This is a genomic window from Paenibacillus sp. YYML68 (assembly GCF_027923405.1).
Classification (GTDB): Bacteria; Bacillota; Bacilli; order Paenibacillales; family NBRC-103111; genus Paenibacillus_G.
Map to the genome: position 1 here is coordinate 1,090,172 of NZ_BQYI01000001.1, position 57,671 is coordinate 1,147,842.

A 57,671-nucleotide genomic window follows, 5' to 3' on the forward strand; every position below is an offset into this window, starting at 1 on the left:
AAACGCCCAAAATCGCGATTGCGCTGTTGGCTATACTTTATTGCGGTCTGGCGGGATATTTTGGAATCCGCTGTATTGCGCTTTCATCCTGCATTTTTTTACCTCTCGTTGTGTTGCTAGGATACTTCGTCATGAGTGCTAACTTCCAATATAAAGATTATTGGCAGCTGATGCCAATGCTTGAATACGGCTGGGAAAGAGTGTGGGGCGCTGTGCCGACTGCGTTAAGCGGCTTCGCTGAGGTGGTTATGCTGTTATTTCTGCAGCACTATGTGAAGAACGGGACCTACAAGCTGTCATACATTCTTAGTCTCTCCCTGCTCTTGGCCGGACTGACCATAGGTCCTCTTCTCGGAAGCATTGCCATCTTCGGTCCAGAGGAGGCGGCAGCCCAGCGGTATCCGGCGTATGAGCAGTGGAGAATCGTGAAAATCGGCCGATTCATAGAGCATGTCGACTTTCTATCCATCTACCAGTGGCTGTCCGGCGCCTTTATACGGGTATCCTTGACGGTTACGATTGCACTGGATCTGCTTAGTGTATGGAACATTCGAAGAGAAGTTGCTGCCCTAATCATCAGCTCCATCTACTTCGTGTATTCGGGTCTGCTGCCCATATTCGATGTCGAGAACTATCGATGGCAGGCCTTCATTGAGAACGGGGTTAGCGCTGCCTACAGTATAGGCTTCTTGCTGCTCCTTGCCTTCATGACCATGAGACAGAGAGCGGGGAGGAATGTGTGATGGATAATCCCGCCAGTTGCCTGGAGGATATAATAAGCCGTTATCAAGACTGTGCCGATGTTGTCATCGAAACGTATTCCTGCAAGCGCAACGAGCGACCAGGTGAGATCACGCTCGTCTATTGCTCCGGCTTGTGTGATTCGGGGAGATGGGTACAGCAGCTACTGGAGGCCGTTCAGTCTGAACATGAGCTGGAGGAAAGCTATTTGCAGTTGGATCGCATTCAAGCGGGAGTAAGCCTCGGACAGCTGGACGAGGAGGTGTTCTCGGGCAAGCTGCTGGTCTATGACAGTATTAGCGGCCGACTCTACGCGCATTCCAGCTATTCACCGCCTACTCGCAATCCGGATGAGTCCAACTTCGAGGTGTCCATTCGCGGACCGAAGGATGGGTTCGTCGAGGATGTGGATACGAACGTGGCACTCGTCCGGAAGCGGTTGAAGACGGCGACGCTTCGTGTGGAGAACTACAGCATCGGCTCCCGCAGCCAAACCCGTGTTGCCTTGCTGTACGTAAGGGATATTGCGAATCGGGAGCTTATCGACAAGGTCCAGCATCGACTGAATCACATTTCGCTGGATGGCATTATCTCATCGACACAATTATCCGAGATCATATCGGATTCTTCGTATTCACTATTCCCGCTTATGGCCTTCACAGGCAGACCGGATTTTGCAGTGGAAAGTGTGCTGAATGGACGCTTCGTCCTGCTGCTGGACGGTAATCCCTCAGCAGTGATCGGACCAGCCGATCTGCTGTTCATCATGAAGACGGCTGAAGATTCCCACTTCATGTATATCGCTATTTCATTCGCCCGTTGGCTGCGGCTATGCGGATTTATGATGACGACGATCTTACCGGCGATGTACATCGCCATCGTGAGCTTTCATCCGGACCAGTTGCCGTTCCAATTCATGGCCTCGGTAACGATGAGTCGGTTAGGGCTGCCGCTGTCGGCAACGATGGAGATGCTGCTTCTGCTTTTTCTCCTCGAGTTGTTCCGCGAGGCGGGCGTACGCTTGCCGTCCTCCATCGGACAAACGTTAACCGTGGTCGGTGGACTGATTGTGGGCGATGCCTCCATCCGTGCGGGACTTGTGTCTCCCTCGATGGTTGTGGTCGGTGCGGTGACTGCGGTCTCGGGCTTCACTTTGGGCAATCAGGCGCTGCTGGGTGCTGCTACGATTATCCGGTTGGTGCTGTATTTATTTTCAGCATCGCTGGGCTTGTTCGGATTTTTCACTGGTATATTCTTACTAGTGCTGTACATGTCATGGTTGACCTCATTCGGTCTTCCTTATCTTAATCCTATTTCGAACCCGCTGTCTGGAGACTTGGTTCAGTCTCTCTTGCGTCTGCCGTGGATATCTAAGCGGAAGCGGCCGTCGGGTCTTCAGCTTCAGGATCAGGACAGACAGGCGGATAGTCAACGTAGACAGAAGGAGTGATCGAGTCTGATGCGTACGCTGCGGGCGATATTGGCCGTCCTGCTGCTTCTACTGCCTTTGACCGGCTGTTGGAGCGACAAAGAGGTGCAGGATCTGAACTACACGATTGCGATGGGCGTTGACTATGTGAAGGATGAGTATGTCGTCTATGTGCAGTTTCTTGATTTTATTACAGTAGCGAAAGTTGAAGGGGGGCAGTCTCAGAGCAGCAAGGTATGGGTCGGACATGCGAGTGACCCTGATCTGACTATGGCGATTGCGAAGCTGTATCAATCGTCGCAGCAGCGCGTCTACTGGGATCATATGGGGGCGCTTGTATTCACCGGCCGACTCATGGAGCACGGCTATAAGGAGGTGATCGATGTGGTGAATCGATATCGGGAATCAAGGTATAACATATGGGTGTATGGCACGAACGAGGAGATGGAGGGAATCTTGTCGGCTACGGCCTTCTTCGGGCTGTCTTCTGTGAATTCGATACTGATTGAGCCTACTGAAGCGTATAAGCAGTACTCCTCTATTCGTCCGATACAATGGTATGAGGTGATTCGCGACAGTCAAGAGGCGAGCACCACGACCATAATCCCTTCGCTTGCGCTTAAAGAACGGACGTGGGAGGAGAACAAGAAGCCTCAGAAGATGCTGTACATGGACGGAGCCCATGTGTACAGCAACGATACGTATCGGGGTAAGCTGACATCTGCTCAATTACAAGGAATTCAATGGCAGGAGAAGAAGATGGAACGATTTCCACTTGTCATACGGAAGGGAGGAAGGACACAGGGTGTGTTCATGCTGCAGAAGCCAGTTAAGAAGGTCATTCCATACTGGGAAGGACAGACAATCAAGTTCCGAATGGAAGTGAAGCTGGGAGCGGTTATACAGGAGGTGGGCAACGAGGCGGTGTCGATCGAAGAGCTTGAGCAATTGGCATCGGAGGAGGTACGACGCCAGCTAAGGCAAGCTTACGTACGCGGTGTCGGAAGGGGAATGGATTTGTTCAGGCTTCGCGAGATTCTATATCGCAATTACAATGGGTGGTGGAAGGAGCAAGTGCAGCAACATGGGGTGCAGTTTTTGAATGAAGCTTCACTCGATTCAATACATGTAACGGTTGACATTATTCATAAAGGTAGGTATATGGCTGATGAATCATAGCCCGATCGATCGGCTGTCGAGCACAGGGAATGATGTGCTTGACAGTCTCATCTGTAATAAATATAATAACAGTAAGCTCGAGGCGGGAGGTCGATTGAACGGATGAACAGCGAATTTACGATTGCGGTGCACAGTCTTGTACTGCTGGCCTATCGTCCTGATCATTCGGCAACGAGCGAGCTGATTGCGGGCAACGTCTCCACGCATCCGGCCCGTGTCCGCAAGGTGATGAGCGTTCTGAAGAAGTGCGGCTATGTCGCCACGAAGGAAGGCGCGGGCGGCGGCTACACGCTGTCCTGTGATCCAACTGAAGTGACACTTGGTGAGATCTATCGCGCGACGTCGATCGGCTCGATCAAGCCGGGCTGGTGCTCAGGGTCCGAGGAGGGCGACTGCATGATCGCCTGCAACATGACCGAGGTGATGGACGGCATCTTCTCGGAAGCGGAGGAGCGTATGCTGACCTTTCTTGAGCAGATGAAGATTGCGGAGGTTCTGGAGCGTGTACGCGTGGTTCAGAAGGAGCGGGTGTAGTTTGTTTTTAGTCTAACTGTCACTTTTTCTGTAACAGTTAGGGAGGCGGAGCGGTTTTATAGTTTAGGAGCCTGTTAATTCAGAATAGGAGTGAGTATATTATGGCCATTGTGAATGTGAAGGATAGCGAATTTAAGCAGACGGTAGGTCAAGGTGTTGTTCTGGTCGACTTCTGGGCGCCTTGGTGCGGTCCGTGCAAAATGATCGCTCCTGTGCTGGAGGAGCTGAGCGGCAAGCTGGGCGACTCGGTGACGATCGCTAAGGTGAACGTGGATGATAATCCCGAGACAGCTGGCGCATACGGTGTCATGAGCATTCCGACGCTGAAGCTGTTCAAGGATGGCGTCGATGTCGGCACACAGGTAGGCTTCCGTCCGGCTGCTGAGCTGGAGGCTTGGGTGAAGTCGCAGCTGTAAGCTTTGATATCTTGTAATTGTAAGCAGCCTCTGCACAAGTGCAGGGGCTATTTCCAGCTTCAGCGTCGTAAATGTATAGATAGGGCAGGAAATCGGCTGTCCGATAGGGAAGACAATAGGGCGGCCTGTATAAGAAGCCGGGGAATAGGGATGGATTGGAAGGCTAAAGCTAGAGTCAATACATTTCCCGGGAGGAGGAGACGGTGCATGCTGCCTACGATATTCGTCGCGCATGGACTGCCGACGCTGGCTATGGAGCATAGCCGGTATACGAGCATGCTGCAAACGCTCGGGGCTACGCTTCCGAGGCCCGATGCGATCGTCATCATTAGCGCGCATTGGCAGACGATACGGCCGCATGTTGGAGCGCCGATTCGGTTCCGAGCGATCCACGATTACTTCGGATATCCGGAGGAGCTGTACCGACTGGAATATGAGGCAAGCGGTGATATCGCCCTCGCTCTGCAGATTAATAAGCAGCTCGAGCTGGAAGGGATTCACGCGGAGCTTGATGATGAGCGCGGTCTCGATCATGGCGCATGGAGCGTGCTCAAGTGGATGTATCCGCGCGGTGACGTGCCGATCGTCAGCATGTCGGTCTGTCCGTCCCGCGTGCCGGAGGAGCATTATCGGATCGGCAGAGCTATTGCGGCCCTGCGTCAGCGCAATGTATTGGTTATCGGAAGCGGAGGCACGGTACATAATTTGGAGCAGCTCGCTTGGAGCGATGAGACTGTCACCAGCTGGGCGCTCACATTCGATCAGTGGCTGCAGGATCGGCTGGAGACGTGGGACATCGATCGCTTGTTCCATTACCAGGACGAGGCGCCGTGTGCGGCGGAGGCGATGCCAACTCGCGACCATCTTGCACCGCTGTTGATTGCGATGGGAGCCGCTCACGAGGGCAAGAAGGCGAAGCTGCTGCATCGCCAGTACCAGAACGGATGCTTGTCGCTCAGCTGTTGGATGTTCGGTTAGAGGGTAGTGGGCCAGTTCATTCAGTAGAGGCACGGCTATCATTTCAGGACGAGGTGATCAGAATGAAGCAAGGATGGAGGCTGTTGTGGCCACACAGAGGCGGTCGTACGAAGTTGCAGGATCGGCGAGGACGATACGTCTGGCTTGGGTGCGGGTTGGCTGTATTATTGGCGAGCTGCAATAGTGGCGGCACCGACCCCGGCAGCGGCCCGGCCCGTGAGCAGCCTGTCGAGAGCGTCTTCAAGCAGCAGCCTGCGGATGCGCAAGCGCCGAAGCCGATACAGCCTGCGTATACGGCTCCGTTGACGGGAGCCGCGATGGATGCACCGAATACGTCGCGCCCGTTCATGGTCGTCGTCAACAATGCGCCGCAGGCGAGGCCCCAGAGCGGGCTGTCACAAGCGGATATCGTGTACGAGGTGCTGGCCGAAGGCGAGATTACGCGGCTGATCGGCTTGTTCCAGAGCAGCTCATTCGAAGGACCGGTCGGTCCGGTGCGCAGCATACGGCCTTATTTTATAAGCATAGGACAAGGATATAAGGCGATTCATGTACATGCGGGTGGCAGTCCGGACGGCTACAGCTTGCTTGCCGATGAGCGTCTTGCGCATCTGGACGAAATTACGAATGCGGGGGCGTTGTTCTGGCGGGACAAGGCCCGCAAGGCGCCGCATAACCTGTATACGAGCCTTAGCCAGCTGAAGGAAGGCGCAGCTAAGCGAGGTCTAAGTCAGGAAGTGGCGGCTGATCCGGTCTATACGTTCGTACAGAAGGACAGCGATGCGCAGGAGGCGATGAGTGCTCAGCAGGTGGAGGCGACGAAGCTTGAGGTGACGTTCCTCGTGCAGTCTTATCGCGTGTCGTATACGTATGAGGATGCAACGCATCTATACAAGCGGGCGATTAATGAGCAGCCGCACGTCGACTTGAACACAGGCGAGGCGCTGTCCGCGGCGAACGTCGTCGTCCTCGGTACGAAGCATCGCGTGCTGGATCGTGAAGGGCGGCGAGACGTCACGCTGATCGGCTCTGGTCCAGCCGTACTGTTCCAGCGGGGGAAGGCAAGAACGGTGGAGTGGAGCCGTCAGCACGAGGACGACCCTGTCCGCTTGTACGAACAGGGTCGCGAGGCTGCGCTTCAGCCGGGACAGACTCACGTGCTGATCGTTCCGGATCAGCCGAGCTTCGACTCACATCTGTCTTATGGTGTGAAGTAGTCTGCTAAGCTAGACTTCCACGCTTCAATATATGGATCAGTCGCCCAGTGAAGCATAATGATCTGCTCGCCTGGCTGCAGCTGAATGGTGAGCAGAGGGTTCGGCAGCATGACGCTCTGGAGCGGGTATATGACGAGACTGCTCGCCGTTCGAACGAGCGCGATGTCTTGATTCGGCGAGGTGAAGGCGTCAAGCGCTGCAGGCTGTGTGCTCCGAATATGACTCCACGGGACAGCCAGCTCGTCGTGGGCTACGATCGATTCCGGCAGCGTGAGCTCAAGCTCCTGCAGCTTGTAGCCTGCTGCGCGGCCGCTTGTTGTGCCCAGCTCGTCGTATTGAGCGAGCTGGGCGACCCACTTTCCCTGCTTGCGGGAGACAGTCCAGCTGTCGCCCCATGCAGGCGTCTCCACTCCTGGAGCTGGCTTACCGACTGTCGTCCGACCCGTGGTCTTCATAAGGTCCGTCTTCGATGTGCTTGCCTCTTGCAGCTGCTTCAAGACGGTATTGTAGTCGTCCCCGAGCGCTTCGCCGAGCTTGACGTGCGGCTCGCGAGTCGGGTCGAGCGAGGCTGAGCTTGCCCGAGAGCTGCTGCTCAGCTGTGGCAGCTCCTTCACCATTACGTACCGCTGCCCGGACGAGACGTCCTTCGAGCGCGCACGGGAAGGTGCGGTCTGCTGCTCCAGTGCGATATAGCGGTTGCCGACGAACAGCAGCTTCTCGCGCACGCCGCTTCCCGCTCCTGCGCCGCCTGAAGCTTCAGTCTCGCCTATTCGTGCGAACGGCTTCAAGCTCTCGGCTGCTGATTCGGCGCCGGCGCGCTTGTTCTTGGCTAGCGTCGCCTCGAAGCGAACCGTCTGCGGCGGCGCGTTGTCGGCAGCACCGGCGGCGCGGCTCTCCACTGCGAGCAGCCGCCAGAAGTCGAGCTTATACGGCATCACGATGCCGCTGCCCTCTGCGATACGCGTCAGACGGTTGTGCTCCGGCGCGATGAGCAGGGTGCGGTATGTGCTGCGCTCGCCCTCAGGCGAGACGGTGTCCGTGCGCAGTCCGACCAGCAGGGCGGAGCGGATCGTCGATTCATAATCGGTTGCTGGCGCGGAGGCTGCAGCTTGCCCGTACGGAGCAGGGCTGCTCGCCTCAGGGCCGGAAGTAGCGAAAGGTAAGCCAGGCAACGGCAAGAGGCCCAGCTTCAGCACGAGGAGTGCCGCCATCGCGACTGCTGCTCCAGAGACAGCCACACGCCAATAGGTACGCTTGTGCACCTGTCCAGTCGGCTCAGCTTCATCCAGCGACGTCATAATTCGCTTATGTAACGCCTCCGAGTAGCCGTCTTGGCCCCAAGGAGCTTGTGCTAGTTGTTCTTTCAGTTCTTTATCCATCGGATCCACGTAGACGACTCTCCTTCAGCTTCCCCATTTTATTACGCGCGTGATAGAGTCTTGACTTGACAGTTCCTTCGCTAACCTGCAGCACATCGGCGATCTCCTTCATCGACAATTGATGGTGAGCGAACAATATTAGCACCTCCCGATACTTGACAGGAAGAGACAGCACCAGCTCCCACATCTCATTCATCGCCGTTCGGTCGATGTACTCCGCCTCAGCAGAAGCGGTCGCCTGCTCCTCGCGTGCCTTGAACGGATCGACCAGCGTAACCTTGCGCAGGAACGCCGACTTGCGATAGTCCAGCGTCATATTGCGCGTAATGGCGAGCAGCCACGTCTTGATCGAGGACTCCGAACGGAACGTATACAGATTGCGATACACCTTGATGAACACTTCCTGCGTAATATCGTCGGCCTGGTCCCACTTGCGCGTTATGCTGTAGGCATAATTCCATACATCTTTGCCATATGCTGTCATCAGCTCGTCTAAGATCGTCTTCTTGTCCGTGCTGTCGCTTAAATATTTCAAATAATCGAATTTCATATCCGATTCCAATACGGACACCTCTAATCTATGGACGATCATAAGGAAATGAAAGTTCATTAGGGAATTAGTGGAGAATACTCCAAATTCATAATAATTGTTTCTCCTATCAGTTTACTTCCATCTCCCTGTGAAATAAAGAGGCAATTTGTGCGTTAAATCGTCAACATTCTGCATTGCGTCTGATTCAATGCGCCTTCGGAACGGTTACATAAGAGAAGAAAGTTGTTATAATGAGGACGGCGTGGAACAAGAAGGCAGCCTGAAGAGCGCCTTGTGCCCGATGGCAGCCGAACGTGTAAGGAGCGGCGGAAGTATGCATATTGCAATTGTAGATGATAATCCGGTCAACGTCATCGTCATTGAGAAAATATTAAAGAGCGCCGGCTATCAATCGTTCTGGAAGGTGTCCTCCGGCGTCGAGCTGCTCGAGCGGCTGACCGAGCAAGCGGATGCGGGCAAGGTGCCGGTCGATCTCATTCTACTGGATATGATGATGCCGGTTATCGACGGCATTGAAGCTTGCCGCCGTATTCAGCTCGATGAACGGCTGAGGGACATTCCTATTATCATCGTGACAGCGATCGGGGATTCGAATAAGCTGGCCGAGGCGCTGGAGGCTGGGGCGATCGATTACGTGATGAAGCCGGTCAATAAGGTCGAGCTGATCGCACGCATTCGAGTGGCGCTGAGGCTGAAGTACGAGAAGGACTGGCATAAGGAGAATGAGGCGAAAATTCGCAGCGAGCTGGAGCTGGCTAGACAAGTGCAAAGCAGCGTGCTCAGTCCTCCGCTAAGGAAGGAGCGCCTTGAAATCGGGGCGGCGTATTATCCTTCCTTCGAGCTGGCGGGAGATTTCTACGCCTGGTACCGGATTGACGAGCATCGTCACGGTATCATTATATTGGATATGATGGGTCACGGCATATCCTCGTCACTCGTATGCATGTTCATGTCCTCGGTGATGCAGGACACGATCACCCGGTACGTGTCGCCGGAGCTCGTCATTGCAGAGCTGAACCGATATATGAATCAGCTTAACCAGAAGAGCACGACGGTGAGCTATTATTTCACCGCGATCTATCTGCTTATCGATACGCAGCGCCAGACGATCGAGTACGTCAATGCCGGGCATCCGCCTGGATTTATGCTGCAGCAGGGGCAGCCTCCGCTTCAGCTCGATCAAGGGAGCTGTGCGGTCGGTTTTTTTGACCAGATGGATATTGTGAAGAGCACCTACGCGTACGCAAGTCCGCTACGCATCGTGCTGTATACGGACGGACTGCTGGAGGCGCTCCCGATCCCTGCTGCATACCCGGAGTCGGCGGCGGAGTCGGAGCTGCTGCTGGAGCGTATTGTGGCACGATCCACGGAGAAGGATGATCCGGAGAAGCTGCTGCAGGCCGTGCTGCCGCAAGAGGCGCTCGAATCGCGCAAGGATGATATATGTCTAGTCATGATTACAGCATCTTAGCGACTTGGCTGTGGTGTGCCCTAAGAGGCTTGAAGGAAGAGGATGGGACGATCGACGATGAAGATGAAGGCGAAGCTATGGACAGGATTCGGGATATTGCTGGCGCTGCTGCTGGTGCTGGGCGGTATGAGCGTCACGAGGCTGATGATGTCGGATATGACGCTGCGGGATGTCTATGATAACCGCTACAAGAAGCTGAAGCATACGTCTTCGCTGCGCACGGAATCGTATGAGCTGACACGCATGGTGTCCAATACGTTGCTCAGCGGGGAGACGGAGAACATCGGTCCCGTGCTGGGGCAGATTGAGAATTTGACCCAATCGGTGGAGAAGAAGCTGCGCCAAGCGTCAGCTCTCTATACGGGTGAGGAGGAGTCGGATTCGGCCGCTGTCATGCTGGAGAGCGGAACCGCTTACTTGCTATATATACGGCAGGTGAAGCAGCATCTGGAGCAGGGGGAGCTGGAGGCAGCGATTGAGCTTCGCGCGAGCATCGGCAATCGGCTGCAGGACAGCTTCCATACCCAGCTGACCGAGGTCAGTCTGTTACAAGATCGTGAGATGGATGCTGCAGTGGATAAGTCGATTGAGGATAACCGAAGCACGTTGACAGGAACGGCTGTTCTTATCAGTCTGGGGCTGCTCCTCGGCGGCGCGGTCGTCTACTGGATTATGGTGGGCATGTCTCGCGGGATCGGCATATTAACCTCCATTGCCACCCACTACTCCTCCAAGCGGGAAGGTCGCCCGAAGCTGCCGCAGACGCTGTCGCAGGATGAGTTCGGGCAAGTGGCGAGACTGTTCAACAAGCTGGCGGAGGATCTGGAGCGGACGGCCGACAATGCGCTTGCGCTGAATAAGACGAATGCGAATACGTTATGGCTGCAGTCGAACGTCAGGGACATCTATGCCCAGCTTCAAGAAAGCAAGAGCGTCGAGGAGCTGGCCGAGGACTTCATCTCCGCAGCTGCAACCATCGTTGGCGCCTCCAGCGGGGCATTCTATGTGGTGCAGCGTCGAGGTGTCATTGAAGGCAAGCTCACATTGGCAGGGGCCTATGCACTCTCCGATGCTAGGGCCGCGCGCGAGCTGCAGCTGGGTCAAGGGCTGCCGGGCCAAGCTGCCAAGGATGGCAAGAAGATCCGAATGGAGACGTCGGCGGGTGAGTATGGTGAAATTGTGTCCGCCCTCGGCGGACTTGGAGCGTCGCACATCTCGGTGTATCCGGTCGCTTACGACGGCGAAGTATTAGCGGTGTTCGAGCTCGTCGCCTTGCGGCCGTACACGGAGCTGGAGCTTCAGCTGATGGACCAGCTGACTGAGGTCGTCGGAATTATGCTGCACATCTTGCAGGATCGACTTCATGTGGCGAAGATGCTGCGCATTCATCAGTCGCTGACAGAGGAGCTGCAGAGTCAGTCTGAGGAGCTGCTGTCGCAGCAGGATGAGCTCAAGGCGTCCAATGAGCGGCTCGAGGAGCAGACGAAGGCGCTGCGCACCTCGGAGGAGCAGCTTGTCCGTCAGCAGGAGGAGCTGGAGCATAGCAATTCGCAGCTGATGCATAAGACGGCGGAGGTCGAAGAGCAGATGCGCGAGACGGAGGAAGTGAACCGGCAGCTGGAGCTGGCGAAGGAGGCGCTCGAGAAGCATGCGCTTGAGCTCACGCTCGCATCGAAGTACAAGACGGAGTTTCTCGCCAACATGTCGCACGAGCTGCGCACGCCGCTGAACAGTATGTTGATTCTGTCCCAGCTGCTGAAGGAGAATAAGGAAGGACGGCTGTCAGACAAGCAGGTCGAATATGCACATACGATCTACTCATCGGGCTGTGACCTGCTGAAGCTGATCGATGACGTGCTGGACCTCGCCAAGGTGGAAGCAGGCCGTATGGACCTGCAGCATGAGACAGTCGTGCTACAGGAGCTGGTTGCGCAGCTGGAGAATGCATTCACGCCTATTGCGCGCTCGAAGGGGCTTCGGTTCGTGGCGAGAGTGGAGGAACACCTCCCGCATACGATAGAGACCGATGAGCTGCGATTGCAGCAAGTGCTGAAGAACTTATTGTCGAACGCCTTCAAATTCACAAGCAGTGGCAGTGTGAGCTTGTCGCTGCGACTTATCGAGCAGCTGCCTGAACAGACGTCTATGCTTGCAATTGATGTAACGGACACCGGTATCGGTATTCCGGCTGATAAGCAGCAGCTGATCTTCGAGGCGTTCCAGCAGGCGGACGGCACGACGAGCCGACATTATGGCGGCACAGGTCTTGGCCTGTCGATCAGCCGGGAGCTCGCGTCCTTGCTCGGCGGTACGATCGAGCTGGAGAGTGAAGTGGGCTACGGTAGCCGCTTCACGCTCATCGTGCCTCTGAAGCGTGACACCGCAATGGAGGAGCGCGAGGCTTCGACCGGTGCTGGCAATGCCTCCGAGGCGTTGCGGCAATCGGCTGCGGCTAGAGAAGGGATGCATCCGACCAGTCGTCCGGCGTCTCTGCTTGGCGTACATTCCAGTGTTCCGTCTGGCATGGGCAGCAGTCCAGATGCGATCGAGGACGACCGGGAAGCGATCGCCCCAGGCGACCGGGTGCTGCTCATCATTGAGGATGATGCGTACTTCGCCTCTATTCTGCTCGATATGGCGAGGAGCAAGGGGTTCAAGGGCATCGTCGCGCTACAGGGCGATACAGGTCTGCAGCTGGCGAAGCAGTCCGTGCCTGATGCCATTCTACTGGATATTCAGTTGCCGGTGATGGACGGCTGGTCGGTGCTGACGCAGCTGAAGAACGACCCGGACACGCGGCATATACCTGTGCACGTCATCTCTGTGGTCGATGAGGTGCAGCACGGTCTTGCGCTGGGCGCCATCGCTTGGCTGCGCAAGCCAGCGAGCAAGGAGCGTCTCGAGGATGCGTTCGCCCATGTGCTCTCGTTCCTGGATAAGTCGCTTCGCAGCCTGCTCATTCTTCACCCGAACAGAGAGTATCCGACCGGATTGGTCGAGATGATCGCACACGACGACGTCGCCATTACGGCGGTATCTGATTCCGCAGAGGCGATCCAGATGCTGCGTCAGCAGGTGTACGATTGTATGGTCATTGACTATGGCAAGGGCGGGCTGCCGCTATACGAGCTGCTTGATCACATTAAGGCAGATGAGGCGCTGCGTTCAATTCCGATCATCGTCTATACCGGCGAGGAGCTGGATAAGAAGGAGCAGCTGCGCTTGCGTAAATACGCTGAGTCGATCATTATCAAGGACGTGCGAACGCCTGAGCGGCTGCTCGATGAGTCGGCGCTGTTCCTCCACCGGATTGCAGGGCAGCTGCCGGAGGAGAAGAGAACGATTTTGCGCAGACTCCACAGCATAGAATCGATATATACAGGTAAGAAGGTGCTGCTGGTCGATGACGATATTCGCAACGTCTTCGCGCTGTCGAGTGTGCTGGAGGGGCTTGGTATGCAAGTGGTGTTCGCGGAAACCGGTAAGCAGGCGCTCGCCCAGCTGGAGCGTGAGCCGGACTTCAGTCTGGTGTTGATGGACATTATGATGCCGGAGATGGACGGCTATGACGCTATGCGTGCTATTCGCGCTGATCATCGATTCGAGCGATTGCCGATCATCGCCCTGACGGCCAAAGCGATGCGCGAGGATCGGGAGAAGTGTCTGAATGCTGGTGCATCCGATTACATTACCAAGCCGATTCATACGGAGCAGCTGCTGTCCTTAATGCGGGTATGGCTGTCGCAGTAGTGCGGCATCTGTTATTTCACACAATCGGAATCTGTTATTTAAGAGGGGGCCCCTATGCCGCAAGATGCGGCAATTCGGGGTAGGAAGCATCGAGGAAGGCCCTCAATTTGGCTGCGCCAAATTCGAGGCTTGCCATAACAGATCCGAGATGACTCGGAACCTGTTATTTAAGAGGGGGAAACAACTAGAATGAGCGGCTGGAAATACGGGGATGAAGTGCCGCAGAGGTCTAAGGAGGAAGAAGAGCGGGAGCGCATCGAGATCAGCTTGCTGCTGGAGGGGGTGTACCAGCTGTATGGGCACGATTTCCGCCATTATGCGTTTCCTTCGATACGCAGACGTATTTGGCATCGTGTACATGCAGAGAGACTGTCTACGGTGTCGGGTCTGCTCGAGCGGGTCATGCACGACCGAAGCTGCTTGGAGCGACTATTGAACGATCTGGTCATCCATGTTACCGAGATGTTCCGTGATCCGACGCTGTTCGCCGCCTTTCGTGAGAAGATCGTGCCGAGGCTGAAGGAGCTGCCGGTCATTCGCATCTGGCATGCAGGCTGTGCGACTGGCGAGGAAGTATACTCCATGGCGATATTGCTGTACGAGGAAGGACTATATAACAGAACCCGCTTGTATGCGACGGACATTAATGAAGATGTGCTGCACATCGCAGAGCGCGGTTCTTACCCGCTGAAGAAGATACAGGAATATACGAAGAACTATATGCTGTCCGGCGGCAAGGATACGTTCTCGAGCTACTATACGGCCGTGGAGGATCGAGCGATTTTTCACCCATTTTTGAAGGAAAAGATGGTGTTCGCCCAGCATAATCTCGTCACGGACCGCTCCTTCAATGAGTTTCACGTCATCTTATGCCGCAATGTGTTGATTTATTTCGATGCGTATTTGCAAAATCAGGTGCATGACCTGTTCTACGAGAGTCTGGGAGACCCAGGGATTCTAGTGCTTGGGCAGAAGGAATCAATTGCGTTCACGAAGCGTTCAGACCACTATACGGTGCTGGACGGCCAGGAAAAGATGTATGGCAAAGTAAAGTGAGGTGACCGGAGTGGACGAGGCGATCCGGATATTGCTGGTCGATGATCAGCCGGAAAATCTGCTTACGCTTGAGGCGGTGCTGGAGGACCAGCATTATGAGCTGGTGAAGGCAAGCTCTGGCGAGGAGGCGCTGCGGTGTCTGCTTCTGCAGGACTTTGCCGTAATTGTACTGGACGTACAGATGCCGGGTATGGACGGCTTCGAGACCGCACAATGGATCAAGTCCAGAGATAAGACCAAGACCATTCCGATTCTATTCGTGACCGCTGCCCCTGAGAAGCAGGATCAGTCGTTCACCGCCTATTCGGTAGGCGCGATCGATTATATCGTGAAGCCGTTCGTGCCGCGCATCCTGAAGTCGAAGATCGAAGGGTTCGTCGGTCTGTATATGGCGCAGAAGAAGCTGCAGCAGCAGACGGTGCTGCTTAACGAACGGACGCGTGAGCTGGAGCGCGCCAAGGAGGCGGCCGAGCAGGCGGCACTCGTCAGGAGCCAGTTTCTGGCGATGATGAGCCATGAGATTCGTACGCCGTTGAACGGAGTGATCGCGATGGCGGACTTGCTCAGCGAGACCGAGCTCAGCACCGAGCAGCAGGAGTATACAGATACGATCCGTCGCAGCGGGGCTGCGCTTCTCTCCATTATTAATGATATTCTGGACTTGACCAAGATTGAATCCGGGAAGATGGAGCTGAAGGAGCAGCCGCTCGATCTGCATAGCTGCCTGCACGAGACGCTCGAGATGTTCCGCGCCGAGTGCAGGTCCAAGTCGCTAGAGCTGACGCACGAGTTCGATCCATTGCTGCCATCCTACGTGACCGGCGATGAATCTCGCCTTCGTCAGGTGCTGATCAATCTGATCGGCAATGCGGTCAAGTTCACGGAGACGGGCGGCGTGCATCTGTCGGTGTATACGCTGGAGCAGCATGGCGAGGTGCGGGTGCTCGAGTTCGCAGTCAAGGATACGGGGATTGGGATCAAGCCGGAGAAGGAGCCCTTGCTGTTCCAGCCGTTCATGCAGGCGGATTCATCCTTGACGCGCAGCTATGGGGGGACTGGACTCGGACTTGCGATATGCAAAAATCTCGTTCAACTCATGGGTGGCACGATCGCTTACGTTCCGAAGCAGCCTCCGGGAGCGGAGTTTCGGTTTACGATTACGTTGAAGGTGCTGGAAGCGTCAGAAGACTTCGGTCTGGAGCTCGGTGGGTCTTGACAGAACAGGTGATGGGAGCTACTATTCAATAGAGTAATAATGAAAATCATTATCATCTATTGGACGTGCCGATCACGTGTTGAGAGGAGAGACGATCTCTTGGACCGATTGCATACGCAGCAGCTGGATATCGCCTATGAAGAAAGGCTGATTGTTGAGAATTTGAACCTATCCATTCCAAGCGGGAAAATTACGGCGCTCGTCGGCGCGAATGGCTCAGGTAAATCGACGATATTGAAGACGATGGCTCGCATCATGAAGCCGAAGGGCGGAAGTGTATTCCTCGACGGACAGGCGATTCATCGCCAGTCGACTAAGGAGGTGGCGAAGCAGCTCGCCATCCTGCCGCAAAATCCGACCGCACCCGAAGGGTTGACGGTCAGTGAGCTCGTCAGCTATGGCCGCTTCCCGCATCAGAAAGGGTTCGGCTCGCTGAACAAGCACGACCTGAGTGTCATTCGCTGGGCAGTCGAGGTGACCGGCATGCTCGAATTCATCGACCGTCCGGTGGACCAGTTGTCCGGAGGTCAGCGGCAGCGTGCCTGGATCGCGATGGCGCTCGCACAGGAGACGGACATCTTGTTCCTGGATGAGCCGACGACGTTCCTCGACATGGGCCATCAGCTTGAGGTGCTGAAGCTGCTGCAGAAGCTGAACCGGGAGGAAGGGCGCACGATCATTATGGTCGTGCACGATCTGAACCATGCGACGCGGTATGCGCAGCATATGGTCGCGATCAAGTCTGGCCGCGTCGTGAGCGAGGGCAGCCCGGAGCAGGTGGTCACGCAGGAGGTGCTGCAGGAGGTATTCGGCATCGAGGCGGACATTATTCCAGACCCGCGCACCGGAGTGCCGCTATGCATCCCTTATGAGCTGGCTGGTCAGTCCTACAGCGCGAAGGCAGGACGCGAAGTGCGTGATTTGCAGCAGCAGGATGCTGTAGAGACGCATGAGCGACGTCAGACGTTGGCGGTTGGGTAACAGCTGGTTCATTCTTGGTCGGATCATGACAATATGGCATTGTGAAGCCTTCTCCATGCGCTGGAGGAGGCTTTGTTGTTTCACCTGACCTGTGCAGGGGTTAAACATAACTATCAAGAGCTGGACCGTGCAGCAAGGAATAACTCAATCAACAGGAAAGGCGAAGGTGAGAGAGCATGCAATCGTATTCGTGCGCAGCGGTGCTGCTAGCTAATGGAGAAGGGGAGCGTCTCGGTGCATTGACCAGCAGCAAGGTGAAGGCGGCGCTGCCGATCGGAGGCGAGCATCGACTGATCGATCTTGCACTGTCACATTGCAGCAGGGCTGGCATCGAGCGGGTGGGTGTCATTGCGAATCCGATGGCGTCCTGCTTGACTCGGCATGTCAGCTCGCTGAAGGAATGGGAGGACCGTGTCACGATGCTGCCCTCCTCGCCTGGCAAGGGGACGGCCGATGCGATATTCCGCAACTATGTGTACCTCAAGCTGCTTGATCCTGAGTATGTGCTGATCGCCTCCGCCGAGCATCTGTACGAGATCGACTACAATGAGCTGCTCGGGCACCACGTCCAGTCAGGAGCACTAGCTACGGCGGCGGTAGCTTCTGTAGGGGCCGATGGAGCGCCCCGCGTCGTTCGCACGCATGCTGCTTTGGACCAGAATGGGCGTATTCGCCAGCTTGCGCGCGGACGGAAGGCGGCAGTAGGAACATACGTCCTTGCAGGTGTCTATGTGTTCAAGTGGTGTTATCTGAAAAAGCTGCTCGAGAAGGACGCCTGCAGCCTCAGCTCCTCGCACGATCTGGAGGCCGATGTGCTGCCCGCTGTGCTCGCAGCTGGCGAGCCGCTGCATGCCTATGAGCTCGAGGGCTACTGGAGAGAAGTAGAGACGCCCGAGGATGTATGGAGAGTTAACATGGAGCTGCTAGACAGCATGAGGCCACTGGGGGCGGGAGTGTTGCCCTTTCATGAAGATAGGACGGGGAAGCTGTCCACTGACGTATACATAGCTGCTCCAGGCTCTGTGCATCAATCCCGAATCGTTGGCCGTACTTCGATATTCGGTCGTGTGGAGCATTCGGTCATCTCGGACGGGGTGCTAGTTGGGCAAGGCAGCGTGCTTCGCAATTGCTTCGTCATGCCGAAGGCGAGAATCGGTAAGAACGTCATGCTGCGCAACGCCATTATTGGCGAGGGCGCTATCGTAGAAAGCGGCGTAGAGGCCGCAAGCGCCTCGGCGGATTCGATCTATGTCGTTGGCAACGGTGCTCGCATCGCTCCCCGTCAGCCGAAGACGCCGAACCTGTTCATGCCTCCGCTGAGCTGGCTTCCGAATTAAGCGGGCGACTGTAGACTGTGCAGCTGGAATGAAAGTGGGAGGCTCGAACATATTTTCCGATGAAAAGAAGTGGAATATTTGGTATTCTAAACTATATCGAATGTTAGGGGTGCGGTTTGGAGATGGAGGAGGCTAAATTTCAGGTTGAGGCGGAGACCGTCGGCGAAGGCCGGACGTTCAAGCTGTCAGGCGAGCTTGACCTGGCTTCAGCTCCTATGTTCCGCAGCATAGCCGTGCCCGCGGCTGCGAATGCTGCGGAGATGAGGCTGAATCTGAAGGGGCTGACGTACATTGACAGTACCGGTATCGGAATTATAGTTTCGGTGCTGAAGGAGCGGCAGGCGGTCGGCCGAAGTCTTCTTGTGGAGGATATTCCTCCCAAGATACGCCGTCTGTTTGATATGACAGGACTTACCCAGTTTCTTACGCTTACGGAAGGTGGAGGAGGATGAGAGAGCACGAGGAGCGGACAGAGCAGCGTATCGTTCTGAGGGTGCCCTTCGATGCGGGGGAGCTCGACATTATTCGACTGGCTCTATATGGCGTTGCGGTTCGAATGGGCTTTCCGTTCGATGCGATCGAGGATCTGAAGATTGCGGTGACGGAGGCTTGTAACCATATGCTGCTGCAGCGGCAGGAGGAGGCTCTGCTGCCAGGGGCAGAGCTTCATCTTACATTCGTCCTGCGTCCGCAGGAGCTTATGGTTCAGCTCGAGGGGTACGGCGTACAGGCCGTATTCCCGAAGACGGAGACCGCGCCGCATCTTCCTGACGGCTTCGTGAGCGGCAGTCTTCACAGTCTGGAGGCGCTGCATAGCCGCGAGCTCGGCCTGTTCCTGATGCAGGCGCTCGTCGATGAGGTGAAGGTGCATGCGGCTGGTGCGCGGACCGACTTGCAAGACGGCTCCGAGTCCGAGCTGGCCTCTGTCGAGCGGATTGAGCTGTATAAGCGGTTGAAGACCAGTTGAAGCAGGAGGAGCAATTAAAGCATGAAGAGAAGACGCCCTTCATCCATGGCTGCTAAGGGCAGCCGGGGTGAAGGGCGTTGTGCATCTACCGCTTGCCCGGGTCATACGGCTCGCCGAGCGCAGCAGGCGGGTACGCGCGGCCGACCGCTCCCGCGAGCACGAGGATTGTGAGCACATAGGGGAGCATGTATAGGAACTCCATCGGAATACGCTTGGAGAAGTCGAACAGCTGCACGAAGTTGCGGATCGCTTGGGCGAAGCCGAAGAATAGCGCCGCGCCGAGCGCACCGACCGGATGCCACTTGCCGAAGATCATCGCAGCGAGCGCGATGAAGCCTTGTCCGGATATCGTGTTGTGCGAGAAATTGCTCGTCGTTGTCAGCGTAATCGTGGCGCCGCCGAGCCCGGCGAGCACACCGCTGAGCAGCACGCCCGTATACCGCAGACGGCTTACCCCTACGCCGAGCGTGTCGGCCGCGCCTGGCTGCTCGCCGACGGAGCGAAGCCGCAGGCCGAGCGGCGTACGAAACAGCACGTACCAGACGACCGCCACAAGGATGAGGGCGATATACGTCGTCGGATAGCTGTTGAACACGGCAGGGCCAAGGAGCGGAATGTCCGACAGCACCGGGATCGCGATTTTGCGGAACACGGCGTTAAGGGTCTGGGTCTGACCGGCTCCGTCGAACAGCACCTTCACGAGGTAGATCGTCAGGCCGACGGACAAGAAGTTGATCACGACGCCGCTGACGACCTGATTCGCCTTGAACGTAATCGAGGCGACGGCGTGAATGATCGAGACGAGCATGGCGAATACCATCGCGGCCACGAGCCCGATCCATGGAGCGGCGCTGCTAAGCCCTGCTTGCTCCGCGTAATAGACCGTGACCGCCGAGGCGAAGGCTCCGCACACCATCAGACCTTCGAGGCCGATGTTGACGACGCCTGACCGCTCGGAGAAGATGCCGCCGAGCGCGGTCAGTACGAGGGCGGTAGAGAAGACGAGCGTCGTGTTGAGCAGCTCGCCGAGAATGCGCAGCGTATCCATCGTCAGCTCACCTCCTTGGATGCTCGACGTCCGGCTGCGAACGGGCGCAGCACGTAGCGCACGATGCCGTGCGAGGCAACGAAGAAGATGACAAGACCAACGATGACGCGCACGATCTCAGGAGGTACGTCTGCGCCGAAGCTCATGCCTGCCGAGCCGTACGTCAGTGACCCGAACAGAATGGCAGCCAGCACGACGCCGAGCGGATGGTTGCCGCCTAGCAGTGCAACGGCGACGCCATCGAAGCCGTAGCCGGGCGACGAGGCGGCGATCGACTGGTAATGAAACACGCCGAGCACCTCGAAGGCGCCGGCGAGACCAGCGAACACACCGCCGACGAACATCGCCTTGATCATGTTCGTCTTGACGCTCATGCCGGCGTACTCGGCCGCATCCGGGCTGTGCCCGACGGCGCGCAGCTCGTAGCCTTGGCGTGTTCGCCACAGCAGCACATAGAAGGCGACGGCGGCGAGCACGGCGATGATCGTCCCGGCATGCAGACGGGCGTTGTCGAACATCTGGCTTAAGCCAGGCAGGCTAATCATCGCCGTCTCACGAATGTTGTGCGAGCGCTGTTGTCCGGGCTGCAGCAGCAGCGTGCGGATGATGTAATTGGACAGGAACAGCGCGATCCAGTTCAGCATAATCGTCGTGATGACCTCGTTGACGCCTCTCTTAGCCTTCAGGTAGCCCGCGATGGCGCCCCACAGCCCGGCCAGCACGGCGCCGGTTACGATGGCGAGCGGGGCATGCAGCAGCAGCGGCAGCTGCAGCTTCACTCCGATGAACGTAGCTCCGGTCATCCCCATGATGAACTGCCCCTCGGCGCCAATGTTGAATAAGCCGGTGCGGAAGGCGAAGGCGACGGACAGGCCGGTGAGTAGAAGTGGGGTAATCTCACGCACCGTCTCCCCGATGCTGTACGGATCGCCGACGACCTTCTGTACGAGCGACGTGTAGGCGAGCACCGGATTGTAGCCGCCGATCAGCATGATGAGCGCCCCTGCGACAAGGCCGAGCGCAATCGCCGTCAGGGGGACGACCGTGGAGTCCTTCACGAACAAGCGGGTCCATTTGGATGGGCTAGACATGGGGGTCACGCTTCCTTTCTTCAGGCTGCGGCTTCGACGTCGGCTTCTCGCGCTGCTGCTGCCCGGAATGCTTGGAATGCTCGGGCTGCCCGTACCCAGCTGGACCGGTGGAGCCCGCCATCATGAGGCCAAGCTCGCGGTCGCTCGTCGACGCCGGGTCCGTCTCACCTACAATGCGGCCTTCATAGATGACGGCGATGCGGTCGGACAGCTGAATAATTTCGTCGAGCTCATGGGATAGCAGCAGCACGGCCTTCCCTTGATTGCGCTGCTCGAGCAGCCGCTTATGGATGAACTCGATCGCCCCGACATCGAGTCCGCGTGTCGGCTGTGCGGCGATGAGCAGCTCCGGGTTCAAGTCGACCTCGCGGGCAATAATCGCCTTCTGCTGGTTGCCCCCGGAGAGCGAGCGAGCCGCACTGTCAAGCCCGGACATCCGCACGTCGAATTCGGTAGTTAGCCGCTCCGCCTGCTTGCCGATTGACTCATAATCGAGGAAGCCGTTCTTGTTATACTCGGGCTTGTAGTACGTCTTCAGCACCATGTTCTCTCGCATCGTAAAATCAAGCACCAGCCCGTGCTTATGCCGGTCCTCGGGTATAAGCCCGAGGCCGCTCTCGGCTATCGCACGCGGGCTGCGATTGGTGATGTCGTATCCGCTGAGCGTAATGCGGCCGCTGTCGAGCTGGCGCAGTCCAGCGATCGCCTCCACCAGCTCGCTCTGGCCGTTGCCGTCGACACCAGCGATGCCGACGATCTCCCCGCCGCGTACGGTTAGCGACAGACCGTTCAGCACCTTCGTTCCGCCAGAACGAGCACCGCCATGGCTGGCATACACGTTGTCAATCGTCAGCACGGGCTCCTTCGGTGTTGCCTTCTCCTTGTCCAGCTTGAAGGAGACGTGGCGTCCGACCATCTTCGCCGCCAGCTCATCCGGATTCGTCTCGCTCACGTTGACCGTATCGACCACCTTGCCGCGCCGAATGACGGTGACGCGATCGGCGATCGCCATAATTTCCTTCAGCTTATGCGTAATGAGAATGATCGACTTGCCCTCGGCGACGAGACGGCGCATAATGTCCAGCAGCTCGCTAATCTCCTGCGGCGTCAGCACCGCGGTCGGCTCGTCGAAGATGAGCGTATCCGCCCCGCGATAAAGCGTCTTCATAATTTCGACCCGCTGCTGCATACCGATCGATGTATCCTTAATGACCGCCCGCGGATGGACACGCAGTCCGTATTGGTCCGACAGCTCGGCAACCTTCTTCTCGGCGCTGCGCAGATCAATGGATAAGCCCCGCTTCGGCTCCAGCCCCAGTATAATGTTCTCCGTCACGGTGAACGTCTGCACGAGCTTAAAATGCTGATGAACCATCCCGAGCCCGAGACGTATCGCCGTCTTCGGGCCCAGAATGGCAGCTGGCTTGCCGTCGATCAAGATCTCACCCTCATCCGGCTGGTACAAGCCGAACAGAATGTTCATCAGTGTAGACTTGCCTGCGCCGTTCTCCCCGAGAAGGGCGAGAATCTCGCCCTCCCGGAGTGTCAGGCTGATGCCGTCGTTGGCCACAATGCCGGGAAATCGCTTCGTAATGCCGCGCATCTCGACCTTGGTCCGCGTACTCATTGCGTCAGAACCTTGATTTCACCAGAGATGATCTTCTGCTTGTACTCCTCGACCTTCTTCAACACGTCCTCCGGCACGTTCTTCTTGGACGTCTCCGGCAAGCCGACGCCGTTCTCCTTCAAGCCGAGTGTCAATACCTTACCGCCCTGGAAGTTGTTATTCACGAGATCGTTCGACACCTGATAGACAGCCGTATCCACCCGCTTCATCATCGACGTGAGCGTCACGTCGTCGCCGAACGTGAGGGACTGATCCTTATCTACGCCGATTACCCATACCTTCTTATTGTTCTTCAGACGGTCCTTCGCTTCATTGAACACGCCGTCGCCTGTCGCGCCCGCTGCATGGAAGACGATGTCGGCGCCATCGTTATAGATCGTAGCGGCCGCTGCCTTGCCGAGGTCCGGCTTGTCGAACGCCCCCGTGTAGTTGATCGTCACCTTCGCATTCGGATTCACCGCGGCCACGCCAGCCTTGAAGCCAGCCTCGAATCGCTTGATGACCGGAATCTCCATCCCGCCGACGAAGCCGATCTTGTTCGTCTTCGTCATGAGTCCTGCGACGACGCCTGTCAAGTACGAGCCCTCGTGCTCGGCGAATGTGACAGATACGACATTCGGCGCTTCCACCACATTGTCGATAATGCCCAGCTTCGCGTTCGGGTTTTGCTGCGCCACGGTCTTCATCGCGTCCCCGATAATGAAGCCGATGCCCCATGTGAGGCTGTAGTTGCTTTTGACCATCTGATTCAAATTCGGAATGAATTCCGTATCGTTCTTACTCTGCAAATATTTCACGTTCGCGCCAGTATCCTTATTCAGCTTCTGCAGCGCCTCCCAAGCGCTCTGGTTGAAGGAGTTGTCGTTGACCCCGCCCACGTCGGTTATCATGCCGATCGTCAGCTTCGAACCTGGCTTGTCGCCACCTGCTGCAGCATCGCCTGGCTTCTCTCCAGCTGGCGGCGTTGTCGTCTCCGGCTTGCTGCCGCAGCCGCTCAGCGCAAGTGCGAATGTGAGCATCAGTATGAGACTTGCGGACATCCATTTTTTCATCGATATGACCTCCTTGGTCCTGTATACTTATTGGTTGTAGGTATGTATCCAGTAGTATGTAACAAGGCGAATAGATTTATGTTAGGTAGTGCCAATTGAGGCGAATATGGGCTGGCAGTCGGAGGGGCGTAGGTATTGGGTGGAAAAATCCGCCGCAGCCGCACTCGCGCTGCGGCCAAAGTCGCTCCAGCTGCGGGCACGGCGGGCGGGTGCAGCAGCTCAGTGGGGACAGCACCGTGTACGGCGGGCGGGTCCGGCAGCGTCTATAGCAGCGACTACAGTGGCAAAGCAGCCATGATGATTGCAGCTTCGAGCTCAGCCATGGACTCCAGCTGCGGCGGGAAGGAGTGCTTCTACGACTGCAGACAGGAGTCCAGCATCCATACTTGCTTCTGCAGCTCGGTGCGGATACCGTTTAGCATGTCATGTGTGCCCTCGTCGCTCGCGCCTTCTGCAGCCTGCATCGTCTGCTCCAGCTCGCTGATGAGCTGCTTGAAGTCGTCGCGCACCGACTTGATCATCGCCTCGGCCGACGTGAGTGGGGCGTGCTCCTTGATCGTGGCAAGCTCTGTGATCTCCTTCAGCGTCGATACCGGCTTGCCGTTCAAGGCGAGCAGACGCTCCGCCAGTTCGTCCAGCGTTTGGGCTGCTGCCGTATACAGCTCCTCGAACTTCTCATGTAGCGTGATAAATTGCGGTCCCTTAACGAACCAGTGATGCTGATGCAGCTTGATGTGCAGAAACGCCCAGTTGGCGACCTGTTGGTTCAACAGCGTCAGCAGATTGCCGCTGACCTGCGCTTGTGTGCCGGTTCGTTCCTTGTCGAGTACAGTTGCCATCGTTGAACGCCTCCTTGAGTGTGGTCATTGCTCCTTGTTGACACCAGTGACGCCAGTGACACCATTGACGCCAGTAACGCCAGTGACACCATTGACGTCAATAACGCCATGGAAGCCAGAACAGCCTGGCTCCTTACGCTGAGCGTCTTCTCAAGGTTTTCCCGGTCAGGTGAAAATCATCCAAGGTTGGCGGGCGTAATTGTTTCGCAGCTTGCTAGTAGGGGTATTAAATGAATGAATCAGACACCGCGCAGATGATATACATAGACATGTATAGACAAGCAGCGGCGAAGGAGGGCAAGATTGGATCGTGGAGAAGCGGGACAGCTTTCAGCTAACGACGCTGCGAAGCGAGCAGCGCAATACGGTTTATATTCAAGGTGAGCTTGATCTGTCGAAGGTTGGGGAGCTCCGCTCGGTGCTCGACTGCCTCATTGCCGATACGGGCCGTGAGCTGGTGCTCAGCCTCAAGGAGCTTACGTATATTGACAGCACGGGAATCGGTGTCATCGTATCGGTGCTGAAGGCTCGAGATGTGCTGCAGGCGTCGTTCCGGGTGGAGAACGTTCCGCCTAACATCAAGCGGCTGTTTGATATGACGGGATTGACGAAGTTTTTGCGTATGGACACTGTCGAGGCGTAGTGATGCGAGCTTTTCGACAAATACGGGTTATGAAAGGATCGAGGCATATTCATGAGTTCAAGCGTTGTGTGTCTAACCGTACCTGCCGAGCCCGAATACATTGACCTGGTTCGACTGACGTTATTTGGCATCAGCTCGAAGCTCGGCTTTTCGTTCGAGGAGATAGAAGATATGAAGGTCGCCGTTGCCGAGGCCTGCAACAACGCGGTGCTGCACGCGTATGACCCTGGGAGTCCGGGCGTGATGGAGATTCGGTTCGAGCGTCTTGCCTCAGGCTTGCGCATTAAGGTGAAGGATGAGGGACCGAGCTTCGATTATACGGCCAAGGCGCGAGCGGCGGAGTCGCTGCACGATAAGCTGCTCGACGACATTCATGCCGGAGGGCTCGGCATCTACCTGATGCAGGCGCTAATGGATGAGGTCGAGGTGAATACGGGCTTCGGGACCGAGGTTGTGTTGACGAAGCGGCTTGTGCGAAGTGAGGAAATGGTATGAGTGGAATTCCGGAGCGAATGGTGCAGGTAAGCACGGAGGAGCTCATTCAGAGCTACCAGTCTACGGGCTGCAACGATACTGCGACGCTTTTGCTCCAGCGCTACGAGTCGATGGTAAGAATGGCGGCTGCGAAGATGTCGCGCAATCGTCCCGATCTGTTCGAGGACTTGTACCAGGTCGGTCAGATGTCGGTGCTGAAGCTGCTGAAGCAGTTCAAGCCGAGCATGGGCGTCCAGTTCGAGGCATATATGATGAAGAGCGTCATCGGTCATATGAAAAATTACTTGCGCGACAAGTCCTGGTACGTGCAAGTGCCGCGACGCATTAAGGAAAAAGGAAGCCGTATCCAGCATGTCGTCGACCAGCTGACGGTCCAGCTCGAACGCTCGCCGAACGTGGAGGAGATCGCTGCCGTCATGGAGCTGTCGGTCGAGGAGACGATCGAGATATTGGCCGGACGGGACTATTACCATTACATATCGCTCGATACTCCGCTGTCGTCCGATGAGAGCGGCTCGACGATCGGCGATGTCATCGGCAGTCCGGGCGATGCGTACTCGCACGTGGAGAACCGGCTCGCGATGGAGCAGGCGATGACACATTTGAAGCCCGAGGAGCAGAAGGTGCTGAAGCTCATCTTCGAGGAGGGCCACTCGCAGCGGCTGATCGCCCAGCAGCTTGGCGTATCGCAGATGAGCGTCTCCCGCATCCAGAAGCGCGCCCTCGACAAGCTGAAGCTGCACCTGCAAGAGCCTGACGGCGAGGCGGATCATTAAGCAAACGCGTTCCTTGTTCATTGAGGGCGCGTTTTGTTATGTTGGGGCGCGTTTGGGTGGCGCAGGCGGGATAGCGCACGAACCGTGCGCTAACATCGCCGCGCGGTGGGCACGCGGGCGTGGCGCAGGCGGGATAGCGCACGAACCGTGCGCTAACATCGCCGCGCGTTGGGCGCGCCAGGGTGGCGCAGGCGGTATAGCGCACGAACCGTGCGCTAACGTCGCCGCGCGGGTGGCGCGCCAGGGAGGCGCAGGCGGTATAGCGCACGAAAGGTGCGCTAACATCGCCGCGCGGGTGGCGCGCCAGCGTGGCGCAGGCGGTATAGCGCACGAAAGGTGCGCTAACATCGCCGCGCGGGTGGCGCGCCAGCGTGGCGCAGGCGGTATAGCGCACGAACCGTGCGCTAACGTCGCCGCGCGGTGGGCACGCCAGCGTGGCGCAGGCGGGATAGCGCACGAACCGTGCGCTATCCGCGCCGCGCAGGTGGCGCGCCAGCGTGACGCAGGCGGTATAGCGCACGAACCGTGCGCTAATGAGGCCACGCGATGGGCGCGCCAGCGTGACGCAGGCGGTATAGCGCACGAACCGTGCGCTAATGAGGCCACGCGATGGGCGCGCCAGCGTGACGCAGGCGGTATAGCGCACGAACCGTGCGCTAACATCGCCGCGCGGTGGGCACGCCATCGTGGCGCAGGCGTTATAGCGCACGAACCGTGCGCTAACGATGCCGCGCGGGTGGTGCGCGCCATCGTGGCGCAGGCGTTATAGCGCACGAACCGTGCGCTAACGACGCTGCGCGGTGCGCGTGCCAGCGTGGCGCAGGCGTTATAGCGCACGAACCGTGCGCTATCCGCGCCGCGCGGGTGGGCACGCCATCGTGGCGCAGGCGGTATAGCGCACGAACCGTGCGCTAACGTCGCCGCGCAGGTGGCGCGCCAGCGTGACGCAGGCGGTATAGCGCACGAACCGTGCGCTAATGAGGCCACGCGATGGGCGCGCCAGCATGACGCAGGCGGGATAGCGCACGAACCGTGCGCTATCCGCGCCGCGCGGGTGGGCACGCCATCGTGGCGCAGGCGGTATAGCGCACGAACCGTGCGCTAACGTCGCCGCGCAGGTGGCGCGCCAGCGTGACGCAGGCGGTATAGCGCACGAACCGTGCGCTAATGAGGCCACGCGATGGGCGCGCCAGCATGACGCAGGCGGTATAGCGCACGAACCGTGCGCTAACATCGCCGCGTAGGTGGCACGCCAGCATGACGCAGGCGGTATAGTTGTTTTTAATAGAATACGTCACGCCTTGAGTGGTGGCCTTGTGAAATGAGAACTTGTAGCATATAGACTGTTGAGTTATAATTTAGTGAAATAAATTCATACTTATCGGACGTGAAGCACACGCCGCTCATTCTTAAATAGAATGGAGCGGCGTTTTTGTTTTGACCAGCTTAAGCTGTAGTTAATCGTAAGTGAGGGTGATAATGAAGATGCGATTGGCAGAGGATGTATACGAAGCTTTCATGAAAGAACAGGTCCTCAAAGCAACGGGTGACCGAAAAAGGAGGTTAGCCGATGGACTAGGTCATGCCGAAAGGTTGTTTCTTGAGCAGGTATGGTGGCCGGCTGTTGGACATTTTGATTATCTTCATGCGGAGTATGAAGTGAGGGATTTTAAGGATGGACGAAGGTATGTGGATTTTGCTTATCTGCGACCACCGTATAAGGTCTGTATAGAACTTGATGGTTATGGGCCACATTGCCGTGAAATTACCCGAGCTCAGTTCGCAGATCAACTCATCAGGCAAAATCATCTCGTGTTAGATCAATGGATCGTGTTTCGCTTCGCTTACGATGAAATTAAAGAGAAGCCGCGACAGTGTCAGCAAACGATCTTGCAGCTCATGGGTAACTGGTATGGTGATTTCAAGCATGTGGAGTGCGACATAAATTACAAGGAACGAGAAGTGCTGCGCTTCGCAGCACAGAAGCTAGGAGTCGTATCTCCCGTTGAGCTTAGTAAGCATATGGGTGTTAGTACGCGTGTTGTTCGGGAGTTGCTGCATGCTCTATGTAAAAAGGAACTGCTTGTTCCGTTATCCGGAGTGTCGAGGATACGCTCGTATGGTCTCCATCCAAGGTGGAAAGGATGGGCTATGCTGTGATTGTGGTGTAAGGAGTGGCGTGTGTAATAACTTCGTTAGGTAGCGCTCAGCCAGCGCCATAGCGCACGAACCGTGCGCTATCGCCGTCGCGCGCCGCGCGCCCAAGCGCTCTGCCAGCGCAATAGCGCACGAAGCGTGCGCTATTGCCGTCGCGTGTGCCGCACGCCCCAGCGCTCAGCCAGCGCAATAGCGCACGAACCGTGCGCTATCGCCGCCGCACGCCCCACGCGCCAGCGCCTCGCAGGCGCAATAGCGCACGAACCGTGCGCTATTGCCGCCGCGCGCCGCGCGCCCGAGCGCTCAGCCAGCGCAATAGCGCACGAACCGTGCGTTATCGCCGTCGCACGCCCCACGCGCCAGCGCCTCGCAGGCGCAATAGCGCACGAACCGTGCGCTATCGCCGTCGCGCGCCGCGCGCCCAAGCGCTCAGCCAGCGCAATAGCGCACGAAACGTGCGCTATTGCCGTCGCGCGCCGCGCGCCCAAGCGCTCAGCCAGCGCAATAGCGCATGAACCGTGCGCTATCGCCGTCGCACGCCCCACGCGCCAGCGCCTCGCAGGCGCAATAGCGCACGAACCGTGCGCTATCGCCGCCGCGCGCCGCGCGCCCGAGCGCTCAGCCAGCGCAATAGCGCACGAAACGTGCGCTACCGCCGCGGCGCGCCTCCCGCGCCAGCGCCTCGCAGGCGCCATAGCGCACGAATGGTGCGCTATTGCCGTCGCGCGCCTCCCGCGCCAGCGCCTCGCAGGCGCCATAGCGCACGAATGGTGCGCTATTGCCGTCGCGCGCCCCGCGCGCCAGCGCCTCGCAGGCGCAATAGCGCACGAACCGTGCGCTATCGCCGCCGCGCCCCGCGTGCCTGCGCTCTGCCAGCGCAATAGCGCACGAAGCATGCGCTATGGCCGTCGCGCGCCCCGCGTGCTAGCGCTCAGCCAGCGCCATAGCGCACGAACCGTGCGCTATCGCCGTCGCGCGCCCCCCGCGCCAGCGCCTCGCAGGCGCAATAGCGCACGAACCGTGCGCTATCGCCGTCGCGCGCCCCCCGCGCCAGCGCCTCGCAGGCGCTATAGCGCACGAACCGTGCGCTATCGCCGCCGCGCGCCCCCCGCGCCAGCGCCTCGCTAAGCCTCGCCCTGCATGCGCTGCTTGAACGTTCTCGGCGAGCATTGGTTGTGGCGCTTGAACAGCTTGTAGAACTGCGCCATGTTCGGAATGCCGACGCGCTCGCCGATCTCCGCGATGCTGAGGTCTTGCGTCAGTAGGAGGCGTTCGGCCGTCTTGATGCGCTTATAGTTGACATAATCCACGAACGACAGGCCGATCACCTTATGGAACCGCTTGATGAAATAGTGGTAGCTCAGATGCACCAGCTCGCACACGTCCTCCACCGTCAGCTTCTCCGTCAGATGGCGGTCGATATAATCGAGCGCGGGCTGCAGCCGCACCAGCTCCGCGTCCTGTGCGCCATAGCCGAGCAGCGAGCGGGTATCGCTGCGTATGAACAGCAGGAGCAGCTGCTTGATCGCTGCGCTGACGGCCAGCTCGTAGCCGCGCCCGCGCGCCTGCGCCTCCCGGAAGATCGTCATAACGAGGGCGAAGGCGTCTTGCCGGGCGCGAGCATTTTCGACCCAGATGTAATTCAGACGACTCAGTGGCTCGGTCAGCTCCGAGAATGCGCTCAAGTACGGCAGTGTGCTCTGGTCTATATGCCTCGTCAGATCGACCTGGAACACGACATAACGGAGTTCCTCGGCCGAGGCACGCTGCGTGCGATGAAGCTGGGACGAGCCTAACGTGTACACATCCCCCGGCCCGAGCACGGTGTAATCGTCCTGCGTCTGCACGCCGAGCCGTCCCTCCAGCATGACGAGCAGCTCGACCTCCTTATGGTAATGCCACTTCATCGGCGCAGGCGGCTGCTCCATTGATAGGGAGTCGGATGGCTCCGAGCGAATCTCCCATATTTTCAGGAAGAGAAGCGGGTTCTGGTAGACGACGTCCTCGATGATGACATCAGTTGCGGCGGCGTTCGGCAGGCTGGTCATGGCGTGGGGGCCTCCTATCTGTAGGGCGATATTGCATATATGCGTACGATCATAATTCTCAGACTCTATGAACGTTATCATAGCACAGACGCTCGGCCGAGAACACAATCGAATATAGATCGGGCACAATTCAGCATATCTTTGGGCCTGTTGATTCAATATACTGGTAGTAATACGAATGATGAAGCCGAAGGGGATGGATGCGATGAGCAGCAAGCTGCGAGTTACGATCTGGAACGAATTCCGTCATGAGAAAGAAAACGAGAAGGTGCGTTCGGTGTATCCGAACGGCATCCATACGGCGATCGGCGAAGGCCTCGCCCATGAGGTCGAGGTGACGTACGCGACGCTGGACGAGCCTGAGCATGGGCTGAGTGAGCAGCGCTTGAATGAGACGGATGTGCTCATCTGGTGGGGGCACAAGGCGCATGGGGATGTGCAGGATTACATCGTGGAGCGCGTGCAGCAGCGGGTATGGCAAGGGATGGGCTTGATCGTGCTGCATTCTGGACATTTCTCCAAGGTGTTCAAGCGGCTGATGGGCACGTCCTGCGACTTGAAGTGGCGCGAGGCCGACGAGAAGGAGCGCATCTGGGTCGTCGCCCCGAACCATCCGATCGCAGAGGGCATCGGGGAATACATCGAGCTGCCTGCGGAGGAGATGTATGGCGAGCACTTCGACATTCCGGCGCCGGACGAGCTCATTATGGTGAGCTGGTTCGAGGGCGGCGAGGTGTTCCGATCCGGCTGCACGTTCTCAAGAGGCCAAGGGAAGATCTTCTACTTCCGTCCCGGCCACGAGACGTACCCGACGTACTACAACGAGCAGGTGCGCCGCGTCATCCGCAACGCCGTCCATTGGGCCGCGCCGACGACGCGCGAGTATCCGAAGTATGGCAATCATCAGCCGCTGGAGTCGATTAAGGGCAAGTAGTGTCGACTTTAAGTAAGTGAATATGTAGGATGTGTTATTTAATCAGAGCTTCTGTTGCCCCCCGATAAGGAGGGGTCAGGAGCTTTTTAGTTATCATAAGTGTTGTGATAAGGATAATCACTGTGCGCTATCAGGTTATATATTAATTACTAAACGGTACATGCTATTAGAGATGAGGTTGGTGGACATATTGCCTGCATGAGTTCTTCTTCAAGGACCGAGGAGAATCGTACCAGCTACCATATACATTGGAAAGGCAAGTAGACATATTAAATTAAGTAGTATTAACATTACGTCGATTTTATTTTCAAACAATTTGAATGAGCGGCCAGCGACTAATATGCCAACTGGAGGTAAGATCCATGTACTAGCTACTCCGAATCCATCTATCCACATCGTGTTAGATGTGTTCGCCAAATCAATGAAAAATAACACACTTGCAATGGACACTGTTGCAGCTGCTATTAGACGATAGGTATTAACATTAGATGTAATTGTGATCATCTCCTTCATTATGTGAGAACAGTAGCGTTGCATAAATCATGACATCTAAAATGGTGGAATATTCAGAAATTAGTTTTCAAATTCCAAGGGCCAAAAACTTACGGGGTACCCCTGAAACAGGCAGTTGCTGTCCATTTGTAATATTCATCCTTTTCAAGTTGATGATTGGTTTTTTCGACTTAGGCGACTTACTGGTCTTTCTGTTTCTTCTGTCGCCCTCTCGAAGTTCGACTTGGTTTTCGCTCTACTGCTGCGACCATCCTCAGCCACGGTTGCCACATGAGTTCTTTCAAAGCCTCAATGAGTTCCGTTAACGTTCGACTCGTTCCCAGTTCTAGCTTCATAAGCAGCAGCAAGCAGTATGCAATTAAACAGATCCAAATCTGATTCATCACTGCGTTCTCGCTGTCACCGTAAAAACAGGTTAGCTTCAGGTTCTGCTTGACCCACCGGAAGAACATCTCGATCTGCCAGCGGCTACGATACAGGTCACCAAGCTCTTCTGCCGTCAGGTCGAACCGATTCGTAATGATACGGACCTCATTACCGCGACCGTCTGTGGTGACGATCATACGAAGGGGTGCTGCATGCGCTTGTGAGCTTTGCCTAGCACGACTTTGACATCGCGGATGATGTCTGAATCTGTGTTCACCGAAAGTTCTTCCACTTCTTCGACAACAGCATTGTCCTTTAATCGTGATACGAATCGAATGCCACGCTCGCAGTAACTGTCGTATTTGCCGTAGTCCAGATACCCGCGGTCCATCAGATACGTGACGTCCGACTCATCGATCAGGACGTCCTTTTGGCTGCGGTCTGCGGGCCTTGCAGGCGTAACCACTGCCTTATCCGGATAAACATGGTCGGGGTCAGCAAATGCCACTCGCAGGTGCAGTTTCACGCCTGCTTTCGTTTTTCGGAAAGTCGCCCATTTATACCGCTGTAGGCAAACGCTGATCGTAGAAGAGTCTATAATCTTGACCGTTCCGATGCGCCCTGATACCGGCCTAGCATCTCGATGCAACTGTGTAATGAGATTACAAAGGATGGCTTGAAGTACTTCTGGGTCCAGTTGATTATTTTTACGGGACAACTGGGATGCGCTGATCGAAGCAATGCCGAGTTGCTTTTGAAATTCCTCGTCGTGCTCCAGCTTTCGCATGATGGAACGAAGACCCTTTCGCTTCTCTAACTGTGCTTCGATGAAGATGTACAGAAAGACTAAGGTGTCGAGCTTTTTCACATAACGGTCGAGCGTAGTCGTGCTTTGCCAATTCGGGATGATGTTTGGATTTATTGGTGCAACCCATTTACCAAATGCAGAAAATAGTGTATCCTTGTCCATGCGTATCTCCTAAGTTAGGGATTTGGACAGGGCTACCTGTTACCCTAATTTTAGGAGTTTTTTGTTGCAGAGGACGACCTATTTATTACAATAATAGCACAATTTGTCCAAGCTGTTCGCGTGTTAGTTTTTATGCAACGCTACTGATGTGAGAAGTGTTTTTTTAATCGATCAAGTTATTTTAACATTAGAGTGTATAAGATGTCGGTACTGGGCTATAAAAAATAAAAACCGACCGCCCCCTGTGTCACAATAGTTGTCGTACCCCTCGATAAAAAGTATAGTAGAACCAGAGAGGCAGAGGTGACGGACGATGGCTAGATACAGTGAGGAATTGAAACGCAACATACAACTACGAATGATCCCCCCGCATAATGAATCCGTGAGTCAGATTGCAAGAGACAGCGGCCTGTCCGAAGGGACGCTGTACAAGTGGCAAAAAGAAGCCCGAGCGAACGGCGCTGTCGTTCCAGGTGGCGGAGCAGAGCCCGAGAAATGGAGTAGTCGGGATAAGTTTTCGATTGTGCTGGAAACCGCTACGTTGAGCGAAGTCGAACTGGCCGAATACTGTCGTGCCAAAGGACTCTACGCAGAACAGATTGAAGCTTGGCGGGATGCTTGTATGCAAGCCAATGGTGGACTCGCCCAACAGGCATCCCAGCTGCAAAAAGAACTCCGAACTAAAGAGCGAGAAATGAAAACGCTCACTCGGGAGTTAAAACGAAAGGAAGCTGCTCTAGCCGAAACGGCAGCGCTTCTCGTGCTGCGAAAAAAGGCACAGTCGATCTGGGGGGACCAAGAGGACGCATGATCAGTGCCTCAGATCGACGAATGGCCATGGAACTGATCCAAGAAGCAGTAGATGCTGGAGCCAAAGAAGAGGCGGCCTGCCAAGAGATCGGATTAACGCAGCGGACCTTGCAGCGGTGGCGCAAAGAGGGCGCACCGCAAGAGGATCAACGGCCGCATGCGGTAAGGCCTGCCCCATCCCACAAGCTAAGTGAAGTGGAACGTCAACAGATCATCGAGGTCGTGAACCAGCCGGCATACAAGAGCCTTCCACCTAGCCAAATCGTACCACGACTGGCTGATGAGGGTGTCTACATGGCGTCCGAATCGACATTCTATCGCGTAATGCATGCTCATGGACAGCAGCACCATCGAGGTCGCAGTAAGAAGCCTGTTTCGAAGCCGTTAACGAGCCATTGTGCTGTGGCGGCCAACCAAGTGTGGATGTGGGACATCACCTGGCTGCCTGGTCCTGTGAAGGGTTTATTCTACTACCTCTATCTCATCCTTGATCTATTCAGCCGAAAAATCGTAGGCTGGGAGGTATGGAATGAAGAATCCGCGGAGCATGCGAGCACATTGGTTCGTCGAACGGTCCTGAGCGAACAGTGCGTTGTGCGCAAGGAGCCGCTGGTCCTGCATTCGGATAACGGGAGTCCGATGAAGGGTGCCACTCTACTTGAAACGTTATACAGCCTAGGAATCACGCCCTCCAAAAGCAGGCCGCGTGTCAGCAACGATAACCCTTACGCCGAGTCGGTGTTTCGCACCTGCAAATACCGCCCCAGCTACCCGTTACATGGATTTAAGTCGACGACAGAAGCCCGTGAATGGGTACGGAAGTTCGTCCATTGGTATAACACTGAGCATCACCACAGCGGGCTTAATTTCCTGACCCCTAACCAAAGGCATAAGGGGCTTGCTGAACAGATTTTTGAGAAGAGAAAGCGAGTGTACGAACAAGCTAGACAGGACAACCCGAGGCGGTGGTCCGGGAAGATAAGGAACTGGAGTCTAGACGAACGAGTGTATCTTAACCCCGAGAAAGTCCAGCACTCCATAGCTACAACAACGGCGACACAAGCCTGATTGACTCTATTTAAATTTTCAAAGATTCACGACAACTATATTGACAAACACCGACCGTTATCCCCTTCTATCGCTGGAGGGTGAGACGGTCGATGTTGTTTGTTAAGCGATTCGGGTGTGTCTCAATTGCGATACAGATCTGGATGCCCTTACCAGCCGCGGTTGTACGACTTCGGCGGCTCGAGCGTGACGCCAAGCTGCTTAGCAGCTGTGCGGGGCCAGTACGGATCACGGAGCAGCTCCCGCCCGAGGAGGACGAGGTCGGCCTGCCCGCTGGCGAGGATGCTCTCGGCCAGCTCGGGCTGTGTAATGATGCCGACTGCACCTGTAGCCACCTCTGCTTCCTTGCGAAGCTGTGCGGCGTATGCGGCCTGGAAGCCGGGATAGATGTTCGGCGGCACAGCCGGAAGGACGGCGCCTGAGCTGACGTCGATGAGGTCGACGCCTTGCGCCTTCATTCTTCTGGCGTAGTCTACATAATCGTCAGGGGTTAGCCCTTCCGGATGGTAGTCATGCGCCGAGATGCGGACGAACAGCGGGCCGCTCCATTGCTGCTTGACCGCATCGATGACGTCATTCAGCAGCTGGTAGCGTCTGTCCTTATCACCGCCATAGGCGTCGGTACGCTTGTTCGTGAGCGGGGACAGGAACTCGTTGATTAAGTACCCGTGCGCGGCATGAAGCTCGATGACGTCGAAGCCGGCTTCCTTGGCCCGACGGGCCGCTTCGGCGAACGCTGTAATCGTCTCGGCGATATGCTGCTCGGTCATCGCTTCGGGTGTCCGGTGCTTCTCATCGAACGGGATTGCGGATGGCGCGAGGATCGGTCCTTCGACGAGCGCCTTGCGCCCGGCATGAGCGAGCTGGATGCCGATGTGAGCTCCTTGGCTATGAACGAGGGAGGTGAGCTCCTTCAAGCCTTCGACGTGCTCATCGCTCCAGATGCCGAGATCTTGCGCCGATATGCGTCCCTGCGGCGTCACCGCTGTTGCCTCGACGATGATGAGGCCGACCTGCCCGACCGCGCGGGATGGGTAGTGCACCTTGTGCCAGTTGTTGACCCGACCAGATTCATCGTCGCAGGCGTACATGCACATGGGCGACATGACGATGCGGTTCTTGAGCGTGAGCTCCTTCATGGTGTAAGACGTAAACAGCATTACAGATTCACATCCTTAACTATGTATTGGGGAAAGCTTATCTATCCTTAATTGTAAAATGTAAGTAAGTGACAAAATGTATGTAATTAGTATAGCACATAGGTGTGAATCGGTGCAAAGTGGGAGGGGATTGTCCCGACCTCGCCAAACCTTCGGACCTTTATCCTTACGCCATCGGAAGAAGGAGTGCGGATATGATGGGGAGGACAAGTGAGGGGTTGTTTGTTTGGTGTAGTATGTGCAAAAGGCCAGCAATCCCTAGAGGACTGCCGGCTCTCAGTTGTGGCATTAGGCTCTTGCAATGGCATCTGGCTATAACTGCGCCCGCCGCTCGCTCTTCGGCTGCGTCCGCGTTAACGCCGCGCCTTCGTGCTGCGGCGACGGCCGCGCACGACGCCCTTACGCTTGCGGCGCTTACGCTTGCGACGCGGCACGTAGGCGTAGTCGTCGTCTGCTGCTGCGGCGTTCTTCTTGCCGAAGGAGCCGAGCAGCAGCTTCACCATCGGCGCCATCTGCTGGACGCTGCCGATGACGCGCTGCATTTTACCGAAGGTGTCGACGATGCCCTCAATGCCGCCCATGCGGTCGATGAACTGCTTCACCTGCCCTATATTGAAGCCGCTGCCGCTGCCACCACTGCCCCCGCCGAACAGAGACGCTAGACCGCCGCCCGTGCTACCGCCGGAGCTGCCGCCCCCGCCGAACAATGAGCCCAGACCGCCACCGCCCGAGGACGGAGCCTGCTGAGTCGGGACCAAGGCTTGCTGCTGCACAGGCAGCTGCCCGCCCTGCAAGCCCGGATAGCCGCCCAATGGACTGCCTCCGCCAAGACCTGGATACCCCTCAGTTGGCGTCACGCTGCGTGTATACGTATGCTGACGATATGGCTGGCGGTACTGCTGTGGGTACGACGAGTGCGACTGCGCTTGCGGTCGTCTTGCCGAGCCCGGTGCGGCCTGACGCGAATAGGCGCCTTGATTGCCGATCGTTTGCTTCGATCTATTCATAATCGTTCATCCTTCCCTTCGTTGTGTAATGATTCATGGAGCTAAGCCGAACATGTGCGAAAATCATCCATCCTCATGCATACGTGCGCCATCGTCGGCATAGTCTCGCATCAAGATGGCCAGCGGGTGCGGGCTTTCATCCATCATCGGTTTCCTTGTATACTGTATGTGGTAGGCGAATGGATGGTATGGACTCCTGTCACGGTTTTATAGATTTTGGCCTATTCGCAGTTTAGTCCTGTAACGCATAAAAATAGTAACGTTTTGCTAACCTAAAGGGAGGATTTCACAGCCCGGATGTCGAATAAGATGGTGAGATTGTAAATGTGGTAAAAGATTATGTTAACAAAGCGCGCGGATATTGGCGTGCAGATCGATCATCGAGGGGTTGAACGGCCATGCAATTGAAGAAGCTGAACGATAAGGCGATTGACCAGTTATTTGAGGCGATATTGACGCTCAAGGATATAGAGGAATGCTACGTGTTTTTTGACGACCTGTGCACCGTGAACGAGATTCAGTCGCTGTCCCAGCGGCTCGAGGTGGCGCGCATGCTGCGCAAGGGCAACACGTACAACCAGATCGAGGCGGAGACGGGTGCGAGCACGGCGACGATCTCGCGGGTGAAGCGCTGCTTGAACTACGGCAACGACGGGTACAAGATGACGCTGGAGCGTCTCGGCCGCTAGCAGGCGGCTTACGAGGAGCGCGCGGTGGAGCGTCTCGGCCGCTAGCAGGGCTCTTGCGAGGAGCGCGCGGTGGAGCTTGTGCTTGTGTGGAGCTCGCGAGGAGCTGCGAGGAGCCTGCACGTGGGGCTCCAGAGGCTGCAGCGCTCAGCGCTCCGTGGGCCCCCGAGGTGGCAGCGCTCACTCGCGTGGCAGCGTGACAGGCACATCCTACATACACGCGGCACAATGGTAGCAGTAGCTGTATAACGGAGCAGGCTTCGGACAATTCCGTGCGAGGCGACAGCGACAATCCTTCTTGGCCTGGGGCTGAGCGGGATTTTTGCTATTGGAGCGGGAAGAGGGATTAATGGACATGTCAGCGGATGCTTGTGGTGAGGAGGCATGCAATTATGGTAAAATACGGGGTATTAGTCATCAGCCACGGCTCCCGAAGCGCGGAGTGGGTGCGTCTAGTCGATGAAGCGGTGAGCAGCGTCAAGGTGCCATATGGTGTGCCTGTCTATTCGTCGTTCCTTGAGATCGTCGAGGGGCGGCTTATCCAGGACGGCATTACGCAGCTCGAATCGATCGGCGTGACGGACATTATCGTTGTGCCGTTGTTCGTCTCCTCAGGCAGCACTCACATCGACGAGATCGAATATGCGCTCGGGCTGAAGGACGAGCCGCTGCTGCCGACGGACATGGAGCGCTTCGCCGTGCAGGCTCGTCTTCATATGACGCCGCCGATCGACGACGATCCGATCATCGCGGACATCTTGTACGAGAAGCTGATGCCGCTGTCGGACAATCCGGAGCAGGAGCTCGTTCTGCTGGTCGGGCACGGGAGCATTGAGAAGGGGTTCCACCTGCGCTGGCGTCAGGGACTGGAGCTGCTCGCAGACCGATTGAAGTCGCGGGGCGGCTTCGCGGAGGCCGATGGAGTCATGCTGCTGCCGAATCAGGTGAAGTGGAAGCTGAAGCTGTGGAACCGCCGCAGACCGGACTGTACGGTGCTGGTGGCGCCGCTTTTCTTAAGCGAAGGGTACTTCACGAGTGAGGTCATCCCGGATCGGTTCCGAGACTACGAGTATCGCTATAACGGAGCTACGCTGCTGCCGCACCCCGGCATATCCAGATGGATGGAGCGGCAGATCGAGGCGGCTATCCAGTGCATGGAAGAAGAAGGAACACGTGACATCAGGTCATGATGAAAGGTAGACAGGTGAGACGACATGACGGAACGGGCCAAGCGTGCCAGGTTGATCTATAACCCAAGCTCAGGACGTGAGGAAATGAAGAAGCGGCTGCCGGAGATTCTCCAGCGGCTGGAGCGCGGCGGACTCGAGACGAGCACCCATGCGACGATCGGGGAGGGCGATGCGACGCTCGCGGCGGCCGAGGCGGTCGAGCGCGGGTTCGATATCGTGATCGCGGCAGGCGGCGACGGTACGCTGTACGAGGTCATCAACGGGATGGCGGAAAAAAGTCACCGTCCCCCGCTCGGCATATTGCCGCTGGGGACGACGAATGATTTTGCCCGGGCGCTGAACATTCCCCGCAACTGGGAGGGCGCTGTCGATGTGATCATCCGCCAGCATGCGCGCGCGATCGACGTCGGCAAGGTGAACCAGCGTTACTTCATTAATATTGCAGGCGGCGGCTCGATGACCGAGCTGACGTACGAGGTGCCGAGCAAGCTGAAGACGATGATCGGCCAGATGGCCTATTATATGAAGGGCATCGAGAAGCTGCCGCGGCTGCGCCCGATCGAGCTGTACATTCGCACGCCGGAGGGCGAGCTGCACGAGGAGGTCATGCTGTTCCTCATCTCGAACAGTAACTCGGTCGGCGGCTTCGAGCGTCTAGCGCCCGATGCGTCGTTGAACGACGGCCTGTTCGACGTGCTGATTCTGCGTAAGTGTACACTTCCTGAGTTCATCCGTGTCGTCTCGCTTGCGCTGCGCGGAGAGCATTTGACCGATCCGAACATTATATATTTGAAGACGAAGCACATTCAGGTGACGTCCCCGGACTATGTGCAGCTGAACCTGGACGGCGAATTCGGCGGCACGCTACCGTGCGTATTCACGAATCTGCCCCAGCATCTGCATATCTTCGTGGATGAGAGCGGGCAGACGACCTACAAGACGGCGAGCCCGCTGAACCACCTGAAGCTTCCTTGGAAAACGAAAGTCGAGGACGAGACCGAAGATGACGAACAGAAATAGACAGCGACCAGGCGGCGGAGCACGTAAGCGAAGCGGTGCGGGTGGAGCTAGTGTAGGTGCGGCGAGTAGAGTCGGTGATGCAGGTGCCGCGAGCCGCAGGCCGCGCTCCGCTGCCGACGCGCCCGATGTGCCGGTAGCGAAGAATGAAGAATATGTGGCCGAGATCGTCGGCCTTGGACATGACGGAGAAGGGGTAGGCCGTGTGAACGGCTTTACCCTTTTCGTTCAGGGGGCGCTGCCGGGCGAGAAGGTACGGGTCAAGGTGCTGAAGGTGAAGAAGCAGTACGGCTACGCCAAGCTGCTCGACATCGTGCAGCCAAGCCCTGATCGGATCGACGCGCCCTGCCCGATCTACAAGCAATGCGGCGGCTGCCAGCTGCAACATATGAGCTACGACGCGCAGCTGCGCTGGAAGCGGCAGCTCGTGGTGGACAACCTCGAGCGGATCGGCAAGCTGCGCGTGGCGGATGGTGGCACGGCTGTAGGTGGGAGCGGAGGTACGAGCGAAGGCGCGAGTGACGGCGCACGGGATGGCACGGCTGCTCGTGGAGAGGCTGTCGCTGCGGATGGTGAGCGTGTAGCGGGGGCAGCGAACTCTGTTAGGGGTGCTGGATATAAGGGGCAAGGCGGAGAGCCTCTTGCGGCTAGTGAGCGCTCGGGACAGGCTGGAGTGGACGACGCTTACCGAGGTATCGTCGTACGGCCGACGCTCGGGATGAGCGATCCGTGGCGCTACCGCAACAAGGCACAGGTGCCAGTCGGACACGGTGGCCCCGACATGGAGGGCGGCCTCGTCGCGGGCTTCTACGCGCAGGGCAGTCACCGAATTATCGACATGGATGCCTGTCTTATCCAGCATGAGCAGAACGACGAGGTCGTTCGCGTCGTGAAGAAGCTCGCAGGCGAGCTCGGCATCCGCGCGTACGACGAGGCGACGGGCCGAGGCCTGCTGCGCCATGTGATCGCTCGGTATGGCTTCCATACCGGCGAGATCATGGTCGTGCTCGTCACGAACGGCGAGTCGATCCCGCACCGCGACGAGCTGATCGGCATGATCCGCGAGGAGCTTCCTCGCGTCACGAGCATCTGCCAGAACGTCAACACGAAGGCGACGAACGTCATCTTCGGTGACCGGACGAACGTGCTCTGGGGCCGCGACGTCATCTACGACACGATCGGCGACGTGCGCTTCGCGATCTCGGCCCGCTCGTTCTACCAGGTCAACCCGGTCCAGACCGAGGTGCTGTACGGTAAGGCGCTCGACTTCGCCGAGCTGACCGGCGAGGAGACCGTCATCGATGCCTACTGCGGCATCGGTACGATCTCGCTGTTCCTTGCGCAGCGTGCGCGCAAGGTGTACGGCGTCGAGATCGTCCCCGAGGCGATCGAGGATGCGAAGTCGAATGCTGTGCTGAACGGCATTCGCAATGTCGACTTCGCCGTCGGCGCGGCCGAGGCGATCATCCCCGCCTGGCGCGAGCAGGGCATCGCCCCCGACGTCATCGTCGTCGACCCGCCGCGCAAGGGCTGCGACACCGCGCTGCTCGAGACGATCATCGCGATGCAGCCGAAGCGTGTCGTGTATGTGTCGTGTAATCCCTCGACACTGGCGAGGGATCTACGGGTGCTGGAGGATGGCGGGTTCTGGACGGTGGAGGTACAGCCGGTGGATATGTTTCCGTGGACGGTGCATGTGGAGACGGTGGCGGTGATGGAAATTTGTAAATAGTAATCAAAGTCATCACAATCTTTAATTAATTACCTACGAGCCGAACGGAATTCAGGTGTCCAGACCTGTTTCTCCGCGGCTTTTTCTTTTCCAATTTGCTGATCTTCTTTGGGCAACACCTAGATTAATAAGATGGTTCATTATCGAGAGGACTGTTTTAATTTTTTCAAGTAATAATTTGCTTGGAAAACTTAATGACTACAATTGACTAGACTACGAATAATATAATATTATTTGTGTATTACGTACGTAGTGAGAGGTGTGTGGTAGAATTGGAGGCTACATTTTCTTATAGCTTTCCGGCTCTTCGTGGTATACAGGCTGGGAATGAATTTTATGTTGTTATGTGCCCCTTGAAACTAATACCGAAAATATTCGTTTTTGATGAAGAAGAAATCCCGCCTGAATATAGGGCACAGAGAACATTGAATCGTTCGAGGGTGCCTGAAATAGCAAATTACATTATAGATAACCCAAGTGATTACGTTTTTAGTTCATTAACTGCTTCAGTTGATGGTCAAATGTTATTCCAGTCCTATACGAACGATCCGGATTTTAATAACCTGGGTCGTTTGTCGATCTCTATGGATGCTAGGCTTTTGATAAATGACGGTCAACACCGCCGCGCGGCTATTGAAGAAGCTCTAAAAGTTCTACCAGAGTTGGGTCAAGAAAATATATCTGTTGTTTTTTTGAAAGATGATGGTTTAACTAGATGCCAACAAATATTTGCAGATTTAAATCGGCATGCAATAAATACGACTTCTTCATTGGGCATTCTCTATGAACACAGAGACCAATTAGCCAATATTACAAAGGATATAGTAAAACAAATACCTTTGCTGGAGCGCTACACGGATAAAGAAAGACCTTCGCTGTCAAAATTATCACCTAAGATATTTGTTTTAAGTAATATATTTAATGCAAATGGTAGAATTCTTAATAAGAAGAAAGGTGACTATGTTTCTGAACTTGAAAGGGAGTTTTTATCAAGCTTTTGGACAGAACTTTGTGATTCGGTTGTTGAGTGGCAAACTGTTCTAAAAAGGGAGATGTCGCCAACTGAGCTTCGTTCTAATTACATTAATGCTCATGGCATATTTCTTGAAGCAATAGGAGTAGTGGGAAGTTATTTATATATTAATCATCCCACTAACTGGTCCACATATATCAAGAAGATTGCAACAATAGACTGGAGTAGAAGTAATTCTGAATGGCTTGGACGAGCTTTTGGACATACGGGACGAATTAGTAAGAATAATGACACGATTAATTTGACCGCTAACTTGATCAAGCTAAAAATAGGTATCCCTTTAACAGAAGGTGAGATGCGACAAGAAGAAAAGCTAAAGGGGAATGAGGTCAAATGATACTAGGCTTGAATAATAACAAGTTAATAGAAGAGACGATTGAAAAAATTCAACAAGTTTATCTAATGGACAAACTGCCGTGGGTGGTCGGCTTTTCAGGCGGTAAGGATTCAACAGCTTTAACTCAACTTATATTTCAAGCTGTGGTACGTTTACCGTTAGACAGACGGCATAAAAAGGTTTATGTCATCTCATCTGATACTTTGGTAGAAACTCCACTTATAATTTCATCTATTAACAAAGCGCTAATGAATATACAAGTAAAGGCGCTAGAACTGGGTCTTCCAGTTGAGACACATAAGGTTAAGCCGCAGATCGAAAATAGTTTTTGGTCATCAATTATCGGAAAGGGTTATCCATCACCTCGTCAAAAATTTCGTTGGTGTACTGATCGAATGAAGATTGATCCGGCCAACCGATTTATACGAGATAAAGTTGATCAATTTGGTGAAGTAGTTATGGTGTTGGGGGTGCGTGAAGATGAAAGTGCTACTCGAACTCAAGTCATAAATTCACATACAATTGAGGGCAAAGTGTTGATGAGGCATTCTACGTTATCTAACGCTTTCGTTTATGCCCCAATCAAACATTTTACGACGGACGATGTGTGGAAATATCTAAGAAACGAAGAATCGCCTTGGGGCAGTGATAACCATGCACTTTACGCGCTGTATCAGAACTCTTCCGGTGGAGAATGTCCACTGATTGTAGATAAAGATATCAAGGAAAGTGCTGGTTCCTGTGGGAACAGCCGATTTGGTTGTTGGACATGTACAGTAGTAAGTGAAGATAAAGCCCTACGTGGCTTTATCGAAACAGGAGAAGCTTGGCTTCGTCCACTTCTTGAATTTCGTGACTGGCTTTCTTTCATTCGAGATCAGAGGGATCTTCGGGAAAAGCAGCGTATGGATGGGGGAGTATATTTTGTCGGTCAAGGTGATGAACGTGAATTGGGCCTTGGGCCGTTTACTCTAGCGGCCCGTTATGAAATTTTAAGAAAGTTACTGAAAACACAATTAAGTGTGAAAAACCCTTATGACTCTGATTATAAATTAATACTCGATGAAGAACTAAAACACATACGTAGACTTTGGATTGAAGATGGGGATTGGTCAGATACACTGCCCAAGATTTATAAAGAAGTAACTGGTGAAGATTTAGATTGGGAATATGATGATCGTGCGATGTTCGAAGAGGACCAAATTACAGATTTAGAGCTATTGTGTGACAAGAACAACATAAGTATGAAGTTGTTGAAGAAGCTAATCACTACTGAAAAGAAATTCAGTGGCTATAAGGTTAGACGAGGTATTATTCAAGAGTTTAATAAAATTCTCAATCAAGACTGGCTACATTATGGGAAAGTAGAAGGTTACAAGGAATGAAATTTAATCGACTTGTACTAAAGAACATTGGTGCTTTTTACGGAAATAACGAGTTCATCTTATCTACGGAGGATAGGAAGCGTAATGTAATACTGTTCGGTGGAAAGAATGGTTCAGGCAAGACAACTATTCTGGAGTCATTGAGAATTGCTTTATTTGGATCATTTGCCTATGGACTGAGAACTGATTCATCGGTATATTTAGAGATTATCGAATCGAAACTAAACACAAGAGCCAAAAAAGAGTACCAGGGACTATTTCAAATCATTCTTGATTTGGAGTTGGTTGAAAATTTAAAGAGAAATAAGTATACGTTGAATAGAGGTTGGACAAAGCATAAGAGTACTTTGAAGGAAACACTATCAGTTTTTAAGAATGGACATCCTCTGTCTGATAAGGATCTTGAATTGTTTCAAACTAAATTGCGAGATGAAACTCCTCCACAATTACATGAATTTTGCTTGTTTGATGGTGAAAGGGTGTCACAAGTTGTCTCTAAAGAAACACTTTCTATCTATTTAAGTCAATCAGCAAGAGTAATGTTTAATTTGGACTTATTTGAAAGCCTCGAGGCAGATCTAGAAACGTATCTAAAACAAGAGAAAATATATTCCAGTTTATCACAAGAAGAACAAAAACTGTTCGAGGTCGAACAAGAGAAAATTAGACTTATTGATAAAAAACAGGAGACTGTTAAGGAGCTAGAATTATTAGAAGGACTATTGGACGAAAAAAAAGCTATTTACAGTGAGTTAACAAGACAATTCCATGTTAATGGCGGTCTGGAAAAAAAAGAAAGAGACTCTCTTGTTAAAACAATTAGTGACATTGAAAACCAACGCTTGAATATGGTTGAGAAGACTAGAGAATATCTATCCTCTTTGTTCCCCTTTGTTTTAGCAAGGGATTTAATTAATGCCGCGGCAGAACAGATGGAAAAAGAGGCGAAAGCAGACCTTAGAAATGAATTTACTAATATTATTACGCTAGATATGTTTAGACAAATTGTTGCTCCAACTTCTAATCGTGTGGAAGAGATGTATAACTCGCTTAACGATATGTTGTTTAATGAAGATATTGAACAAATCCATAAAGCATCAGCGCTTCAAAGGTCTGAAGTACGAGCATTCTATAAGCTGCTTGCTGAGTTTGACCCAAAAAGCATTCTGGATCATTTTAGGAAGAATACAGATTTAATTAAGCAGGTGCAAACACTAAGAAAACAACTAGATGTAAATGATGCCTCTAGTGATTTGAAGAACCTACTCACTCAAATGCATGCTATCCAAAATGAGATTTCGACAACAAATTTTATGAAAGAGCAGTTATTAGTGCTATTGAATGAGTTATCAGAGCATATTGATCAAAAAGAGCAGCAATATCAAACATTAAAATTCAAAGTTGTGTCATCAAAGAAATCTGGACATATTTTTGAAATTGCTAATAAAATATCTGAAGTGAGTAAGCAATTCCGAAGCCTTCAATTAAAAAAGAAGCTGCAGCAAGTAGAAATAGAAGCAGCACGGATGCTCCAAATTCTATACCGAAAAGAACTCTTCATTACTAGATTGAAAATTAATCCTGATAATTTTCAGTTGTCTGTATTTGATGCAAATCAAGAAGAAGTCAATGTAGATACACTTTCAGCTGGGGAAAAGCAGATATTACTTTTATCGACTGTATGGGCAATGGCTATGTGTTCAAAAAGAAGACTTCCTTTTGTTTTTGACACTCTTTTAGGTAGGCTTGATCAAACTCACAAAAAAGCTCTTCTTGAACAATTTATCCCTAGATGTGGCGAGCAAGTTATTATACTCTCTACCGATTCGGAAATAAGCAAGGAGCAATTTGCTGATATTAAACAAAACGTTGCTCACGCATACACTATAGATTTTGATACGGAAAACGAAAGAATTAATAAATCAACCAATTTTTTTGGCATGGAGAATAAATATGAACTTTCGTCTTAAAACATCAAAGGCTACTGCCGAAAGATTGAAAACCTTACAGGATTCAACTAGACTTACTCCAAACGTCTTAGCGCGTTATGCAATAATTCTTTCATTGAAAGAACAAATACCGATTAAAAAAAATGCAAAAGATGTTGGTGGCATTGAATTTTTGCGTAATGTGTTAACTGGTCCCTATGACTTTATATTTAAAGTGTTAATTGCACAGCATGAGAAAAGAGAAATTACCGATGAAGAGTACTTCCCAGGCTTACTCAATAATCATTTAGAAAGAGGTTCTATATTACTTCTAAATGAATATAACTACGCAGGTAATTATGAGAAGATGATCACAAACTTACTTTTTAAAGTTCCAGAGGTGAAGAACCATGATTTATCTGGATAATAGTGCAACTACTAAGGTTCATCCTGATGTGCTCGAAGCAATGATGCCTTATCTTCAAGAGGAATATGGGAATGCATCCAGTAAACATTATACTTTGGCTGAAAATTCTAGGAACGCAATAGAAGATGCAAGGGAACATGTGGCCAAATTAATCGGGTGCAAGCATGATGAAGTTGTTTTTACCAGCGGTTCAACTGAAAGTAATAATATGATTCTTAAAGGTGTTATGGATTATTATCAGTACCGAGGTAAACAATTGGTAGTCTCAAAGGTTGAACACAGCTCGATCTTAGAGACTGCTGAATATCTAAAGTCTAAAGGTAATGATGTAGTATTCTTAGATGTGGATCAGTACGGTAGAGTAAAGATTGATGATTTAGAGAAACTTTTTACTACGGATGGAAACCCGCTTCTAGTAAGCATTATATGGGGAAATAATGAAACGGGATCTCTTAACCCAATTGATTCTATTGCTACATTATGCTGCAAGCACAATGTATTTTTCCATACAGATGCAACGCAAGTGCTGGGAAAGTATGATGTGCGGAATGTTGCAGATGGGCTAGGCTTTTTGTCCTGTTCAGCTCACAAATTACATGGCCCTAAAGGGATTGGTGCATGCATAGTAAAGAAAGACCATCAAGGAATAAAGACAAGAATGACCCCTCTTATTCATGGTGGGGGGCAAGAGTTTGATTATCGAAGTGGTACACTAAGTACTCATAATATTGTGGGGTTTGGTAAAGCGGCGGAAATAGCTCTCCACGAAATTAATGAGACCAGACAGATTTTAGAACAACTTGAATTACAATTAAGAATGCGACTAAACGAATATTTTAGTGAAATACTTTCATTTAATAGTGACGATAGTAATAAGATACCCGGAGTAATAAATGTAAGATTTAAAGATGTAGATAATGAGTTTCTTGTGAAGGAGTTAGGAGACCGGGTTGCCCTTTCAAGTGGTTCTGCATGCAGCTCAACCAAACCGTCGCATGTATTAAGGGGTATGGGGTTAAATCTTGAACAGATCCGATCTTCTATTCGTATTTCATTGTCAAGGTTTAATACTACAGAGGAAATAAATGAGTTCTGTAGAATGTTAGCTGGATACTAATATATGAGGGGAATTTACTCTCGTCGCTTATTCTCAAGTTTTGTGTCTGACCCATCAGATTGATGGGTTTTTTTATGTTTCTTTTATAAAAAAACATTCCCAATTGTGCCCATACAAAGTACAATAAAGTGAACATACAAAATTCTGTCGGACTATGTCATTATTGTATTGATAGTTCTTTAGGTCCAATTCGTGTTATTCATGAAAATAGATTAGGATCCATGGAGGCAAAAAAATGAATACGAGCGAAACCCAACACTTCATAAGCGTCCTAAATAAATGCAAGCAATCATCTAAAGAAGCTGTAGAAAATTTAGAGAGTTTTAATGAATTTAAGCAGTACATGCATATTCATCGTCCTGTGGAAGTTGAGCTTGAGCAACTTATTATTGAAGCAAGTACCTCATCGGAAGCCCGTTTAATTATGGTATGTGGTGGAGTTGGGGATGGGAAGTCACATATCCTATCTTACTTAAAAAGTAAGCATACTTTTCTGAACGATGAATCAAGGTTTTATCTTCATAACGATGCAACAGAAAGCTTCTCACCTACAAAGACCTCTATTGAGACTTTGTCTAGGGTGCTCGAACCATTTTCAGATGAAGGGTTAAAGACAAAAGGGAACCTAAATATAGTGCTTGCTATTAATTTAGGCGCGTTGAACAACTTTATAGAATCAGAGGAAGGTAGAGGTTACTCTAGATTAAAAGCATATGTTACTCAGAAAAAGATTCTTGAATCCGTAATCGCCAATGAAGAAAGTTCAGATGATCACATTTTTAAGTATGTTAACTTCAGTGATTATCATATGTATGAGCTTACGGAAGATGGTCCAAAGTCTGATTATATTAAGGGTGTTTTCCAAAAAGTTACAAAGAAGACGGATGATAATCCCTTCTATCAAGCATATTTGAAAGATTATGAAGAAGATCCCGATAACTCAGTTATGAATCCAATTCTTCAGAACTACGAGTTATTGCAGTGTGAAAAAATTCAAGAAAAGATTATTTCACTTCTAATCCAAGTAATGGTGAAAGAAAAATTAATTCTCTCTACGCGGGCTTTGTTGGACTTTATTTATAACTTACTGGTCCCTACTGTCTTGGAAAACATGAGTCATCAGCGTATTTGTGAATATCTAAAAGATCAAGAATTTATGGATTATGTGGCTTGCCTTCTTCCGTTTCAAATTTTCGAAAAAGTAGATGCATCTGCCATTCATCAAGCGATGGACCGAATAAAGCCAACTCGAACTCGAACCGAGAAGCTAGATCAGTATCTAATTGAGTTCAAATCAATTGAGGATGGGGCCGATTTATTTAATAAATATATTAATCTCGATCAGATTCCTTTCTTATCTAAAGTACTATCACAAAATTCACCGTGGAAAAATAAGGTTGAAAAGGACCGGGCTCAAATAAGACGGCTGACTAAGCTGTTTATCTACCTATATTACTTTATTCCTAAAGAAGAACATAACTCATTTGAGGATGAGACGTATAAGCAGTTTATGAATGACCTCTATCATTGGAATAAACGAGATATCAATAAATTAGCGAAACTGTACAAAGAAGATGTTAGAGATGCAATATATAAATGGAATGGTGAGGCAACCGGTGATCTTATCTATGTACAAGTAGGTCAGCCGCAGACACAATATTATGCCCTACAGAAGCTAGAGATTGAACCTCATATTAGTCGAAGTAAACCTCTACCTGATGTGCAATTATTCAAGTTTTTAACGATGATGACAATTCAATTCAAAGTAAAAAACTCAACCTATAGTAGCGATGATGTAATCCCAGAAGTTGATATTGACTTCTCTTTGTATGCTCTGTTAATTCGTATTAAGAACGGATATCGGCCAAATAAGAAAGACAAGTTTCAATTTATTAAGTTTGTCGAATTCATCGAGAAGTTGAACAGCTCAGGTAGTTCCAATAATGAGCTGTACTTTGAGACTAAGCAGTTTGGCAAATCCACTCGTTACCGATTGCAATATGATGATACTTTTGATCAATACTCGTTTATGGAGATGTGAACTCATGAGTTACTTTATAAATTTGGAATTAATACGCGAACAATTTAAGTTTGAAACGTCAATAAAGCATAATCCGAAAACAGAGTTAGAATTTTTACCTTTTACAACAAAGTATAAAGACGTGAATTATAGTTTCAGAGAAGTGGTTGGTGAATTTTTAAGGCTCATTGGAAGGAAAAAACTTCCTGAGTCTGTAAATGCAGAAAAGCTGTTAAATAACGTAATTGATTCTATATCTTTCGAACATCCAAATCAGCGTGGGGAATTCAAACAAATGGTGAAGACCTTGTTCTTGGATGAGAATGATCAACTATATCTGTTTCATCCCCAGACTCTATACTTCATAAACACGATGGAAAATGAAAATAAAAAACTTGCCCTTTTCTTATGCAATATCCTCTGGGGGGTAAAGGATGCTTGGTCAGTAGATTCTGCAGAACTAAGTGAATCTGATTTAATGAGTACATTGCTCTTTCGTTCATTACCTGAATTAATAAATATCGATAGCAGTAAGACAAGTTATGCTGCCATGCTACCTGAGATTTCGGATTTATTTGTTCAAGATTTTCAATGGTTAGCTACAAAAAGTGATTTGTTCACACAGCAGGTTGAGAAACTCATTTCCTACTACTATTTTTTCTATGTAACACAGTTTGCTGTCCGAAATGAAGCCATGTTCATGCCGGTTAAACAAGCAATTCGGCCTATTTATTTCACATTTGAAGATGAGGAGCGTTTGTCTAAGACGCGGGTAAGTTACGAATATGGTTGGAAGAGTCTTGAGAAGTCTATTGGACGGATGTTTTCTCATGTTAACTTTTTGAAAATGTTAAATTTTTCAATTGTAGATCATAGGGATAATATTACCCATTTGTCTTACCAAGATATTTTGTCTTATGTAAGACAGATGACAGAAGACGAACAAAAAATTCTAGAACAACAGTTTAACCAATTGATAGATGAGTATCAGCAGAAGTTGTCTGGAGACAGTAAGTGGATGTTGCTTGGTACTATATCGGATGTTTACGATCTCCCTATATTGAATAAGATGAACCATTTATTTCGTATGATCGATCATCAATTTAATCAGACTTCTAGATCGAAGCCCTACAATGATTATAAACAGTGGTTCATGCATTTTTGTCAAAATACCTTTTTGAAGTCCCGCGGCAGATCCGGTAAAATGCTAATTCTTGATACGGATTATTTGCTATTTATGACAAAACTAATGATAAAAAATGAAAGTAAGATCCGTCTAATTAACCTATTCAAAGAGTTTGAAGCTCGTGGGATGATATTCGATAGGGATACGCAAACAGCGATCGTGAACTACTTTGAGAAATTGAACTTACTTGAGAAAAAAAGTGATAGTGGGGATGCTATATATGTCAAAGCATTTTTATAAATATTTAGCTGAGCGTATTGCCGAATTCTTTGTTGACACTAACGCACAACCTGGTGATAAATACCATATTCAATTTGAACGGGCAGAACAAGTAGAGTTCTTGCTTGGAACCATCAAGGAGCTACCTTTAGTAGAGTACTTTAATATGCAGACAGAAGATGGCCTATATCAATCCGTTTGCTTGGACATTGGACAGAACACAAAAGTTTTGATTGCATCGAATACTAACAACGTAACGCCGGATTTTTTAACAACACTTAGAAATAAAGTAGGAACTAAGGAACCACTTTTTAATGATAAGGCTATGTTGCTAATTCATAACTCAAATTTAGATAGTCTGATTCAGGGTATGACATCCTTTAAAAAAGAAGGAATGCCATTTCACATCCATTCAATCGAAGCAAATCTTCATCACTTGATGAGTAGTTCGCTGCTCTCTAAACAGGAAAAACAAATATTGCTTTTCAGTATGGCTTCCAATAAGGCTCAGCAAGGTATTCATGAGCAAGTGACCTTGTTTGACTATGAAAAAATTTTGACTGTGCTCAATAATCAAAAGCTTGATAGAAGCGACTATAAGGACCTAGGTCTATTTTACGACTCTGAGATTATCAATACTTCTATGGACAATAAGCTAATTCAGATACGGTTGAATGAAAACCAAACTCTTTTTAACCATGTTGAGATGGCTCACCAGTATGGTCCAGTTGACATTAGCTTAGAACGACATTTCGATGAACAAGGAACTAAGATACTTTCTGAGTTAGACTGGTATAGTACTGATTTTGGTCAAGTAAAACGGTCTAATGAGAAGAAGCTTGAAGGGAGGGGGTTAGAATACATAGAACCCACAAAAAAGTTAACATCGGAAGGGCTTCTTTATTGGGAAAGAGCTGAAGGAGAATCAAAAAGCCAGCAACGCAAACGAAATATTATCATTTTTAATCCTCAGAAACTTGATAAAATCACTCTAGAGTTTCCTTTTAACGATTTTATCAAGAAACAACACATAACTGATAATCCAATTAAATATAGAATTAACTCTGAACCATCTGGAAAAAAGATCAGAGTAGAGGTTACTCATGCACCAGGGGAAACAACCTTTTATGGAGTTAAATATAAGACTGAAGTTTCTCCAACTTATGAGTTTAAGATAGCAATCGTTGAGACAACAGAGAAGTTGATTCAAGCAGTACAGACTTCGTATACAATCAATCTGGTTAAGGCGAAAAGTAAACATTCAAGCATACTAATCAATTCGGATAATGAGCAATGGGTCTTCAATAAGGATCAACCCGAAGTGGTAAGGGTAGAACTTTCAGACGAATCGATGCAAAACCAGTTTGAGATTACAGATTCAGAAGAATTAGTGCTCATTAAGAATGTGGAAAGTACAAGTGACGAAGAACTAATCCACTTTACGATAAAGCTATCGACAACGAGTATTCCTTTTTCTGTACAAGACGTGATTGAACGGCCTGTCCCAATAGGTGGTTTTAACGTGTGGAAGTTAAAGCGAGAGAAACAAGAACACTTTTTCTACAGAATAGAAAATGACAAGATGAAAATTATTCAAGGTACACGTGAAACTTATGCACAGGGTGAGTTTAAGAAAAGTCTCGAACGGGAGCTTTATCTCATTGAAGCCAATCACCTTTATTTTATTGAAGAAGCTGGTTGTCTAACCCCTGAGCCTATTAATATACCTGATACTGTGAAAGAGGCGTATATTAATTTGCTTCGGTATTTTCGTAACAACCATCTGATTCCTAGTTTAGCTTATATGGATGAGGATTATGAAATTTTAGCAAGAGCTTATGTAAAAGCATATATTAATGAAATAGAACAACTTCAAAATGGCCAATCACTTGTTCAAACACAGAGGGACTTGGTCTTGTTAGGGACAATACGTAAAGGACTAAAAGAGCCAGAGTGGCTGTATACACCACTTCATCCGCTAAATTTGGCTTATCAACTGCAGCTAAATGATTTAATTGGTAGAGAAGCTATTAATGAGGAATTACTGCGTACCCTTAGGCCCACTTATTTGCTACCGTATGTGTCTTTTAATAACAGTTTGTACAAAGCCATTGAACTAACCGATTCTTTTGAATGGACAGCTTACATTGATCAGAGTTTGCCAAGGTTTGAGTCTTCTAAGCCTTTTGTGCATAAATTAGTTCAGGAGAAAATTGAAGAATTCACAGAACATTTTTCATATTTATTTGATTTGGATTGCCGTGCACCATTAAAAATTAATGCTATCAATATGGGAGACTGTCTTGAAATCTTACAAGGGCTAATTGAATATTATAAGAGACAACTTAAAAAAGACATTGAGAAGAGTGAGTTACTTCCAATTGAACTACACATATATGCCGATAAAGGAATTAGTAACGTATTTGAAGAAATGTCACAATATACGGTTGCTGAGGAGATTGCTAAGAAGTTTAACTTAAAGTTAGAGTTAGACGGCTCACATCCGGAAGAATTACTCAATATTTTTAGGGACCAAGTGAAATTCTACACTTGTGACCTAACTGATGCTAAGTACGAATACTGCCATGTATCTTTCTATCAAATGAGTAAAATAGAGCAGGTAGCTACAAGTAATGCTGCTGAAATCATCACCGGAACATCTCTGTACGGCTTAATATCCGGAATCCCATCTGTATTCATTAATGAAGATTATAAAACTGGTTTTGGTACTAAGTTCTACAGAATGACGGATGCACCTTTATTATCGCTTGTGCCTAAAATGAATTCATTACTTCGTGTAGCTCGCACGCTTGATAATTATCAAGATAATATGAACATTGTAACTGCCATTTCCGCGGAGCATAAGCTTAAACTGGATTCTGTGTATGATTCTTCTCATTGGGTGACTTTTATTGAACCCAAAGTCGACTTGAGTTTCTTTAAGAATAATGACTCACAAAAAGATCTGCTAGTTATTCATTATAGTGATCAGTATACATCTTCGAGTGGATTTGATGCGATTACAGTAACTAGGCGTTCCAAGCAATATCAGCGCTTAATACAAGAATTTCTTAACGCTCAGCAAATCACAACTGCTGATGAAATGTTACCACCCATCATTAATTTATTTAATGCCATTAACGGAAACTGGTTGCTCAGATTATTGGCTCAGAAAAATCATTTTCCAAAAGAAAAAATTAGCATCTTGTCAGCCATAAAAGTTGCTCTTGCTGCATTAGCTCATCAAGATATTATTTGGATCCCCATCTCGATGGAGGAGGTTCTGCGTATTTCAGGTGGAACAGGGCTACGGCAATCTGAAGGTCTCTTCTCTGCAAAAAATCTTGGTAAATTCGGCTCTTATAGTGATGACCTCTTGCTAGTTGGTATAGAGCGTGAACAAGAGGAGTTGAGGGTTCATTTCTACCCTATCGAAGTTAAAATTGGGAATAACTCTTCGAATATTCACGAAAAAGCAGTCATGCAGGTTCAGGAAACGAAGAAGTTGTTATTAAATTTTCTGACTGAGTCGGAAGATACTCTGTTCAAGGCAAAGTTGTATCGGAATTTCTTCATGCAATTAGCTATTGCAAGTGCAGAAAAAATGGAGCTTTATGAGATCTGGCCTGAACAATGTTGGGCTAAGATTACGAACTGCGATTTGAGGGAAAGGCTACTTAATGATGACTACATAATTTCCAATGACCTTCAGGAATTTATTGGGTCTGGCGGAGTGATTTCCTTTAAAAAAGATTGTGTATTTACTGAAATTAAAAGAACAGAAGATGTACTTGTCTTTGAATATCCAGTAAAGAGCGGCTATGATTTCATCGTGAAGGACATTGAAAAAATTAAAAATCATATTCAAAGCGAAAATGGAGACATTTCATCCGATAAATTGCTTTCTAAAGTGTACAGAACAGAGGATACTGTTAACTACAGTCATAAGGGACAGCGTGAGTTGAATTCGACTATAGTTACGGAACAAAATACTGTTAGCTATGGAGTGCGACAGAATATTAACGAATCATACCCTGATCGGACTCACAACGAACAGCTAGTGCAAATTATTGAGCCGGTTAAGCCACTTGAAGTTCTTTTTGGTCATAATGCACAAAATAAGGAAGAAATCAAGTGGTATCCAACAACTACAGATAAGGTAATGCACACGAATACTGGTATTATCGGAACAATGGGCACCGGAAAAACACAGTTCACTAAATCATTAATAGCCCAGCTTAATCGCAATAGTAAAGATAACGTCAATGGAACCCCGATTGGAATATTGATCTTTGACTATAAAGGGGATTACATCAAGCAGGATTTTACACATGTGACAGGTGCTAAAGTGTTTAAACTATTTCACTTACCGTATAATCCTCTGTCTCTATATGTTACTGAGCCAATTCGTCCGTTACTGCCGGTACATACGAGTGCTTCATTAACTGATACGATTGCGAAAGCATACAACTTAGGGCCGGTTCAGATTAGTACACTCAAGAGTGTCATTATGGAGGCCTATCAGCAAAAAGGAATTATAAAAAATGACGCTACAACCTGGGAGAAGCCAGCTCCAACAATTAGCGATGTTTATGACATCTATACTGGGCGTGACGATGTGAAAATCGATAGTTTGAATGCAGCTCTACAAGAGCTGTATGAGCTAGAGGTTTTTGAGCCAGATGGAGCGAAGACGTTGCCATTATTTGATATGATCGAAGGAATTACTGTAATTGACTTGTCTGGTTATAACCCAAGTCTTCAGAATCTAGTGGTGTCTATTACCCTCGATGTATTTTACAATCAAATGCAAATACAAGGACACAGTAAGATTCATGGTAACTATCGTGAAATAACGAAGATGATCTTGGTTGACGAAGCAGATAACTTCTTGAGTAAAGATTTTACTTCGATTAAAAAGATTCTCAAAGAGGGACGGGAATTTGGCGTAGGAACTATTCTCTCTACACAGTTTTTAAGTCACTTCTCAACTTCGGATAACGAGTATGCTAATTATATCTTGACATGGATCGTGCATAATATCTCTGAAATGTCTGCTAAAGAAATTCGTATGATATTCAACACACAAAGCAAGGCAGAAGAAGAAAATATCATGAACCGTATTAAGTCATTGCAAAAACATTATAGTATTGTGAAGGCTGGAACAGGTCAACCAATTTGGATGAGAGATCGCGCCTTTTGGGAGTTGGAGCTGTAGAAGTGCTCTAAATGAATAATCGTATTCGGCTATATATTGTAAACTAGTTTTAACTCAACTGATGTTGGCAGGGAGGGAATTCCCTCCTTGCCATTAGGGATTATTATTGTTAACGTTTGAGGTGACTCATGCTTTATTATTTTTTGCTTAGCACCATCACCCCTAGCCTGTAAGGGAAGACTCGTTTTCCTTGGCTCCTTTGCAGGCTAGGCCTACATCCAAGGGACGTGATGGTTTGAGTAACAAGAAGAAAAATCGTAGTCGTGCCTATTACCGGCACCAGCGAGACCGTGTGATTCGTCGTAAAAAAAGGATCGCTAACCGACTGGGTTGGCATGAGAAGTACCTCGGAATGCTCGCCAAAGGTA

46 protein-coding genes (1 of these 46 cut by a window edge) are annotated in these 57,671 nt (G+C 51.7%); 34 read left to right on the top strand and 12 right to left on the bottom strand.

The features are described from left to right. The 7 genes from PAE68_RS04900 to PAE68_RS04930 all read left to right on the top strand — a co-directional run. Nucleotides 1-743, top strand: partial view of a GerAB/ArcD/ProY family transporter gene (locus PAE68_RS04900; protein ID WP_281884652.1) — the 3' portion only. It extends 343 nt beyond the left edge of the window; 743 of the gene's 1,086 nt are visible here — the last part of the coding sequence; its start codon lies off the left edge, out of view; its stop codon occupies nt 741-743. Next, a complete protein-coding gene (locus PAE68_RS04905) occupies nt 743-2,191 on the top strand; it encodes a spore germination protein (RefSeq protein WP_281884654.1) in 1,449 nt (482 codons plus the stop codon). Before PAE68_RS04900 ends, PAE68_RS04905 begins: the two co-directional genes overlap by 1 nt. A gap of 9 nt (nt 2,192-2,200) precedes the next feature. Beyond that, nucleotides 2,201-3,349: a Ger(x)C family spore germination protein gene (locus PAE68_RS04910; RefSeq protein WP_281884656.1), complete on the top strand. Its 1,149-nt coding sequence runs from the start codon at nt 2,201-2,203 to the stop codon at nt 3,347-3,349. Nucleotides 3,350-3,451: 102 nt separating this feature from the next. Next, nucleotides 3,452-3,883, top strand: coding sequence for an RrF2 family transcriptional regulator (locus tag PAE68_RS04915; RefSeq protein WP_281884658.1), 432 nt, complete (start codon nt 3,452-3,454; stop codon nt 3,881-3,883). Nucleotides 3,884-3,984: 101 nt separating this feature from the next. Continuing rightward, the gene (gene trxA, locus PAE68_RS04920) at nt 3,985-4,299 is read left to right on the top strand and encodes a thioredoxin (RefSeq protein ID WP_281884660.1); all 315 of its coding nucleotides are present in this window, start codon (nt 3,985-3,987) and stop codon (nt 4,297-4,299) included. A 207-nt stretch (nt 4,300-4,506) separates the two neighbouring features. Further along, entirely contained in the window at nt 4,507-5,277 is a 771-nt protein-coding gene (locus PAE68_RS04925; protein ID WP_281884662.1) for a DODA-type extradiol aromatic ring-opening family dioxygenase, read from the top strand. Nucleotides 5,278-5,339: 62 nt separating this feature from the next. Continuing rightward, on the top strand, nt 5,340-6,494 hold the full coding sequence (locus PAE68_RS04930; protein ID WP_281884664.1) for a DUF3048 domain-containing protein: 1,155 nt from the start codon (nt 5,340-5,342) through the stop codon (nt 6,492-6,494). Here the strand turns inward: PAE68_RS04930 and PAE68_RS04935 are convergent. Together PAE68_RS04935 and PAE68_RS04940 are read right to left on the bottom strand one after the other, a co-directional pair. Beyond that, nucleotides 6,479-7,882 (bottom strand): hypothetical protein, encoded by a 1,404-nt coding sequence (locus PAE68_RS04935; protein WP_281884666.1) that lies wholly within the window; start codon nt 7,880-7,882, stop codon nt 6,479-6,481. The two genes, PAE68_RS04930 and PAE68_RS04935, sit on opposite strands and share 16 nt — an antisense overlap. Further along, nucleotides 7,866-8,435: a sigma-70 family RNA polymerase sigma factor gene (locus PAE68_RS04940; RefSeq protein WP_281884668.1), complete on the bottom strand. Its 570-nt coding sequence runs from the start codon at nt 8,433-8,435 to the stop codon at nt 7,866-7,868. The genes PAE68_RS04935 and PAE68_RS04940 overlap by 17 nt, the downstream gene beginning before the upstream one ends. Nucleotides 8,436-8,739: 304 nt before the next feature. On the opposite strand from PAE68_RS04940, the gene PAE68_RS04945 reads away from it, so the two are divergent. The 8 genes from PAE68_RS04945 to PAE68_RS04980 all read left to right on the top strand — a co-directional run bounded on the left by PAE68_RS04945 (nt 8,740) and on the right by PAE68_RS04980 (nt 19,204). Then, complete coding sequence (locus tag PAE68_RS04945) at nt 8,740-9,897, top strand: PP2C family protein-serine/threonine phosphatase (protein WP_281884670.1); 1,158 nt, start codon at nt 8,740-8,742, stop codon at nt 9,895-9,897. A 42-nt stretch (nt 9,898-9,939) separates the two neighbouring features. Beyond that, nucleotides 9,940-13,647: a response regulator gene (locus PAE68_RS04950; protein ID WP_281884672.1), complete on the top strand. Its 3,708-nt coding sequence runs from the start codon at nt 9,940-9,942 to the stop codon at nt 13,645-13,647. Between the two features lie 189 nt (nt 13,648-13,836). Next, nucleotides 13,837-14,703 carry a CheR family methyltransferase gene (locus tag PAE68_RS04955; RefSeq protein ID WP_281884674.1) on the top strand — a complete coding sequence of 289 codons (867 nt, stop codon included), beginning with the start codon at nt 13,837-13,839 and terminating at the stop codon, nt 14,701-14,703. Between the two features lie 10 nt (nt 14,704-14,713). Continuing rightward, nucleotides 14,714-15,919 carry an ATP-binding protein gene (locus tag PAE68_RS04960; protein ID WP_281884676.1) on the top strand — a complete coding sequence of 402 codons (1,206 nt, stop codon included), beginning with the start codon at nt 14,714-14,716 and terminating at the stop codon, nt 15,917-15,919. 99 nt (nt 15,920-16,018) lie between these two features. Then, nucleotides 16,019-16,900: an ABC transporter ATP-binding protein gene (locus PAE68_RS04965; protein WP_281884678.1), complete on the top strand. Its 882-nt coding sequence runs from the start codon at nt 16,019-16,021 to the stop codon at nt 16,898-16,900. A gap of 176 nt (nt 16,901-17,076) precedes the next feature. Then, complete coding sequence (locus PAE68_RS04970) at nt 17,077-18,237, top strand: sugar phosphate nucleotidyltransferase (protein WP_281884680.1); 1,161 nt, start codon at nt 17,077-17,079, stop codon at nt 18,235-18,237. 122 nt (nt 18,238-18,359) lie between these two features. After that, nucleotides 18,360-18,689: an STAS domain-containing protein gene (locus PAE68_RS04975; RefSeq protein WP_281884682.1), complete on the top strand. Its 330-nt coding sequence runs from the start codon at nt 18,360-18,362 to the stop codon at nt 18,687-18,689. Beyond that, nucleotides 18,686-19,204 (top strand): ATP-binding protein, encoded by a 519-nt coding sequence (locus PAE68_RS04980; protein ID WP_281884684.1) that lies wholly within the window; start codon nt 18,686-18,688, stop codon nt 19,202-19,204. Before PAE68_RS04975 ends, PAE68_RS04980 begins: the two co-directional genes overlap by 4 nt. 85 nt (nt 19,205-19,289) lie before the next feature. Here the strand turns inward: PAE68_RS04980 and PAE68_RS04985 are convergent, their stop codons facing one another. From PAE68_RS04985 to PAE68_RS05000, 4 genes are read right to left on the bottom strand one after another with little or no spacing between them, the layout of a single operon-like run. Next, entirely contained in the window at nt 19,290-20,252 is a 963-nt protein-coding gene (locus tag PAE68_RS04985; RefSeq protein ID WP_281884686.1) for an ABC transporter permease, read from the bottom strand. A 2-nt stretch (nt 20,253-20,254) separates the two neighbouring features. Then, complete coding sequence (locus tag PAE68_RS04990; protein ID WP_281884688.1) at nt 20,255-21,343, bottom strand: ABC transporter permease; 1,089 nt, start codon at nt 21,341-21,343, stop codon at nt 20,255-20,257. After that, nucleotides 21,336-22,970, bottom strand: a complete 1,635-nt coding sequence (locus tag PAE68_RS04995) for an ABC transporter ATP-binding protein (protein WP_281884690.1) — start codon at nt 22,968-22,970, stop codon at nt 21,336-21,338. Before PAE68_RS04995 ends, PAE68_RS04990 begins: the two co-directional genes overlap by 8 nt. Further along, complete coding sequence (locus tag PAE68_RS05000; protein WP_281884692.1) at nt 22,967-24,022, bottom strand: BMP family lipoprotein; 1,056 nt, start codon at nt 24,020-24,022, stop codon at nt 22,967-22,969. Before PAE68_RS05000 ends, PAE68_RS04995 begins: the two co-directional genes overlap by 4 nt. Nucleotides 24,023-24,161: 139 nt before the next feature. Between PAE68_RS05000 and PAE68_RS05005 the strand changes: the two genes are divergently transcribed. Next, a complete protein-coding gene (locus PAE68_RS05005; protein ID WP_281884694.1) occupies nt 24,162-24,320 on the top strand; it encodes a hypothetical protein in 159 nt (52 codons plus the stop codon). Between the two features lie 55 nt (nt 24,321-24,375). Here the strand turns inward: PAE68_RS05005 and PAE68_RS05010 are convergent, their stop codons facing one another. Next, nucleotides 24,376-24,861 carry a Dps family protein gene (locus PAE68_RS05010; protein WP_281884696.1) on the bottom strand — a complete coding sequence of 162 codons (486 nt, stop codon included), beginning with the start codon at nt 24,859-24,861 and terminating at the stop codon, nt 24,376-24,378. A gap of 310 nt (nt 24,862-25,171) precedes the next feature. Between PAE68_RS05010 and PAE68_RS05015 the strand changes: the two genes are divergently transcribed. From PAE68_RS05015 to PAE68_RS05030, 4 genes are all read left to right on the top strand, one after another. Beyond that, nucleotides 25,172-25,504 carry an STAS domain-containing protein gene (locus tag PAE68_RS05015; RefSeq protein WP_281884698.1) on the top strand — a complete coding sequence of 111 codons (333 nt, stop codon included), beginning with the start codon at nt 25,172-25,174 and terminating at the stop codon, nt 25,502-25,504. A gap of 51 nt (nt 25,505-25,555) precedes the next feature. Further along, nucleotides 25,556-25,999, top strand: a complete 444-nt coding sequence (gene rsbW, locus PAE68_RS05020; protein ID WP_281884700.1) for an anti-sigma B factor RsbW — start codon at nt 25,556-25,558, stop codon at nt 25,997-25,999. Then, a complete protein-coding gene (locus tag PAE68_RS05025; protein WP_281884702.1) occupies nt 25,996-26,775 on the top strand; it encodes a sigma-70 family RNA polymerase sigma factor in 780 nt (259 codons plus the stop codon). Before rsbW ends, PAE68_RS05025 begins: the two co-directional genes overlap by 4 nt. A 1,479-nt stretch (nt 26,776-28,254) precedes the next feature. Next, nucleotides 28,255-28,935 (top strand): DNA-binding response regulator, encoded by a 681-nt coding sequence (locus tag PAE68_RS05030; RefSeq protein WP_281884704.1) that lies wholly within the window; start codon nt 28,255-28,257, stop codon nt 28,933-28,935. 1,121 nt (nt 28,936-30,056) lie between these two features. Here PAE68_RS05030 and PAE68_RS05035 read toward each other — a convergent pair. Then, nucleotides 30,057-30,980: a helix-turn-helix domain-containing protein gene (locus PAE68_RS05035; RefSeq protein ID WP_281884706.1), complete on the bottom strand. Its 924-nt coding sequence runs from the start codon at nt 30,978-30,980 to the stop codon at nt 30,057-30,059. A 205-nt stretch (nt 30,981-31,185) separates the two neighbouring features. Here PAE68_RS05035 and PAE68_RS05040 point away from each other — a divergent pair, with 205 nt between their 5' ends. Next, nucleotides 31,186-31,914 carry a ThuA domain-containing protein gene (locus tag PAE68_RS05040; RefSeq protein WP_281890900.1) on the top strand — a complete coding sequence of 243 codons (729 nt, stop codon included), beginning with the start codon at nt 31,186-31,188 and terminating at the stop codon, nt 31,912-31,914. Between the two features lie 692 nt (nt 31,915-32,606). Here the strand turns inward: PAE68_RS05040 and PAE68_RS05045 are convergent. After that, nucleotides 32,607-32,990, bottom strand: a complete 384-nt coding sequence (locus PAE68_RS05045; protein ID WP_281884708.1) for a transposase — start codon at nt 32,988-32,990, stop codon at nt 32,607-32,609. Continuing rightward, nucleotides 32,987-33,763 (bottom strand): IS4 family transposase, encoded by a 777-nt coding sequence (locus PAE68_RS05050; protein ID WP_281884710.1) that lies wholly within the window; start codon nt 33,761-33,763, stop codon nt 32,987-32,989. The genes PAE68_RS05045 and PAE68_RS05050 overlap by 4 nt, the downstream gene beginning before the upstream one ends. A 313-nt stretch (nt 33,764-34,076) precedes the next feature. Here PAE68_RS05050 and PAE68_RS05055 point away from each other — a divergent pair. Continuing rightward, a protein-coding gene (locus PAE68_RS05055; protein ID WP_397378190.1) for an IS3 family transposase occupies nt 34,077-35,641 on the top strand; the annotation gives its coding sequence in 2 pieces (ribosomal slippage) (nt 34,077-34,548 and nt 34,548-35,641; 1,566 coding nt in all). A gap of 149 nt (nt 35,642-35,790) precedes the next feature. Here PAE68_RS05055 and namA read toward each other — a convergent pair. Continuing rightward, nucleotides 35,791-36,801 (bottom strand): NADPH dehydrogenase NamA, encoded by a 1,011-nt coding sequence (gene namA, locus PAE68_RS05060; RefSeq protein ID WP_281884712.1) that lies wholly within the window; start codon nt 36,799-36,801, stop codon nt 35,791-35,793. A 353-nt stretch (nt 36,802-37,154) separates the two neighbouring features. Then, nucleotides 37,155-37,808: a VrrA/YqfQ family protein gene (gene vrrA, locus PAE68_RS05065; RefSeq protein ID WP_281884714.1), complete on the bottom strand. Its 654-nt coding sequence runs from the start codon at nt 37,806-37,808 to the stop codon at nt 37,155-37,157. A gap of 398 nt (nt 37,809-38,206) precedes the next feature. Here vrrA and PAE68_RS05070 point away from each other — a divergent pair, with 398 nt between their 5' ends. The 12 genes from PAE68_RS05070 to dptH all read left to right on the top strand — a co-directional run bounded on the left by PAE68_RS05070 (nt 38,207) and on the right by dptH (nt 57,303). Further along, a complete protein-coding gene (locus PAE68_RS05070) occupies nt 38,207-38,497 on the top strand; it encodes a YerC/YecD family TrpR-related protein (RefSeq protein ID WP_010494821.1) in 291 nt (96 codons plus the stop codon). 389 nt (nt 38,498-38,886) lie between these two features. Next, nucleotides 38,887-39,684, top strand: a complete 798-nt coding sequence (locus tag PAE68_RS05075; RefSeq protein ID WP_281884724.1) for a sirohydrochlorin chelatase — start codon at nt 38,887-38,889, stop codon at nt 39,682-39,684. Nucleotides 39,685-39,708: 24 nt separating this feature from the next. Further along, nucleotides 39,709-40,704, top strand: coding sequence for a diacylglycerol kinase (locus PAE68_RS05080; RefSeq protein WP_281884726.1), 996 nt, complete (start codon nt 39,709-39,711; stop codon nt 40,702-40,704). Next, a complete protein-coding gene (gene rlmD / locus PAE68_RS05085) occupies nt 40,688-42,433 on the top strand; it encodes a 23S rRNA (uracil(1939)-C(5))-methyltransferase RlmD (protein WP_281884728.1) in 1,746 nt (581 codons plus the stop codon). Before PAE68_RS05080 ends, rlmD begins: the two co-directional genes overlap by 17 nt. 272 nt (nt 42,434-42,705) lie before the next feature. Further along, nucleotides 42,706-43,803, top strand: a complete 1,098-nt coding sequence (dndB, locus tag PAE68_RS05090) for a DNA sulfur modification protein DndB (protein WP_281884730.1) — start codon at nt 42,706-42,708, stop codon at nt 43,801-43,803. Then, nucleotides 43,800-45,188, top strand: a complete 1,389-nt coding sequence (dndC, locus tag PAE68_RS05095; protein ID WP_281884732.1) for a DNA phosphorothioation system sulfurtransferase DndC — start codon at nt 43,800-43,802, stop codon at nt 45,186-45,188. The genes dndB and dndC overlap by 4 nt, the downstream gene beginning before the upstream one ends. Further along, nucleotides 45,185-47,158, top strand: coding sequence for a DNA sulfur modification protein DndD (dndD, locus tag PAE68_RS05100; protein WP_281884734.1), 1,974 nt, complete (start codon nt 45,185-45,187; stop codon nt 47,156-47,158). Before dndC ends, dndD begins: the two co-directional genes overlap by 4 nt. Then, entirely contained in the window at nt 47,142-47,543 is a 402-nt protein-coding gene (locus PAE68_RS05105) for a DndE family protein (protein WP_281884736.1), read from the top strand. Before dndD ends, PAE68_RS05105 begins: the two co-directional genes overlap by 17 nt. Beyond that, on the top strand, nt 47,527-48,660 hold the full coding sequence (locus tag PAE68_RS05110; RefSeq protein ID WP_281884738.1) for a cysteine desulfurase family protein: 1,134 nt from the start codon (nt 47,527-47,529) through the stop codon (nt 48,658-48,660). Before PAE68_RS05105 ends, PAE68_RS05110 begins: the two co-directional genes overlap by 17 nt. 235 nt (nt 48,661-48,895) lie before the next feature. Beyond that, complete coding sequence (dptF, locus tag PAE68_RS05115; protein WP_281884740.1) at nt 48,896-50,701, top strand: DNA phosphorothioation-dependent restriction protein DptF; 1,806 nt, start codon at nt 48,896-48,898, stop codon at nt 50,699-50,701. Between the two features lie 4 nt (nt 50,702-50,705). Further along, nucleotides 50,706-52,106: a DNA phosphorothioation-dependent restriction protein DptG gene (gene dptG / locus PAE68_RS05120; protein WP_281884742.1), complete on the top strand. Its 1,401-nt coding sequence runs from the start codon at nt 50,706-50,708 to the stop codon at nt 52,104-52,106. Further along, a complete protein-coding gene (dptH, locus tag PAE68_RS05125; protein WP_281884744.1) occupies nt 52,087-57,303 on the top strand; it encodes a DNA phosphorothioation-dependent restriction protein DptH in 5,217 nt (1,738 codons plus the stop codon). Before dptG ends, dptH begins: the two co-directional genes overlap by 20 nt. Nucleotides 57,304-57,671 lie beyond the last annotated feature (368 nt).

Coding starts and splice junctions, on each gene's coding strand:
- PAE68_RS04905 (WP_281884654.1), top strand. CDS start 743: ATGGATAATCCCGCCAGTTGCCTGGAGGATATAATAAGCCGTTATCAA.
- PAE68_RS04910 (WP_281884656.1), top strand. CDS start 2,201: ATGCGTACGCTGCGGGCGATATTGGCCGTCCTGCTGCTTCTACTGCCT.
- PAE68_RS04915 (WP_281884658.1), top strand. CDS start 3,452: ATGAACAGCGAATTTACGATTGCGGTGCACAGTCTTGTACTGCTGGCC.
- trxA (WP_281884660.1), top strand. CDS start 3,985: ATGGCCATTGTGAATGTGAAGGATAGCGAATTTAAGCAGACGGTAGGT.
- PAE68_RS04925 (WP_281884662.1), top strand. CDS start 4,507: ATGCTGCCTACGATATTCGTCGCGCATGGACTGCCGACGCTGGCTATG.
- PAE68_RS04930 (WP_281884664.1), top strand. CDS start 5,340: ATGAAGCAAGGATGGAGGCTGTTGTGGCCACACAGAGGCGGTCGTACG.
- PAE68_RS04945 (WP_281884670.1), top strand. CDS start 8,740: ATGCATATTGCAATTGTAGATGATAATCCGGTCAACGTCATCGTCATT.
- PAE68_RS04950 (WP_281884672.1), top strand. CDS start 9,940: ATGGGACGATCGACGATGAAGATGAAGGCGAAGCTATGGACAGGATTC.
- PAE68_RS04955 (WP_281884674.1), top strand. CDS start 13,837: ATGAGCGGCTGGAAATACGGGGATGAAGTGCCGCAGAGGTCTAAGGAG.
- PAE68_RS04970 (WP_281884680.1), top strand. CDS start 17,077: ATGCAATCGTATTCGTGCGCAGCGGTGCTGCTAGCTAATGGAGAAGGG.
- PAE68_RS04975 (WP_281884682.1), top strand. CDS start 18,360: ATGGAGGAGGCTAAATTTCAGGTTGAGGCGGAGACCGTCGGCGAAGGC.
- PAE68_RS04980 (WP_281884684.1), top strand. CDS start 18,686: ATGAGAGAGCACGAGGAGCGGACAGAGCAGCGTATCGTTCTGAGGGTG.
- PAE68_RS04985 (WP_281884686.1), bottom strand. CDS start 20,252: ATGGATACGCTGCGCATTCTCGGCGAGCTGCTCAACACGACGCTCGTC.
- PAE68_RS04990 (WP_281884688.1), bottom strand. CDS start 21,343: ATGTCTAGCCCATCCAAATGGACCCGCTTGTTCGTGAAGGACTCCACG.
- PAE68_RS04995 (WP_281884690.1), bottom strand. CDS start 22,970: ATGAGTACGCGGACCAAGGTCGAGATGCGCGGCATTACGAAGCGATTT.
- PAE68_RS05000 (WP_281884692.1), bottom strand. CDS start 24,022: ATGAAAAAATGGATGTCCGCAAGTCTCATACTGATGCTCACATTCGCA.
- PAE68_RS05010 (WP_281884696.1), bottom strand. CDS start 24,861: ATGGCAACTGTACTCGACAAGGAACGAACCGGCACACAAGCGCAGGTC.
- rsbW (WP_281884700.1), top strand. CDS start 25,556: ATGAGTTCAAGCGTTGTGTGTCTAACCGTACCTGCCGAGCCCGAATAC.
- PAE68_RS05025 (WP_281884702.1), top strand. CDS start 25,996: ATGAGTGGAATTCCGGAGCGAATGGTGCAGGTAAGCACGGAGGAGCTC.
- PAE68_RS05030 (WP_281884704.1), top strand. CDS start 28,255: ATGAAGATGCGATTGGCAGAGGATGTATACGAAGCTTTCATGAAAGAA.
- PAE68_RS05035 (WP_281884706.1), bottom strand. CDS start 30,980: ATGACCAGCCTGCCGAACGCCGCCGCAACTGATGTCATCATCGAGGAC.
- PAE68_RS05040 (WP_281890900.1), top strand. CDS start 31,186: ATGAGCAGCAAGCTGCGAGTTACGATCTGGAACGAATTCCGTCATGAG.
- PAE68_RS05045 (WP_281884708.1), bottom strand. CDS start 32,990: ATGATCGTCACCACAGACGGTCGCGGTAATGAGGTCCGTATCATTACG.
- PAE68_RS05050 (WP_281884710.1), bottom strand. CDS start 33,763: ATGGACAAGGATACACTATTTTCTGCATTTGGTAAATGGGTTGCACCA.
- namA (WP_281884712.1), bottom strand. CDS start 36,801: ATGCTGTTTACGTCTTACACCATGAAGGAGCTCACGCTCAAGAACCGC.
- vrrA (WP_281884714.1), bottom strand. CDS start 37,808: ATGAATAGATCGAAGCAAACGATCGGCAATCAAGGCGCCTATTCGCGT.
- PAE68_RS05070 (WP_010494821.1), top strand. CDS start 38,207: ATGCAATTGAAGAAGCTGAACGATAAGGCGATTGACCAGTTATTTGAG.
- PAE68_RS05075 (WP_281884724.1), top strand. CDS start 38,887: ATGGTAAAATACGGGGTATTAGTCATCAGCCACGGCTCCCGAAGCGCG.
- PAE68_RS05080 (WP_281884726.1), top strand. CDS start 39,709: ATGACGGAACGGGCCAAGCGTGCCAGGTTGATCTATAACCCAAGCTCA.
- rlmD (WP_281884728.1), top strand. CDS start 40,688: ATGACGAACAGAAATAGACAGCGACCAGGCGGCGGAGCACGTAAGCGA.
- dndC (WP_281884732.1), top strand. CDS start 43,800: ATGATACTAGGCTTGAATAATAACAAGTTAATAGAAGAGACGATTGAA.
- dndD (WP_281884734.1), top strand. CDS start 45,185: ATGAAATTTAATCGACTTGTACTAAAGAACATTGGTGCTTTTTACGGA.
- PAE68_RS05105 (WP_281884736.1), top strand. CDS start 47,142: ATGAACTTTCGTCTTAAAACATCAAAGGCTACTGCCGAAAGATTGAAA.
- PAE68_RS05110 (WP_281884738.1), top strand. CDS start 47,527: ATGATTTATCTGGATAATAGTGCAACTACTAAGGTTCATCCTGATGTG.
- dptF (WP_281884740.1), top strand. CDS start 48,896: ATGAATACGAGCGAAACCCAACACTTCATAAGCGTCCTAAATAAATGC.
- dptG (WP_281884742.1), top strand. CDS start 50,706: ATGAGTTACTTTATAAATTTGGAATTAATACGCGAACAATTTAAGTTT.
- dptH (WP_281884744.1), top strand. CDS start 52,087: ATGTCAAAGCATTTTTATAAATATTTAGCTGAGCGTATTGCCGAATTC.